Source organism: Gelidibacter sp., from assembly GCF_039916245.1.
GTDB lineage: Bacteria > Bacteroidota > Bacteroidia > Flavobacteriales > Flavobacteriaceae > Gelidibacter.
In genome coordinates, this window is sequence record NZ_JBDSLS010000051.1 from 1 (window position 1) to 41648 (window position 41648).

Here is a 41648-nt window from a genome sequence, read left to right on the forward strand (position 1 = left end):
AATAATATCCGGTGTCCAGCCGTACTTTTGAAAAGCGAAGAAATCGCCCGTTCTTCCAAAACCAGACTGCACTTCATCTGCAATTAGCATGACTTTGTAGGTCTTGCATAATTTTTCCAGGCCTTGATAGAATTCAGTAGTACTTTCATCCAAACCGCCAACGCCTTGAATCAATTCAATAATTACGGCGCAGGTTTCATTTTTTTTAAGAATATTTTCAACAGCAGTTAAATTGCCTAAATCCACGAAATCCACATGTTGTTGTGCATTTAATGGCGCAACAATTTTAGGATCGTCTGTGGCTGCAACGGCTGCTGAGGTGCGTCCGTGGAAGGAATTTTTAAAGGCTACAACATGCTTCTTTCCGGTATGGAAGGATGCTAGCTTTAAGGCATTTTCATTCGCTTCAGCACCCGAATTACACAAAAATAATTGGTAATCTTGACATCCTGAAATGCGTCCGAGTTCATGCGCCAAGGATTCTTGCAGCGGATTTTGAATCGCGTTGCTATAAAATCCTAAGTTGCTGACTTGGTTTGATACTGCCGACACATATTCTGGATGCGAATGTCCGATGGAAATCACGGCATGTCCGCCGTATAAATCTAAATATTCGACACCTTTATCATCATAAACCGAAAGGTCTTTGGCCTTTACTGGCGTGATGTCAAAAAGTGGATAGACATTAAATAAACTCATATTTGTTCTTTTTTAATGTTACTGATTTTATTGTAAGAGGCGACCATACCTTGTATCAATGACGAACTTAAACCTTTGTGCTCCATTTCGTTCAAGCCTTCAATGGTACAGCCTTTTGGTGTCGTCACACGGTCAATTTCTTCTTCTGGATGATGGCCATTGGCAATGAGTAAATTGGCCGCACCTTCACTGGTGTACATCGCCAATTCCTGAGCTTCTTTAGCATCAAAACCTAATTGAATCCCCGCTTGCGTGGTCGCACGAATAAGACGCATCCAAAATGCGATGCCACTGGCGCAAACCACAGTAGCCGCTTGCATTTGTGATTCCGGAATGATCAACGAATGCCCTAAACGATTGAAAATAGCCTCAGCCACTTTAATGCGTTTGGCACCTTTTGTGTTACTACAAATGCAGGTCATCGATTTTCCAACAGCGATAGCAGTGTTTGGCATGGCTCTAATAATATACTGCTCGGCACCAATAATAGCTTCCATTTTGGAAATATCAAATCCCGTAACCGTAGAAATGAGCACGTGATTATCTGTAATTAGCGGCTTGATATCTTTTAGAACCTGTTCCAAATGTGACGGCTGCACTGCGAAAATTAAAATATCGGAGTTTTTGACCGCCAAATTATTATCCGTGGTAAGCGTGACATTTTTATAGCCTTCAAATTCGGAGATACCTTCCGTATTTCTTTTGGTAAGATATAAGGTCGTTATCGCATTATTGTTAATCAGACCTTTTGCGACGGATTTCCCTAGATTCCCTGTGCCTATGATGGCTATTTTCATATACATGCCCGCGAAGGCGGGTATCTCATTAATGCCTGTGAAGGCGGTTCAACTTAATATTTAATCAAATTCCTGATTTAGTTTTTACTAGAAATAATTTGCTTTAAGCAATAAGCCTTCGGTTTCTTCAAATCCAAACATCAAATTCATGTTTTGAATGGCTTGACCAGAAGCACCTTTTAATAAGTTGTCAACAATACTTGTGATTAACAATTTGTTGTTATGTTTTTGCAGATGAAGCATGCATTTATTGGTGTTGACCACTTGTTTTAAATGGATGTCTTCCCCAGAAACAACCGTAAATGCAGCGTCTTTATAATAGGTTTTATAAAGTGTTTTCGCGTCTTCAAGGCTTCCGTCAAAATCCGTATAAGCCGTGGCGAAAATACCTCTTGAAAAATTCCCTCGGTTAGGAATAAGAATCACTTCAGATGTGGCATCCTTTTGTAAAAGATGGATACTTTCATTGATTTCTCCTAAATGCTGATGATTAAAAGCTTTATAATGCGAAAAATTATTGTCGCGCCATGAAAAATGCGTCGTATCTGACAAGGATGTTCCTGCACCAGTTGAACCAGTAACGGCGTTGACATGAACATCACTTTTTAAAAGATGATTTGCGGCCAAGGGCAAAAGTGCCAATTGAATGCCTGTAGCAAAACAGCCTGGATTAGCGATATAATTCGCTTTTTTAATGGCGTCCTTTTTCAATTCCGGCAAGCCATAAACAAAATGCATCCCTTCAAAATCACGATCTTTTTCCAATCTGAAATCATTACTTAAATCGATGATTTTCGTTTTGGAAGAAAATTTATGCGCTTCCAAAAATGCTTTTGAATTGCCATGACCCAAACACAAAAATAAAACATCCACCTCTGGATTGATGGTACTGGAAAATTCTAAATCGGTATCGCCCACCAAATCTTGATGCACTTTAGAAATTTTATTTCCTGCGTTAGAAGTGCTATAAATAAAATTAAGCTGTGCTTTTGGATGATTCAGCAGCAGACGAATTAATTCGCCAGCTGTGTATCCTGCACCTCCAATAATACCTACGTCGATCATGATTTTGAATTTACTTGATGATAAATTTTATTCTGATTGCCGATGATTTTTATAAAACCTTTGGCTTCATCTGCCGTCCAGCCTTTGTTCATTTCGCCATACGTACCAAACTTCACATTCATTAAATCGTGCGGAGAGTTAATGCCATCTAAAGTGAAATGGTAAGGTTTTAAGCTCACAATCACATCACCTGATACATTTTCTTGGCTACTTTCTAAAAAGGCTTCTATGTTGCGCATTACCGGATCTAAATATTGTCCTTCGTGCAAATGCATCCCATAAAAACTAGAAAGGTATTCCTTGTGCTGTAATTGCCATTTGGTCAAGGTGTGCTTTTCTAATAAGTGATGCGCTTTGACCGTAATAAGTGCCGCGGCTGCTTCAAAACCAACACGACCTTTAATCCCTACAATCGTATCGCCAACATGAATGTCACGACCGATAGCGTAAGCTGAAGCTATTGTATTTAAGGCTTCAATATTTTTTTCTGGCGCATTAGACTGGCCATTAAGTGCTACCAACTGTCCTTTTTTAAAGGTAAGCGTTACTTTTTCTTCGCCTTGCTTTTCCAATTGCGACGGGTAGGCGTGTTCTGGCAATGGTTTTTCTGAAGTTAAAGTTTCTTCGCCACCAACACTGGTTCCCCAGAGGCCTTTGTTGACCGAGTATTTAGCTTTCTCCCAAGACATGTCCACATCATTACTTTTGAGGTAATCAATCTCTTCCTGTCTAGATAATTTCAAATCTCGAATAGGCGTAATGATTTCGATATGTGGTGCCAAAGTTTGAAAAATCATATCAAAACGCACTTGGTCGTTACCAGCGCCTGTACTGCCATGGGCAATATATTCGGCGTTGATGCTTTTGGCGTATTCAACGATTTCAATGGCCTGAATGATCCGTTCTGCACTTACCGATAAAGGATAGGTGTTGTTTTTTAACACATTTCCATAAATCAAATTCTTGATGACTTTCTCATAATAAGAAGCAACGGCATCAATATTTTTATAGGTTGAAACCCCCATTTTGTAGGCGTTTGTTTCTATTTTTTGGATTTCTTCAGAAGTAAATCCGCCAGTATTCACACTTACGGCGTGTACTTCATATCCGAGATCCTTACTTAAATGTACGGCACAATAGGAGGTGTCCAAGCCGCCACTATAGGCTAAAACTAATTTTTTACTCATGATTTATTTTCTTTTTTTAGAAACAAGGTCTGTTTGATTTGTTTTAATCTTTGGAAAACCTTGGCTTTTACTTCTTGTGGTTCGTCACTATTCTTGGATTTTGGGTCGTACAACATGCCTGTGCATAAGCACATTTTTTGTTCCGTACGTTGAAGGATGTCATAGTTTTTACAAGACTGACAGCCATTCCAGAAACTTTGGTCATTGGTCAATTCTGAAAAGGTAACGGGTTTATAGCCCAGTTCGCTGTTCATTTTCATAACGGCCAATCCGGTGGTGATACTAAATATTTTGGAGTCTGGAAACTTCTCTCTCGAATGTTGAAAAACACGTTGCTTTATTTTCTTGGCTAAACCTTGTTCTCTGAAATCTGGATGAACAATCAGTCCAGAATTGGCAACAAACTTACCATGACCCCAAGCTTCGATATAACAAAAGCCAGCAAAGGTGCTGCCGTCTAAAGCAATAACCGCGTTGCCAAGTTCCATTTTGGAGATGACGTATTCTGGCGTCCGTCTAGCAATACCGGTACCTCTTACTTTCGCCGATTCTGCAATCGTGTCGCAAATGATTTGAGCGTAAACGGCATGAGATTTATTAGCAATAACAATTTCCATTGTCTTGATGTTTAAATTAAAAAAAAATTAAAAATGAAATTGTCGGAAAAAAGAACCGGACTCACCTAGGTTCCAAAATTATAGCGCACCCTTAAGGGCGACGGAATAATATATGACATGTCCTTATGCGGTTGCTATTTAAAACAACTGGATTTGAAGAGTAAATTATGTGTAGTGAATTGATCAAGGTAAAAAAATAAATATACGTTAGTGGCTTCTTTAAGGTTAGAATGCACAGCGTCTGCGCAATACCATTGCGGGACTTGATGGACGTATTTTATTTTTCATTAGAATCATGGTTCAAAAGTAACATTTTATTTAATATCTCAAATTTTTTTTAACTTTTTTTAAAGGATATAATCCGTACTCACGAAATTGGAGGCTTTGCTATCTAATAAATTCTTTAAAATGGCATTGTTATAAGCATTGTCTTTTGAAGCGACAAATGTTCTTATGGAAAAGGAGCGGAGTGCATCATGAACACTCAAAGTGCCTACAGCAGAGTCTTTTCTGCCAGTAAATGGATACACATCTGGGCCACGTTGGCAAGAACTGTTGAGGTTAACGCGACATACCAAATTGACCAAGGTATCGATCAATGGCGCTAATGTTTTAATATCACTGCCAAACAAACTTACTTGTTGTCCGTAATTTGATTCGGCCATATCATCCAAAGGTTGCTCGATATCCTTAAATGGAACGACAGGGATCACAGGACCAAATTGTTCCTCTTGAAACACGCGCATGTCTTTATTCACGGGATATAAAACGGCAGGGAAAATATAGTTTTCAGAAGTTTCTCCTCCTTTTTTATTTAATATTTTGGCACCTTTTTCAATGGCATCATCAATCAATTCCTGTATGTATTGTGGTTTATCTGGTTCAGGTAAAGGCGTTAATTTCACGCCAGCTTCCCAAGGATTTCCAAATTTTAATTCATCTACTCTTTCAGAAAAACGCTTGTTGAACTCGTCCACAATGGCTTCATGTACATAGATGATTTTTAAGGCTGTACAACGTTGTCCGTTGAATGATGTCGCTCCTGCAATGCATTCATCGATCGCTAAATCCAAATCGGCATCTTTAAGCACAATGGCTGGGTTTTTTGCTTCCAAACCTAAAACGAGGCGAAGTCTGTTGCTTTTTGGATGTTGGTTTTGAAGCGCGTTGGCTGATTTACTGTTGCCGATAAGGGCCAAAACATCAATTTTCCCTGATTCCATGATCGGGGTGGCAACAGTTCTTCCGCGACCATAAAGAATATTGACAACGCCCTTAGGAAAACTGCTTTGAAAAGCTTCCAATAAAGGAGAAATCAACAAAACTCCAAATTTTGCTGGTTTGAAGATGACGGTATTTCCCATCATCAATGCAGGAATCAATAGGGCGAACGTTTCGTTTAATGGATAGTTATAAGGTCCTAAGCAGAGTACGACGCCAAGTGGGCCTCTTTTGATATGCGCATAGACGCCGTCATGTTTTTCAAATTTGGCGTTGTCTCTATCGAGTTGTTTGTATTCTTCGATTGTATCGTAAATATAATCGACCGTTCTGTCAAATTCTTTTTCTGAATCAGGAAGGGTTTTCCCAATTTCCCACATGAGCAATTTGACGATTTCCGCACGCTTGGTTTTCATTTGGGTTGTGAAATTTTCCATGCAATCAATGCGGTCCTTCACTTTCATGGTAGGCCACAATCCTTGACCTTTGTCATAGGCATTTACAGCAGCATCCAACGCGTCCAAGGCTTCTTTTTCGCCTAAGGTTGGAATAGTGCCCAATAAAGTGGGCTGATACACTTCAGTTGAAGAAATGGTAGAATGAACTTCTGAGCTTTCTCCAGACCAGGATTTTAATTCGCCATCTACTAAATAGCTGTTTTGATGGATTAATGATTTAATTCGAAACTGTTCTGGTATTGTGCTCATAGCTTTCGTTTTATACTAAAAATTGAAATAGTTCGGGTTTGTCGTTAAGGTAATCGCCGTAAAAATTATGGAGCTTCATTTTGGTAATCAGCGGTTGTAAATCATCGGCTGATTTCAATTCCAATCCCACGACGGCCGCACCGTTATCACGGTTTGTTTTTTTGGTGTATTCAAAGTGTGTGATATCATCTGTAGGTCCTAAAATATCGACCACAAACTCACGAAGTGCCCCAGCACGCTGTGGAAACTTGATGATAAAATAATGTTTGAGGTTCGCATATAAAAGTGCGCGTTCCTTGATTTCGGCAGTTCGCGTGATGTCATTATTGCTACCGCTAATAATACAGACCACGTTTTTGCCCTTGATTTCATCGGCATATTGATCTAAAGCAGCAATGCTCAAAGCACCTGCCGGCTCTACAACAATCGCATCTTTATTGTACAAATCGAGGATGGTTTCACAAACTTTGCCTTCATCGACGGTAATGACTTCAATTGCATTTTGCTGACAAATCTCAAAGTTTAAATCGCCCACACGTTTTACCGCAGCGCCGTCCACAAAACATTCGATGTTTTTTAATTCGGTGTTGCGTTTGTTTTTGAGGGAGGTTAACATGGAAGGAGCACCTTTCGGTTCCACACCAATAATTTTTGTATTGGGAGACAATTGTTTAAAGACTGAAGATAGCCCGGCCGATAGTCCGCCGCCGCCAATCGGCACAAATACATAATGAATAGGATGCTGTGCCTGATCAATAATTTCCAAGCCCACGGTGGCTTGCCCTTCAATGACTTTTTCGTCGTTGAAAGGATGAATAAACGTTTTGTTTAAACGCTCACATTCTTGCTTTGCAGCTTCACTGGCATCGTCAAAAGTATCGCCTACCAAAATGACTTCAGTATAGTCTTCGCCAAACATTTTGACCTGCTCAATTTTTTGTTGAGGTGTCGGCGAGGGCATAAAAATAGTGCCTTTAATTTTTAATAATTTGCAAGATAATGCGACGCCTTGCGCATGGTTTCCGGCGCTTGCACACACGATTCCATTTTCAACTTGCGATGGGCTCAGCGATGACATTTTGTTGTAGGCGCCTCGTATTTTGTAAGAGCGCACTTGCTGTAAATCCTCACGTTTAAAAACGATATTCGCTCCAAATTTTTTCGAATAACGCTGGTTGGCGATGAGTGGTGTTACTGTGGCAACATCTTGTAGTTTTCTAGCGGCTGCTTCTACAGCGGCAATACTTGGGTAATATATTTTGGTTTCAACGTTCATCACACTTCTTTAGAGGCAGGACGCAGAAGTCCTGCCTTTTATTTTATTCACATCCTAAGGATGCTACAATGGTTTGTTACGCTAATACTGAATCTTCTACTTCAGCATCTGTTTTTATAACTTTCATAGCAGTCATCGCTGCTCTTAAACGTTTTCCAACAGTTTCAATAGGGTGGCTTCGGATGGCCTCATTAACCGCAATCAATTCCTGATTATCGACGGCATTAGAGGTTGAAAAAGAAGTTCCGATGGTTTTTGGATCTACGTTTTTCATGAAATCTACCAATAAAGGTTTGCAGGCATGGTCAAATAAATAGCAGCCATATTCAGCAGTGTCAGAAATCACACGGTTCATTTCAAATAATTTTTTTCTTGCGATGGTATTGGCAATCAATGGTAATTCGTGCAAGGATTCGTAGTATGCTGAATCTTCAATAATACCAGCGCTTACCATCGTATCGAACGCTAATTCGACGCCCGATTTTACGAAAGCTACCAATAACACACTATGATCAAAATAGGTTTGTTCTGAAATATGATCGGTTGTTAATTCTGTTTTTTCAAAAGCGGTTTCGCCAGTTGCGGCACGCCATTTTAAAAGATTAACGTCGTCATTGGCCCAATCTTCCATCATCGTTTGTGAGAAATGTCCAGAGATGATGTCATCCATGTGCTTTTCAAACAACGGTTTCATGATAGTCTTTAATTCTTCAGCCATTTCAAAAGCCTTGATTTTTGCTGGATTTGACAAGCGATCCATCATGTTGGTAATCCCACCATGTTTTAACGCTTCAGTAATGGTTTCCCAACCTAATTGAATCAATTTTGCAGCGTAATTAGGATTCACACCTACTTCAATCATTTTGTCGAAAGCTAAGATGGATCCGGTTTGAAGCACCCCACAAAGAATGGTTTGTTCGCCCATTAAATCACTTTTTACTTCAGCAATAAAAGACGATTCCAAAACACCTGCTTTATGGCCTCCAGTTGCTACAGCATATGCTTTAGCTTGTTCCCAACCTTTGTTTTCAGGATCATTTTCTGGATGTACGGCGATTAAGGTTGGTACACCAAATCCGCGTTTGTATTCTTCACGAACTTCTGTTCCCGGACATTTAGGTGCCACCATGATCACAGTAATATCCTCGCGGATTTTAGTGCCTTCTTCGACGATATTAAAACCATGAGAATAGCTTAATGTTGCTCCTTTTTTCATCAAAGGCATGACCGCTTTTACAACGTCCGTATGTTGTTTGTCTGGCGTTAAATTCAAGACTAAATCGGCAGTTGGAAGCAATTCCTCATAAGTACCTACTGTAAAACCATTAGACGCAGCGTTTTTATACGAAGCGCGTTTTTCTTGAATAGCGGCATCACGTAAGGCATAAGAAATATCCAAACCAGAATCGCGCATGTTCAAACCTTGGTTCAAACCTTGGGCGCCACAGCCGATAATAACTATTTTCTTTCCTTTTAATGCGTTGATGCCATCTTCAAATTCTGAAGCATCCATAAAACGACATTTTCCTAATTGCTCTAATTGGATTCTTAACGGTAATGTGTTGAAATAATTTGACATTTTTATTTGATTTTAATGTTGAAATGCTTCTAGCATTTTTGATATTTTCATTTCGTCTTTAGTCACTGCAATACGTCCTGAGCGCGTAAACTGCATGATGCCAAAGACACTTAATTCACGATGTAATAATTCTAATTCTTCTTTGCGACCTGATTTTTCAATGACGAAAAACTCTCGGTTAACTGTCACAATGCGCGCGTTGCTTTCTTTTATGATATTTTGAATTTGGCGTTCGTCAAAAAGCAAATTCGATCTGAGCTTGAACATGCAGGATTCTTGATAAATCGTCTCTTCTTCAGTATGGTAATAGGCTTTAATGACATCGATCTGTTTTTCTATCTGACCGATAATTTTTTTCATACGTTCTTCGGTTAGTTCCAGGACGATGGTCCATTTGGATACATTTTCAATTTCAGAAGCCGAAATATTAATACTTTCAAGATTGAGATGACGACGTTGAAAAATGGCCGAAATACGGTTTAATAAACCAATATTGTTTTCGGTGTAAATGGATACGGTATATAATTTAGTTTCACTCATTGTTCTAAAAAGATTTTAGATAATAGAATATAGAAAATAGACTTTTATGGATTCATTTTTAAATGGTCTCAAAAATCATCTTTGATCTTTTCTATTTATTCTATTTTCTTTGTTCTGTTGTAATCAGATTTTTGCTTTAAGAGAAAAGATAATAGAACATAGAAAATAGACTTGATTCAGCTTTATATTTAAATTGTTTCAACATCATCTATTTTCTTTTCTCTTTATTCTATTTTCTTTTTCTCTATGTTATAATTATTGTCTTCAAGCTCCGTGCTTCCAACTTCAAGCGCTCTTTTATTCCAAACGCACATCTGAAACACTCGCGCCACTTGGGATCATAGGGAAGACATTGCCTTCTTTTTCTACGCAAACTTCTAAAAAATAAGGGCCTTCACAATTCATCATTTCAGCAACGGCATTTTTTAAATCTTCTCTTTTGGTGACTTTTTGAGCATCGATATAATAGCCTTTGGCAATGGCCACAAAATCCGGATTGGTCATTTCTGTGGAGGCGTAGCGTTTGTCAAAAAACAGTTGTTGCCACTGGCGCACCATTCCTAAGAACTCATTGTTCAAAACCACAATTTTTACTGGGACTCTTTGTTGAAAAATAGTGCCCAATTCCTGAATCGTCATTTGGTAACCGCCATCGCCAATAATAGCCACGACATCACGCTCGGGAGCCGACATTTTTGCGCCAATGGCCGCCGGAAGTGCGAATCCCATGGTTCCCAATCCTCCAGAAGTGATATTACTTCTAGTGGTGGTAAATTCGGCGTAACGACAGGCGATCATTTGGTGTTGTCCAACGTCAGAAACGATAGCGGCATTTCCTTTGGTTTGGAGATTGATTTCCTTAAGGACTTCGCCCATGGTCAAACCTTCCTTGGTTGGATATAAGTCGTCTTTAATAACTTTTTCAAACTCGATGGCGTACAAATCTTTAAATTTCTGATGCCATTCGGTATGTGAATTCGCTTTTAAAAGTGGTAATAGTTGGGTTAAGCTTTCTTTCGCATCTCCTAAAACAGAAACGTCCGTTTTCACATTTTTATCAATCTCAGCAGGATCAATATCAAAGTGAATAATTTGAGCTTGTTTTGCATAACTGTCTAAATTACCAGTAACACGATCGTCAAAGCGCATGCCGATGGCAATTAAAACGTCACATTCATTAGTCAAAACGTTAGGGGCATAGTTACCGTGCATGCCGACCATTCCAATATTTAACGGATGTGCTGTCGGGATTGCTGATGCACCTAGAATCGTCCATGCTGCAGGAATACCTGTCTTTTCGATAACGGATTTTAATTCTTCTTCTGCTTCTGCTAGGATAACACCTTGTCCCCAAACAATCATCGGTTTTTTAGCGGAATTAATCAAAAGTGCCGCCGCTTTCACATCGTCGATATCAGTGGCTGGAACTGGATTATAACTTCTGACGCGAGTGCATTTTTCATAAGAAAAATCAAATTCTTCAAATTGAGCGTCCTTTGTAATATCAATCAAAACAGGCCCTGGACGTCCACTTCTGGCAATATAAAATGCTTTGGCGATGATCTCAGGTATTTGAGAAGCTTTGGTAATTTGATGGTTCCATTTGGTGACTGGCGTTGAAATGCCAATAATATCAGTTTCCTGAAACGCATCACTACCTAATAAATGTGAGGCGACTTGACCTGTAATGCACACCATTGGTGTGGAATCTATTTGAGCATCTGCAATGCCCGTAATCAAATTTGTAGCTCCTGGTCCAGAGGTGGCTATGGCAACACCAACTTTTCCTGAAATACGCGCATAGCCTTGTGCGGCGTGGGTGGCACCTTGTTCATGACGGGTTAGCACGTGATGAATTTGATCTCTAAACTTATAGAGTTCATCATACACTGGCATGATCGCACCGCCTGGGTAACCGTATAAAATGTCAACACCTTCAGCAATAAGACATCTGATGATGGCTTCACTACCTGAAATACGAATGGTAGTCGCTGTTGTTTTTTGTTCTTTATTCAATGTTTGTGTTTCTTGCATAATCGTACTTGTTAGAATTCATCAGTAACACATCCTTGAGATGCTGATGAAACTGTTTTTGCATATTTATAGAGCACACCACGCTTAAACTTTAAGGCAGGTGCAACCCATTTGGCTCTTCTTTGTGCTAATTCTTCATCGGAAATTTCGATGTCTATGGTATTGTTAACGGCATCTATGAAGATGATATCGCCATTTTCAACTAACGCAATATTACCGCCATCTTGAGCTTCGGGAGATACGTGACCTACTACAAATCCGTGTGATCCACCGGAGAAACGTCCGTCCGTAATCATGGCAACATCTTTCCCCAAACCTGCACCCATAATAGAAGAGGTTGGTTTTAACATTTCTGGCATACCTGGAGCGCCTTTTGGACCTTCATAGCGGATGATGACCACATCGCCCTTTTTGACTTTTCCTGTTTTGATACCTTCATTGACGGCAATTTCGCTGTCAAATACATTGGCGGTTCCTCTAAATGACAAGCCTTCTTTTCCTGTGATTTTTGCCACGGCACCTTCCGTCGCCAAATTTCCAAATAGAATACGGATGTGTCCTGTTCCTTTTATTGGATTTTCAAGTGTTGCTATAATGTCTTGACCTTCTTTTAAACTTGGAACATCTTTTAAGTTTTCGGCTAAGGTATTTCCAGTAACGGTTAAGCAATCGCCGTGCAACATGCCTTTATCTAACATGTATTTTAAGACACCAGGAATTCCGCCGATATTGTGCAAATCTTCCATCGAATATTGTCCGCTTGGTTTTAGATTGGCTAATAATGGGGTGTTGTCGCTGATCTTTTTGAAATCTTCTAAGGTGAATTCTACCTGAGCCGCTTTTGCGATGGCTAAAAAATGAAGTACTGCGTTGGTCGAACCGCCAAGAACGGTAACCAATTTGAAGGCATTTTCAATTGATTTTTTAGTGACAATATCTGAAGGTTTGATATCTCTTTCTAACAATAAACGCAAGGCTTCACCTGCTTTAACCGATTCTTTTTCTTTCAGATTTCCATCGCTAAGCGCAGGATTTGAAGAGTTAAAAGGTAATGACATTCCTAAAGCTTCAATGGCCGAAGCCATAGTATTGGCCGTGTACATGCCGCCACAAGCTCCTGCTCCTGGACAGGCTTTATGCACTACAGCTTGGAATTCTTCTTCATCAATGGTTCCTGCAACTTTTTGTCCGTAGGCTTCAAATGCTGATATAATATCCAATTTTTTACCATTATGGCATCCTGAAGCAATGGTGCCACCATAAACCAACACTGAAGGTCGATTTAAACGCAACATGGCCATCAAAGCACCTGGCATGTTTTTATCACAGCCAACCACGGTAATCAAACCATCATAAGCCATGGCTTCCACAACAGTTTCCATGGAATCGGCAATGATATCTCTGGAAGGCAATGAGAAACGCATTCCCGGCGTACCGTTTGAAATCCCATCGCTAACGCCAATGGTGTTGAAAATTAAGCCCACCAATCCAGCATTTTCTGTTCCTTTTTTAGCATGTACCGCTAAATCATTCAAGTGCATATTACAAGGATTGCCCTCATATCCTGTACTGGCGATCCCTATAAAAGGTTTTTTCAAATCCTCATCCGTTAAACCAATGGCGTGCAACATGGCTTGTGCCGCTGGAAGTGTAGGATCTTGTGTAACTGTTTTACTATATTTATTTAATTCACTCATAATGCTTCTGATAATTTGTTTGTGCGTTGTCCTAAAACTTCTTTTTGGTACAACTTCATTAATTTATGACCTAAAGAATCGGTCCATTGTAAAGGAAATTCATAATCGTCCAATGATTTTAGGCCAACAACTTCTGCTGCTGTTCCCGTAAAAAATGCACTGTCGGCTTGTTTCAATTCGTCCAGTTTGAAATGCTTTTCTTCAACTGGAATGCCTTCTTGCTCGCAAATTTCTAAAATGGTAGAACGTGTAATTCCAGCCATGATACTGCCTTTTTTAGGCGTGAAAAGTTTGCCGTCTTTCTGCATGAAGATATTTGCTCCCGAACATTCGGCAACATTCCCATACATATCGAGCAATAAAGCTTCATCAAAACCTGCGTCTTTCGCTTCATTGGTGGATAAGATGGAGTTGATATAATGTCCTGTAACCTTCGCTTCCACAAAGCAGGATTTTGGGTTTGGACGTTCAAACGATGAGGTTTTGACACGGAGTAAAGTGTCGCCCATTAATTTTGGCCAGGCCCAGCACTGAATAGTCAAGATTGATTCCTTTGAAGTATATAATCCCATATTGTCACCTGTAGTAATCAATGGTCGGATATAAGCATCTTCCAATTGGTTTTTTCTTAAAAGATCGTAGGTAATTGCAATAAGCTCTTCAACGGTGTATTTGAAAGGAATGCCCATCACTTTAGCACCATATTTTAGACGCTCATAGTGTTCTTCGGCTTTAAAAATTTTTGTGCCATCAGCGGTTTTATAAGTTCTGATACCTTCAAATACGCCATTGCCATAGTGTAAAGTTTGGCTGTATAAACTGGTCTTTGCAGTTTCAGGTTTTAAAAATTCACCGTTGTGGTAAATTATTGTTTGGTTATTGGAATACGCGTTCATAGTCATTTAAAGTTCTAAAATTAGTATTTGTCTTTTTCTCTTGGTTCTTAATTTACAGTTTAAGACTAAACTCAGTGTATGTGTTTGATATTTAAATATCTGAAATACATTTGGTTAGCTTGATTTATTTATGATGTTCAAATCATTAAACTTTATAATAAAAAAAGCCTGTATCTCAATTGATACAGGCTTTTATGGAAATAGCATGCTGTATCAACTAACTGGAGCTAATAATAATGATGCTAATAATGACAGTAATCTGATTCATATCTAAAAAAAAAGCCTTCCAATTATTGAGGAAGGCTTTAAATTATATTTTTAAATTTAGTGTACCATTCCCTATCGCTGTGAAATAATCACGACGCTAATAATAGAAATAATATTTAAAATTTGTTTCTTCATTTATGGGACAAAAGTCAAAAAACTAATTTGTAATTCCTAATTTATATCGACAAAATTTTGAAATGAATCTTATCTCTTTTATAAATCGTTGTTTTTTATTTAGTTATAAAGGATCATAAATAGTGAATTTCACAAGGATTAAAATGTTCTGATTATTAAGAAAAGCGCGGTTGTTTCTGAAAAACTGTTATAATTGAAAAGCCCTCAATATAAAGATGTTGAGGGCTTTTAAAGAGATGAATCGCAACGTGTTTACTATGCCGAATTTCGACTGGCATTAATATTTCCGAACAAAGAACGGGTCACGATTTTCTGATAAATTTTTATCTGTTCTTCGTCTCGAGGCGATGCTTTTTCCAATTCTTGAATTTTTTTTAAGGCAAATTGCTGAATGGTCAAAAGAGGTAACACAATAGATTCTCTGATATTAATAGAAGCTTTGCCCGATGGTTCTTCCTGCATCAATTCTTGATACCCTGTCAATTTAAGGATCAAACGTTTTGTGGTCACATATTCGTCATGGATAATATTCCAGAAGGCGCCATATTCGGGATCTTCAGACATGTATTTGGTCAAATCAAAAAAGGATTTTGACAAGGACATCATACTGTTTTCAATCAGGGTTTTGAAGAAGCTCGACGTTTTAAATAAGTGTTGAACTTTGTCAAATTCGTTAGCGTCTTCATAATATTTTAAAGCAGTTCCCACACCAAAGAATCCTGGAACGTTTTGCTTGAGTTGTGCCCAGGAACCCACAAAAGGAATCGCTCTTAAATCTTCGAAAACTAGTCCTTCCGATTTTCCACGCTTTGAAGGACGGCTTCCAATATTAGTCATCGCGTAATATTTTAACGTACTCATATTCTCCAAATAAGGAATGAATTTTGGATGCGCTTTAAAGTCGGCGTAGGCTTTATAACTTAATTCGGCCAAATTGCTCATGACGTCTCTATTATCAGGAGTCATACGCAAATCAGTATTACTCATTTTATTATAAACTCCAGAACTGATCAATTGCTCCAAGTTGTATTGGGACGAATCTAAAGTTCCAAAATTAGAGCTAATCGTCTGTCCTTGGATGGTCAATTGCACTTCTTTACTTTCGATAGTTGGTCCTAAAGAGGCATAAAAATTATGGGTTTTTCCACCGCCACGTGCAGGCGGACCACCGCGACCATCAAAGAAAATAGCAGTGACGTCATATTTACGTGAGATTTCCGTGAGACGTTCTTTCGCTTTGAAAATTGCCCAGTTCGCCATTAAATAGCCACCATCTTTAGTTCCGTCGCTAAAGCCGAGCATGATCGTTTGTTTGTTGCCTCTTGATTTTAAATGTGCACTGTAGGCAGGATTCGTGTAGAGTTCTTCCATAATCGCATGCGAGTTCTCCAAATCGGTAATGGTTTCAAAAAGAGGACCGATATCAACCGTCATATCTTCTTGGAAGGATACCAGTTTTAACATGGCAAACAATTCCATGACATGCAGTGTGGATTGGTTGTTACTGATGATATATCGGTTGCATGCCTTTTCGCCATTCGTTTGTTGAATGGTTTTTATGGCTTCGATGGTTTTTAAAGTTTTAAGAGTGTCTTCATCGGTAATCATGGATAAATCAATTTTCCCGTGGACGTTTGTGAGCACCTCGACTTTTTCTGGTTGTGATAAATCGAAATAATTTTTCGGGAAAATCGTGTTGCCACTGTCCAATAGCGTTTGTACCAAATTAGTAAACACTTTTTCATGCGCGCGACTGTCCTGACGGATATCCAAAGTTGAAAAATGGAAACCGAAAAGATGGATTTTATTGAGCAAACTGTTGATCTCAGGAACATATAAGGAATTATCCCTGCTGATAATGAGGTCTTTAATGGCATTCAATTCTGCCTTAAAACCTTCCAAAGTCAATTCGGATGGATTGCCAATTCTTAGCGTATAAAGTTCTCTTTCCAGCATTGCCATGCTGTCTTCAACACCTCTAAAGGTCAGTTTTCTCTTTAAACTTCTGATGTCACGATAATAATTCTTAATGATCGTTTCCCTTAAGCGCTCCGCAACTTTTAGCGTAATTTCAGGCGTTACAAATGGATTTCCATCTCTATCGCCTCCTGGCCAAAAACCGATGTTGATGATGTCATTGTCTATTTCTTTGCCATCAAAAATATTCTGTTGGATATAATCAAAAATATCTCCGAAAGATTTGTAAAATACATTTTCCAAGTACCAGATGAGGCTGACGGCTTCATCATAAGGTGTTGGTTTTTCATGCTTAAAGAAAGGAGTTTTTCCTAATTGTGCCAATAAATCATTGATGCGAAGCAAATCATTTTCTTTAATGGCCTCGGTCAAATCGGTAATAATTCCTAAAACAGAACCTGGATAAAATTGTGTGGGATGCGCGGTCAGGACAATTCGGACTTTGAATTCTTCTAAGTATTTTTGGAGCAATTCCAATTTGTTTTCAGCAGTAACGGTTTCTTTTAAACTTCTTAAAGTTCCAATTCCATCCATATTATTGACGATCGGAAAAGCGGCATCTTCTATGGCATCAAACAAAACCACCTGACGTTCGATATATTGAATAAATCGAAACAATAAATTGATTTGACTTTCTGGAGTGCGTCGGGCTTGGTATTTCTCGAAAAAAGTATTCACAATAGTGGTGGGATCGTTGCCATCGCTAAAGCCTTTTTGACAGGTTTCATGAAACAATGGCAATAGAACGCCAGTTTTAGTGACGGCATCAAATGGCAAGGTCATGAAAATGGCATTGTAGATTTGATATTTCGATAAAACACTTTGATTAAAGCGTGTTAATTTAGGCTGTTTGGACATGACTATTAGGTGTTAGAATCCCTAAAATTACTAAAGCTATTGGTAACACTTTGGTATCTGATAAACTTTTGTGAAAAAATTAAAAAATTTATGTTTAAGCGTTGCATATCGCAATAAATAAGGACTAAAGTGTTGAAGTCATTGGTTGGTTGAAATATTTGATCAAACTAAGATATTTACAACATGGTTGCTAATAATAACGTGCCTACAACCAGTAGAATAAGTGATAAAAGTCCGCCAATAATCAAAAAGTGTTTGAATTTGTAAGCCCCTGTTCCATAAATAAGGGTGTTGGTTTGGTAGCCCATGGGTGTAAAAAAACTAAAATTGGCAGCAAACATAACCGCCAGAATAAAGGGTTTAGGAGGCAGGTTCAATCCTGCCGCAATGGTTATGGCTATGGGCGTTACAATGACGGCCGTAGCATTATTGGACATGAAACCACTCATAAACATCGTGATTGCAAAAAGAACGCCTAAAACTATGATGTTGTTTTGGCCCGTAAGCAATTCCAATAATTGTGCAGAAATCCAAAGGTCTGTTTTTGAATTGTTCATCGCAATTCCCAAAGGAATCATGCCGGCCAACAAAAATATAATTTGCCAATTGACCTTTTTGTAAATCTTTGATAAGTTGATACAATCCGTGATCAACAATAAAGCAACGCCAGATAATGTGCTCGCTAAAATGCTTAAAACACCAGTCGCAGCCAAACCGATAACCATTAATAGGGCACATAAACTTATGGCGCGTTTGTAAGGATTGATTTTGTAATCTTCCTCATGTTGTCTCATTACAATGGTATTATCTAAGGAATAAAGGTAGGTGATTTCATCTTCTTTTGCTCTTAAAAGTAGTTTGTCTCCCGCTTGCAAATAGGTGTTTTTTATGATTTTAGGCAGATTTAGACGCATGCCTTTTTGAAACTGATTTCTGTTTTGAATCCCCAAAGGTGTGGCCACATTAAAGAGCAGTCTTTTGATTTCTGAGAAGGATTTATCAATAAATTCTGATCCAGGAAGAATCAATAATTCAACATAGCTGTAAGCGTTTTTTTCGTTATCACTATCTAGTTTAGGATCCACCTCCTCCTGAAAGTAGTGTTCATTTTCAGAAGTGAGCGTAAAATCATCTTTTGAAATGGAAGCATAGGCCTTCACATCGCTCAATACCACTAATTTGTCTTGTGCTCTAAGCGTTGTATTTGGTCCTGGCGAATTATTGACGATATCATCACGGATAAGTTTTAAAACGCGAATGTCTGGATTTTTATAAAATTTAGCTTCGGAAATTGCCGTGCCAATAAGTTTTGACTCCGGCTTTACGGTAAGCGTAAACATAAAAGTATTGTCAACGTAAACTTCATGAAGCTGATCATTGCTGGATTTAGGCAACCATCGGCTGGCAAAGGTCATAAATACAATCCCAACTGCTAACAGAATTAGGCCATACACGCTAAATTCAAAAAACGAGAACGGTTCTGCACCCAACTTAATAGCGACTGAATTCACCAAAATATTTGTTGAGGTTCCCATCAGCGTACAGCTGCCTCCTAAAATACCTGCAAACGAAATGGGCATCAATAATTTTGGTGCTGAAAAATTGTACTTTTCTGAGAGCTGCGCAATAATCTTGATAAAAATAACGACCACAGCAGTCGTGCTTATAAAGGACGAAATAGACGCCGAAATAAGCATGAATGCAGGAACCATCAATGCCATTGGCAAGATTTTTAATTTTTTGATGGATTGTGTCAACAAATCGATCACGCCATTATCTTCGAGTCCAATGGCTAAAATCATCAGCATTAATATAGTGATGGTTGCCGGACTTGAAAATCCACTAATCGCCTCTTCAGGAGTAGTTAATTCAGATAAGACAAGCGCCACAATAATAAGAAAAGCAATTTTATCAATAGGTAACGCTTCTGTTGCAAACAGCAGAATGGTTATGCCAAGAATGATAAAAACAAGGATGATTTCCAAACTCATAGCTACACCTGTTTCAACAGATTAATTAAAAACCAAAACCTAAGCCTACCTGAAGCATCCCATCTTCTTTAGATACAAAATACCCGGCATTTACCGAAAATGCATTTAAACTGCCGAGCCAAAAGCTATCACCAAAAGAGTTGTGTCAAGTATTTAAAGTGTGAAAGCATTGTTAATAGCAAGATTTCAAAATAGTGCATATTATCAATTGTTTCAAACTTCGACGTATCCATTTGAAAATATTGTTAACTGAAAAGTGTTTGAGAAATCTTTACTGATTGATAAACTCAATACTTTTTTGAACGACATCCTGCAGTGGCATTGGAAGATGTGTTTCATGCCACGGATGCGATGCCCCAAAAACGTGGTCGCTTTTTTCAATAGGAAATAAAATACTGTCAGAATTCCAGAAGTGCAAATGTTCAGCTTCACTGTAACTTACCGATGGATCCTCTTTTGCATGAATAATAAGTTGAGGAATATGTAGGTTTTTAGTGGCGTTTTCAATGTTTAGACGATTTTCATTCGCTTTAAAATCTTCATAAAACTGAAAATAGTGTGGCATTTGCTGTTTGGTGCGGCCGTTCAGCACATATTTGACACCATCTTTTTGCCATTGTTCCAATTCTCCAGAAGTAGCCGTACGTTTTCCAAAATCGCAAACCGCTGCCCAAGTGATCACTTTGGTAATACGATCATCTTCAGAGGCTTTGATTATGGCGATTCCGCCACCACGGGAATGGCCAATGAGCGTGAGATTAAGTGGGTCAATCTCTGCATAAAAAGGATTTTTCGCAGAAAGTAAAAATGTGATGAGGTTGTCCAGATCTTCCAATTCCTTAGAATAACTGTTTTGTGCAAAGGCTTCCAAATCAGGGAAATCAATCGATTGTTCTATCGTGCCTCCATTGTGTGAAAAATTGAATTTCACAAAAAGGAAACCGGCTTTTGAAAATGCTTCTGCCACCAAATCCCAAGCGCCCCAATCTTTGAATCCTTTGTAGCCATGACAAAAAATGACCAAAGGTTTTTGAGTATTCGTTGATTCGTAAAACGCATCCCAAAGGATTGGTTTTTTGCCTGGCCTGTTTAAGATGTTGTTTTTATGTTTCATGATACTTATAAAAATACGGGATTATTTGCGTTTATCAATAACAAGAAGAGGTTTTCGGCTTAGTTTCGGAAAGCGTAAAGCATCAACGACAGTTTTATCACACCATTCAATTTTTGGGGTTACACGTAATTTAGCTCTAAAACGGTCTTTTATTTGACTTAATAATACTTCTGATGGGTTGTTTGAGGCGATTTTGATCAAGATTTCATCAGTTCCAATCGCATTGTGACTTATTTCAATAACGAAGCATTCTAATTGGTTGAAATGATTGAGAACGTTTTCCATGGCTGGCGGATATAAGGTGGTGCCTTTATATTTTACCATTTGCTTTTTTCGACCGGCAATTGGCCCAAGTCGCATGGTTGTTCGTCCACATGGACATGGCATATAGTGAGCCTTCATCATATCGCCAGTTTTGAATCGTAGTAATGGCATGGCTTCAATACCTAAGGTCGTAATTGTTAATTCGCCGATGCTGCCCTCTTTTACAGGTTGGTCATTGTCATCTAAAAGCTCTGCAATGATCAGTTCAGGATGCAGATGTCCTCCTTGTTGCGCCTCACATTCTGTAAATGCGGTGCTCATTTCGGTAGAGGCATAGGTGGAAAATAATTCGATTTGCCAATGTTCTGTAATCTTTTTTCCTAGGGTGTTTAATGTGAAATCGTCGTTTCTGAAAGCTTCTCCGATGCAAATGGCACCTTTTACACCACACGTATTGAGATCAAGATGATGCTGTTCGGCATATTCAATCATTTTCAATAAAAACGAAGGCACGACGATGAGGTAGGTTGGTTTAAACTTTAAGATGGAATCCCATTGTAGTTCTGGTATTCCGGCACCAACTCTGATAATACCTGCACCCAATTTACGAACGCCTAAAAAATATGCCAACCCAGCCATAAAGCGACGGTCTATCGTAGTCATCAATTGTAAAACATCATCTGAAGTGACACCGGCACAAGCAAAGGAAATGGCTTCATTATATGCCAAACGTTCCAAATCTGCATCGGTTAATGCAAAGGTTACAGGATCTCCCAATGTGCCGGAAGTGGTGACATAATCAATGATTTTTGATTTTGGCACGCAGATGAAATCGTTATTGAATTGCTGCAAATCATCCTTTGTAGTGACTGGAATTTTTCTCAAATCTTCAAGCGTCTGAATTTCCGCAATCGAAATCTGATGCGTTTCAAAATGCCATTTGTAAAATGGCGAGTTTTCGGAAAGATATTCCAAGGCCACTTTCAGTTTAGCTTCCTGAAGTGCTTTTATTTCTGTTGCAGATTTGGTTTCTATTTCAGGAATCATTGAGTTTGCGTTTTGATTTTTTGATGTGTTTCTCAACTTTTTCAGCATCAGCAAGCGTCGTGATTTCTTTTTTGGAAACTAATTTAAAGTTTATCAGCGCTTTAGCATACTGCTTATGATTATAATGATAAATTCATGCAAGATAATAGGCTTTCCAGTAATTTGGATTTAATTGGGATAGCTTTTGAAATTCTTTTTCAACCATAACTTGTTTTTCTTTTAGGATATTGGAAACTTTATGTTCTAAAGTAAGATAGGCTTATAATTTTTATAAGCATCGGTTTCCAGAAAGGGGTATTTAGCAATGTTCAAGTTTTCATTTGAAAATGTTACGGCAGATGGATTTTTATTTCTGTCATTGAAAACCGTGTTGAGGTCATAGGCTATAAATTCTCCTAATTGGTACGGATTTGCAGAGACCCATACTTTTAGTTCTTCAGGTTTAAAAACAATGGCATGATGTGCCAGTGGTTGGTTCAAAGCCTTTTCATTCCCATATCCTATTGCTTTATCGTTCAAGCCTTCCTTATTTCTCAGAATCGAAATAGCCTTTTCTGGATTCATTTTATTTTTTTCTGAGAGTAATTGGAGCATCCGATCGTATCTATATTCTGTTGAAAATAACGGCTTCCTGTTTATAGGTTAGTTCTTCTGTTAAGCGTCCAGAAATGAGACCGATTTCCAACGGATCGCCTTCTACATAAAGCTCCCAAAGGCCTTGTTTGTTTTTGGTTAGAAAGCTGTTGCCAATAAAAAAAGTAGAATCGTTAAATTTGGTGTGTTCAGGAATTTCAGCGTTTTAAATACTAACATTTGGAAGGTTGTTCATTGATTTCTTAATGCCACATGACGTTAGGTTTAAAACCACTAAATAGCTTAAAAATAATTGAGCACAATGATGCGTGTTATGCATCTGAATGGTGTTTATGATAGTTTTTGTTCATGCGCTTGACCATCTGGTTTTCCTTATAATCCACCCAACCTTGGCCCACGGTGCGCCGCATTAAATTTTCAAAGGTTCTCATAAAAACAATGTTTGAAAATAGTTTTGCCAATCGTCCTAATTTTCTTGGAAAAGCGCGTAAGGTAATGGAGAATCCACCATCCAAATAGGTAATATAATGCCAGTAACCACTTGGCATATAAAGCGCATCGCCATGTTTCATCTCCACAGAAATTCCTTCCGCCAATTGTAGCGCCGGATATTTCTCAAAATCTGGATTATCCATGTCAATGGTTTCTAAATTATGTACCGTAAAAGGTACTTTATAGAGATTCTTAGCTTGGTCGGGTGCAAAAAGTGTGACCTGCTTATGACCGTGGAAATGAAAATGTACCAAATCTGCCAGATCCATATCATAATGCGCTAAAACTTTAGAGCCTTTGCCACCAAAGAACATGACGGGCAACTTTTTGAAAAATTGTAATCCGATATCTGGATACTTAAAATCTTCAAGTAGTACGGGCATTTTTTGAAGTACGTTGTAGAAAAACATACGCAGATCTGTCGGTTGCGTTTTTAGGATTTCGATGTAATCGTACAACTTCATTGTTTTGGCTGGCGCGACGGAGTTTTGACGTCCTTTTGTTGGTTCATTATTATATAACGGTACAACCTGATCCCCAGCCAAGCTTTGGATATAGTCTAAATTCCATTTTTCAAAAGCAGGCCAATCTTTAGTCAAATCGGCAATCAAAACTGGCTTTTGGGGTTTGAAATAGTTTTCAATAAAATCCTCCTTGCTGATTGATTTTACTCTGGTAATTGGTGTTGTTTTAATGATTCCCATATTTAAGGTCTTTGACAGTTGCTAAATTACTTAAAGGTTTTTTGATTAATGATTTTCGCTGATTGGTGTTTTTATGTCTCGCAGATTACGCTGATTTTTGCTGATTTTATTGGAGTCAATACGCTTTCTTTTGAAGCATCTCGCTTTATCTTTTAATTTTTTGACACTAATTTCACGGATTTTCACAAATTCTCTCATTACCTGAAAAAATGTTGCTTTAAATTACTTACTACATTTCACAAATGGAACAGACGTTTACCCATAGGTATTAAGTTTCATTATTTAAGTACTTCTGCGTAGATCAACACGATCTGTGGTAAACCTATTTTTTAAATATTTCTCCACTTTCCGCGGGAGAGTTTTTCGAAATTAATAGTTTATACAATATCGGCTGCACCACAAACGAGATCAACATCGCCGCAAGAATCCCAATAATTGAGATCGTTGCTAAAGAATGCAATGCTGGATGTTTTGCGAAAATCAATACCCCAACCCCCAAAATCGTGGTTAAAACCGATAGAATAATGGATGTTTTATGTGTTGCCATCGACGACGTTCCTGTCAGCATACCATTGGTCATAAAAATACTGTAATCTACACCCAATCCAAAAATAAAGGTGGAAATGATAATATTAAAAATATTGAATTCTAGATATAATAATCCCATAATTCCGATCGTGACAAACCAAGTTATGATAATTGGGATGACAGTTACGAGTGTCAATTTTAGATTTCTATAGAACAAAAACAACAACAGAAGCACCGCAATAAAACAATAGAATAACAGATTATTGAAATCATTTTTGAGATGTCCAAGAAGGGTTTCATTCATGGCTTGACGGTCAATAACCAGTGTGTTTTGTGCATCTTTAAAGGCGTTTTTGACCTCTTGAATATTTGCCTCATCAACATTTACGACTGATGAAATGGTCATGAAATTTCCATCCTTAGCAATAAAATCGTCAATAGGGACGACGTTGATTTCTTTGTATTCGTTAATAGTTAAAGGCTGAAACTCATGATCCAAAAGCGAATAAAACTCGTGAAAAGTGGCCGGTTTAAATCCGAACTTATTACCATTTTCAATCAAATTGATCTGAGTTTGTGCTTTGATCTCTGGAGTCCAGAATCGTTCCCAAGTTTGTATGGCTACTTTTTGTTTTTTATCCGAAGTTACCAAGGCACCAACCGAATTGAAGCTTAAGATATTTTGATTTTTTTCTAAATTTTGGAGCTTGTTGAATATGCCATCATTGGTTTCCAATACGTCTTGTTCATTGGTTCCAAAGGCAATCACGTACAATGATTTCGAAGAGATATTGATCAATTTGTCCAATGCCGCTTCCGCAGATTTAATAGCTTCTGGTTGAAAATTGAGCTTCGAAATATCTTTATTAAACGTTACGCGATGATAGGTAAAAGCACTTAAAATAAGAAAAGCGACGATACTTCCAATCAGGATTTTGTTTTTATGGTACTGATAAGCCGCCATTTTGTCAATGAATGATGTTTTTGAAGTGTTTCTCGAAGTTCCTTTATAGGCTTGCGGAATAAAAATCAGTGCAAATACCGAAGCACCAAGCACACTTATGGCTGCAAAAACGCCCAAATCCTGCAGCGCTTGTGAATCTACAAACAGCAGACATAAAAATGCCATTGCTGTTGTTAAACTGCTCATTAAAATGGGTTTTGAAACGCCTTCAAAAAGTTGTTCGATCGTTTCATTGTTTCGGATATGGGTTAGGATATGCAGAGAATAGTCTAAAGTGACGCCTAAAAGCACGGCACCAATTCCCAAAGATATCGCAGAAATTTCAGAACGTATGACTGATAAAATTGCAATAGCCAAAAGTCCAGCTAAAAGTGTTGGCACAAATAAAATTATCGGAATGGTCAGTTTTCTATAAAACACAATAAAAACGCTCATGAGTAAAATCATGGCAATCGTGACCGTTAACTGAATATCGCTTTTAATTTGTTGTGCATTGGCAACAGCGATAAGTGTCCCACCAAAATAGGAGCTTGTCACTTTATCTTTAAAAACACCATTTAGATCGTCTCGCAGTTGGTAGAGTTGTTGTGAAAACAGACCGTTTTCTGTAGTATTATTACTGGGATATTTTGGAGTGATAAACAATAATAAATGCTGTTCGTCTTTACTGACCAAAAAACCGTCTTTAAGTGTGAAATCATCCGAAATGCCGAGTTGTTGCAAATGTTGTATGGCCATTATTGAAATTCCCAACGGATCTTTGATGATGGTTTTTTTTGCCACAATTCCCGAAGGGGAAATCAAGGTTTTATAATTGTTCTCTGTGATTTTGGCAATTGAATCGGATTGTAATTTGTTTGAAATGTTTTTATAATCTGCATCTTTTAAAAAAATCGGGGCATTGTTATAGACAAAATCCAAGGTTTCAAAAATAGCTTCATCTTCAATCTTGCCTTGAATGTCTACTATAAATTGATTGGAATGTTCAGACAATGAATCTAAAAATCGCGTGGCATAATCCGTCAAATCATCGGTAGAACCATTTTTTTCTCTTTGGATATTGACGATGATTTTATCTGCGAATTGAACGGTTTTTAGGACTTTCTGAAGTTGCTCGTTTTCGGAATTGGTAGGAATTAGTTTGGAGATATCTTCATCAAACTTAAGCGTTGAAGCCATCCAAATAAGAACTCCAAAAATCATGACCAAAGCAATCCTAGATAGGGATTTATGCTTTTGGATCAGGTAGTAAGAATTGAGAAAAAATCTAGCCATGAGTCAGTACTTTTTTCCTGTCAATTATTGAGAAAAACAAATAGCCTAATACACCAAAAACCAATGCGCTCGACGTTGAAAGGACAACGCTACCTACAAGGTAAGATTCCAAGTGTTTCATCAAATCAAAATTTTTTTGAATGCCTTCCAAGGTGTAGTGAGATTCGATACCCAATACCCAATTGCCAGTTTGCAAACTCAGCAAAAGTACGAAAGGAATAAATGGAGGAAAGCTGATATTCGAAAATGCAAAGGCAATCACCTTATTCAGTTTTAGCAAAATGGCCAAGAAGATTACAATCACAGAGTGAAAGCCCCAAAGCGGCGACAAGCCTATAAAAACTCCTAAGGAAATAGACAGCGCCTTCTTTTTTGGTGAGTCTTGGTTTCCTAAAAAATCTTCAAGAAAAAATCGCTTTAAGCCTTTTTTTTTTAATCTGCGGAAGAAATTCCGTGGCGTGATATAAAATAATCTTAAGAGTAAAAACCAGATGTAAAGCACCACCATTCTGCCAATATCCATAAATGGTCGGAAATGAGACACACGCTCTTTCATGTCGTAGAGGATATCAATAGGCACGTGTCCAATTGCAATCCCTGCCCAATAGGATTTGACGATGACTTCAATTTCGAATTCAAATTTTTTGGTAGACTTCATGAATTTGATGTGGTCGATAGCCTTGATTGGATACAAACGAAATCCTGACTGAGAATCTTCAAGTTTCAGTCCTGTGGCGGCTTTCATCCAAAAGGTGGATACCCGATTACCTTTCGCGCTCCGTGCCAAAACATCGGCAGTATTCATGTTGCGATCGCCAATCATCAGCATATTTTTATTTTCTGAAGCATCAAGGGCTTCAATAAAATTTGGGATATCTGAAGGAAAATGTTGACCATCCGTATCTAATGTGATCGCGTAATTGAAGCCTAAATTAACAGCATGCTTAAAACCGATTTTCAAGGCGTGTCCTTTTCCAGTGTTTTTAGCCTGATGGAGCTGAACAATTTGGGGATAATTTTTTAGAATTTCAGACGTGGTATCGGTTGAGCCATCGTTGACGATAATGATATCCTCAGTGAATTCCAAAACGCCATCCAAAACGCGAGCCAAGGTGTTGGGATTGTTGTAAGTGGGCATGACCACGCAACAGCGATAAGATTTTATTTTGGATTGAATTTCAGGGAGCGTCATGAATTGAAACTGCAATTATCGTTTTACAAATGTAACATTACATTTCAATACTGCTGTTCCGTCTTCAAAAGAAGTGGTGTTTTTCACTTTAATATGTTGATCATCTTCCTGAAATGTGATATTAAATTTTAAGATGGCATTTACATTGGGATCTACCAAGCTTATAAACTTCACATTAGAAGCTGATGACAAAAACAAGGATTGGTTGAGCTGATTTTCTGTCAGTTCCTTAATGATCTGGAGCATTGTTACTCCGGGTGTGACAGGAAAGTTTGGAAAATGGCCTTCAAAAATGGGGTGTTCTTTATTTATCCTAACAGTGGCCCCAAAAGAATGTGCTTCAAGAGATTCAGATGTTAGGACAGTGTAGAAGTTTTTTAGTAGCATAGGGGGTTTTGTCTTTATCGCTTCTTTATTTTCTCTCGCAGAGGCGCAAAGATTCTCTGCGACTTTGCGTGCTATTAATTAATGAAATTAGCATCAGAAACCTCGGTATTCAGTTTTCTGTTATGAAAGGTAATTATAGTATAATCATCATTCGGCTCCATTAATTTAACTTCTTCGACCTCCGCAGTAGCATTGGAAAATGTCAATTCAAAAGACGCTATAAACTTTTTCATGCGTTTATCTTTTGGTATGAATTTCACTAAAAACCCGCGACCGTATTTAAAATACTCCAAATCAAATTGAGACTCGTCAAACATATCGCCTTTAATGCTATTGACAATCAAAGAATTCAAGCTTCTGAACATTTTATTGGAACCCAAATCGATATTTTGTTTCTTACCTTCATTGTTAACAAGCAGTTGATCATCTTTAAAAATAGCGACATTTAAATAAGGTTTTACATATTCCCATCGCACTAAATTAGGGGCTTTAAACACTAATTTTCCTTCTGAAGTAATCACATTATCGAAAACGAATATATGTTTTGTTTGCGTAAAATCACTGACAATGGTCTTTGTATTCTGTGCTGTTTTTTGAACTTTAGCTTTAAAGCCCTGTTGTTCAGATGCCAATAACTTGGTTTGGGAAATTCCGCTGAAGGCAAAACTAAGTGCGAATGCGAAAAGAAGTATAAAGTGTTTATTTTTCATTGAGAAGTTCATTTATGGTCACAGATTGATAATCCTGTTTTTGGAGGAATTGCAATAAATGTTCCAAAACAAGCAAAACATTAATTTGTTTGTCATGTAACAAGATTATAGAACCAGGCTGTATCTGTTTTGTAATGTTTTTGACAATGTGTTTTGGGTTTTTGATAATCGTATCATACGACCTAATGTTCCAACCAATCACATCATGTTCTGTAACTTTCAAAGCCTTTGCCAATTTGGGCGTGGTCACTCCAAAAGGCGGCCGAAATAGCGTAGTTTTTTTAGCAATGATTCTCTGAATGGAATTGTCAGTTTGCTTGATTTCATTCATCCAGTTTTCTGTAGAATTAAAGTCGATCATCACATCATGGGAAAACGAATGATTTCCGATAGCATGCCCGTTTTCTGAAATCACTTTCAGAATCTCAGGATGTTTTTCAATGTTTTTGCCAATGCAGAAAAAGGTGGCTTTTGCATTATAACGCTTCAGAATTTTTAAAATTTCTAAAGTGAATTTCGAGTTTGGGCCATCATCAAAAGTAATCGCGATTTTTTTCTCCTTTATATTCTTTTTTGATGTGAAAGCCTTCAAATAAAAATTCCAACTCATGGAAAATGAACCCATGGCCATTATTAAAAACCAAGTTATAATCAGAACAAAATACCACCATAATGCAATCCCTATTAATGTATCTAGGCTTACCAAAAGTAAGAATAATCCACACGCTGAAAACGTTGTGATTTTAAGATTTTTCATCGTTTCAGCAAGATAAAGCTATGATCGCGACCTTTAAATTGGTTATAAAGTAAAATAGTGTTGATTTTAGGTTTTGCAGTTCCTTTATAAATTAAGGGTTTCGGTATTTCCTGACGGTTAAGGATTTCACAAGCTGCCCATAATCCGAAGGGAGAAGCAGTATAAAATTCACCACTTAAATGTTTGTAATGGAGTTGAGAAATGTCATTGAAATGTGTTGCAACCTCCTCATAATAACTGTCAAAAACATCTCCATTTCTTCCTAGTATTAAGACGTCAATGTCTAATGAATTAATAGTATTACGTTCTAAAAAGTATTTTAAATTTTTTTGAATAATTTCTTCAGAAGCTGTACTGCAAACCTCCATGTCCACCAATTGAATGGCATTTTTTTTTGTTTCTGAAGACATCACAAAAAAAGAGGCACCTTCACTAAAGGGCACTTGGATTCCAATAGATTCAGCATCCTCCATCATTCGTATGTAATGGATCATTTCCTTGCCCAATTCATCAACACCACCAACCAAAATATTATGTGCTTCTTCTTGTAATAGCAATTGTGCGTCTAAAAGGGCCGATTCAAAAGACAAAGCAGCATGAGCGTAAGTGCTATTATAGGCTTTACATTGGAGTCCCAAAGCAATTTGTGCACCAATGGTATTGTGTGTAGATTGGATAAAGGCAGTGGGTGTTAAAAACTCTTCATCGTTGGCAATAATGTTGTTCAAAAACTTCTCAGTATCCTCAAGACACCCCATTCCCGTTCCGGTAATAATGGCATCAGGTTGTTTTAAGTTGGCTTTTTCAAGTGCTTTACTTGCTGCAGTAACGCCCAATTTAACTGCTGTTGCCATACGTCTTGATGCTGCTGGGGAGATATAGTCTTTGTAATTTGGGTACTGTGCAGGAAACGTTTTTCCTGATATTTCTATGATATCATCCAAAAATCCTTCGGAGTCAAAAGTATGTTGAGCCGAAATACATGCTGCGCTATGGATGAATATTTTTTTCATGCCTTTGAAAAAATGAGCGTGGAACAATTGCCACCAAATCCGAAGGAGTTTGACAACACATGTTGCAACTCTTTTTTGACGACTGAAGTCACTGGTTTTAGACCAGTTTCTGGCATTACTGTTTTAAAATTCAGATTAGGGAAAACAGTCTGCTCTTGTAATGCTAAAACAGAAAATACTGCTTCTACTGCACCTGCAGCAGCTAGAGTATGTCCTGTAAACGACTTTGTGGAACTAAAATGTGGAACATTTTCTCCAAAAACACGTTGAATAGCGATGCTTTCAGAAAAATCATTGTTGGGGGTTGCCGTACCATGAGCATTGATATAATCGATTTGTCCCGGATTTAATTCAGCCATTTTCAAGGCTTTTTGCATGGCTAAAAATGCGCCTTCTCCATTTTCAGAGGAAGCGGTTTGATGAAATGCATCATTGGCATTGCCATAACCGGAAAGATAGGCGAATACCTCTTTCTTTTCTTTTTGAACCACAGCGTCCGATTCCAAAACCAAATAAGCTGCTGCTTCTCCTAAATTCAAGCCTTTACGATCCGCATCAAAAGGTGCACAAAGTGCATCCGATTGGATCATTAAAGTTTTGAATCCGTTGATGGTAAATTTTGACAATGCATCTGTGCCACCTACGACGACACGATCTAGTTTTCCAGCCTTAATTAAGCGTGCGCCAAGCATAATCGCATTAGCCGCAGAGGAACAGGCCGTACTAATCGTTGTTGCGAATTCTGTAATGCCAAGAGCATCCGCAATTTTTTGAGTAGAAATGCCCGCATGATGGGTTTGAATGTATTTCTGGACGTCTGCGTTTGTTGCAAATTGCTTTAAATAAAGCTCCGTCATATCCATGCCACCAACGGTTGTGGCAGATATAATACCTGTTCTATATTCTGAAATAGTAGTGATGTTGGAATTTTTAAGTGCTGCTTTTGCGGCGAAAAGTCCCAACAATCCTGTTCTTGTATAATTGTGGTCTTGGTCAAGATGTAATTGCTTTGTTAATTCCGAATTGGAAAACGAAACTTCGCCAACTTTTATGAGCTCAGAGTGTTTGGTTTGAATATGTTTTAAGGTGCCAACGCCACTTTTTGAAGCCAATAAAGAGGCTCTATTGTCTTCAATGGAATGGCCAATTGCAGAAATAATACCCATTCCGGTAATTGCAACGCCCATACTTTTGGTGTTATTTTCCTCTATTGTCTGCAATATAATCTGCCAAAACAGCGATAGATTTAAAGATTTCTTTACCTTCTTTCGGGTCGGTCAATTGGATGCCGTAGTCTTTATCCAACATGACAATAAGTTCCAAGGCATCAATGGAATCCAGTCCCAATCCATTGCCAAAAAGTGCATCATCATCTGCAATATCGGCAACTGTGAATTCTTCCAAATTCAGTTGCTCTATAATCTTTTCCTTTAATTCCAGTCTTAGTTCTGTCATGATTTGTATAATCTCTTAATTTCATTAGGGCTATGTGCAATAGTACCATTTTCTTCTACCAAATATATGAAAGCTTCATAGTTATTCTCGTCAAAATCGACCCAGCCACAAAGGACTTTTTCGGCTTTTTTCGACTTCAATAAGCTTTCCGCATGGAGCCATAAATGATTTGCATCAAAGGTGTCAAAGATAAAAAAACAATTTTCAGAATGAAGCTGATGTTTGATACTAATTTCGCCAATGCAAATATTAGGTAAGGTATAGACAAATACCGATGGACTTGGAAAGAAGTTATCGGCCTCGCTGATGGAGTCTTGATATTTTCTATCGGTATCAAGGCTGGACGCTCTATTGGATAATAGGATAGCAATATTGTTTTCTTTATCAGAAGGTAATTTGGCATGGTTCAACACTACATCGGACGCCAAAAAAGCCATTTTGCTCAAGTTGTCCATTTTATAGAATTTGGAATACTTGGTTTCCAAATGTTGCGAAGCACTTTTTATAAATGCCGAAAATTCCGCAATTGCACTTATGAATAACGTATTTCCATTAAGAGATACACGGCTGTCTTTAATGTGGCAATAGGATGATATGTGATGTGTTTTTTCCAAAAATTCTTATTTTTTTTTACAAACCAACATCGTGTGGTATTGACCAAGGATTAAATCTTCCTTAATGGTCAATCCAGATTTAGATATCAATTCTTCAAAAACTGACGACGTATACATTTTACTGTTGCCATTCGCCATAACCGTAAAATACAACGATGTGGCTTCTAAGATAAATTTTGACATCGGATATTCCTGACGATCGGTAAAAGTTTCGATGATGATCAATTCGGTGTCGGCATTCATAGAGGCGACACAAGTGGATAGGATTGTAATAATTTCATCTTCCGAAAAACAATCTAAAAACTGACTCATCCAAATCACATCGGCACCATTAGGAATATGTGGATTTGGTTTCAGCCAATCAATCTCTTGTTCGCTGATTCGATTTTCGAAACCTGCATCACTGATGTTTTTTATGGCTTTGTTCAATTGCCCAGGTAAATCGATGATTTTTACCTGAATGTTTTCGTCGTATTTAAAACATTGCAAGGCAAATTTTCCAGTGTTACCGCCAATGTCAAAAAGGAGTCTTGGCTGATTTTTAAAAACACGTTTTAAGGCATCTTCAAAAATGCCGTCAGAATAAAAATGGTCAAACTCAAACCACGATTGTTGCTCTTTTGGCGTTAACTTCGAAAGACCTTCGTAAATGGTATCCCATTGTCCAAGCTCCTTGAGTCCTGAGGGTTTGCCCGTTGCAATAGCTTCATCTAAATGAAATAAGCCTTTGTAGCAAACGTCATGTGTGAAGTTGAGATTGACGCTGACGGCTTTATTATAATTCAGGAAGTAACCGGTTTTGGTAAGTTCGTAGGTTCTTTTTTCAGATTTACAAACGATATCGGCACTTTCAGAAAATTCGAGAAGTACACCAAGTCCGTAGAGCGGGATGGATAGTTTTTTTGCAATCTCCTCGATGGTAAGACCACCTTCATGACGGCTATTAAAAATTAAGTCAAATACGCCCAACTTTTTTAAAGTCACCGAAGATTGGAAAATAAATGGTGCGAAAGCTATTTTTTGTGCTTCCAATAAGGCATCTGCAGCTCTAATTGTTTTGTTGGTCATACTTCGTTAGGATACTTTTCTGAAAAGTGCTGCCGTGTTGCAACCTCCAAATCCAGATGCGGTTTTTAAGAACGTTCTTAATTCTTTTGATGTTGTTTTTGTGATAATATTGAGCGGTTGTGAAACGCCTAAATTTTCAAATCCTGCGGAGGATATCAAAGTATTTTGATTTAAGGATTGCATGCCAATAATCGTTTCCAGTAAACCTGATGCGCCCAAAGTGTGACCAAAATAACCTTTTAAACTGTTCAAGGGTGTATGGTTTAATCCTAATCTGTTAAAGGCAATGGCTTCCATTTCGTCATTGAATACAGTAGCAGTTCCGTGCGCTGAAATATAATCGATGTCGCTTGAATTGATATTTGCCTCTTTTAGGGCTGATTTGACACATCTATACAAGCCTTCTCCAGTGCGTGAAGGCCCAGAAATATGATTCGCATCGTTACAGCTGGCATCACCCAAAACTTCCACGGCATCTTCAGAGAGATGATTAATTTTTGAAGTGACCAGAACACTTGCAGCTACTTCTCCTAAATTAATTCCGGTGCGCTCCAGGTCATAAGGTTTGCAAACAGTATTACTCAAGGCTTGAAACGAGTTGAAGCCCGAGAGTACAAAATCAGAAACCAAATCTCCGGCTACTAAAAATACATGGTCGTAAATACCTTCTTGAATATAGCGTTTTGCGATGGCAACTGATAGAATGCCAGAAACACAGGCATTAGATACAACGATAGCGTCATTCTCAAAACCAAAGTAATCTTTGATGACGGTTCCGAGTTGGCCTAAATATGCCCGCTCTTTTGGAAATTGGCTACGTTTATCTAAAACATCAATATTGCCTTTTGTGGTAGAAATAATGAAACCGACGCGATCATTGAATTTAATTCCTGAAGATTTGATCGTTTTTGAGAGTGACAAAATCATCATTTTCTCTAAACGTGTGTGGTCATTTTGTGATTCAATCGATTTGAAAGCCGTTTGTAAAGTTTCTGTTAAAATTACGCTTCCAAAAAAGGGTTTATAAAAACGGGATGCGTCTTGCACTAATTGAATTCCACTTCCTTCGTTTTTGAGATTTTCAAAAACACTAAGTGTGTCGAATCCTAAAGCGGATGTGATATTATTATATGACAGATAACATTTAGTCATGCTGTAAGCCATGTTTTTCCTTCCAAGATCTATAAAAATCTGGAAGATTTAATGACATCACTCCAGTTTTAAAATTGGTAAATACCTGTGTGGTTTCACCAGTGCAAACGGTTTGACCAGCTTCATTTTTGATAAGATAGGAGAATATCAGTTTGGCAGCGCGAGAATTTATGTAAGTGGTTTCAATAATGGCTACCTCTCCATATCTTAATGGCAATTGGTGTTCTGATGACATTTTTACGATGGGTGCGGCAAAACCATGGCTTTCCACATCCAAATAGGTCAGACCAAACTCACGACCAAAAGCCTCACGGCCATCTTCAAAATATTTGATATAATGTCCATGCCAAACAATTCCTAAAGAATCAACTTCATTAAAGCGCACCCTGATTTGATGTGTAGATTTTAGCGACGATTCCGGTTGATCTGAATTTTTCATTCTGCTTTGAGAACAGTATTTATTTCGGCATTGGCAATTTCAACGCCATTGATAAAGGTAGAAAGTTTTACAGTGCTCATATGCATGATTTCATGAATAATGGACACTTCTGTTTTTAAAACGGCATCTACTTTTGGTAACCTTTGAATATTTAATTTTTTGATAGAAGCGATAAACCCTTCTTTTGCAGGATTATTTTCAGAATGGTTTTTAAATCCAGAGTATAATGCAGCCGCTTGTGCCATGTGCTCAATCAAGCCGGTTTCTGAAAATCCGTCATTGTCAACATACAGATTATCCTTCAAAATAGTAAAACCAACGGTTGCTTTACCATCAACAAATTCTAATAATGAATTGACCATAATTATGGGTTCACGATGTGGTAATAACATTTTTATACTTGTTATGTCTGTTATGGGAAGTTTCAATGTTTTCATTTTTTGTCGCCCCAAAAATCATAAAAATTAAACCATTGCAAAGGATATTTTTTAACCATCTCCTCGACGTTTTCTGTGTATTTTTTCAATAAATCCTGTACGTCGCCTTTTTGGTTATCAATCCATTTGGCATATAAATGGTAATGACGTTTGGGTTCGCGCATCACATAAACGAACAAAACGGGTACTTTTAATCGGTTGGCCAAATAAAAAGGCCCTAAAGGGAATTTAGCGGTTTTACCCAATAGTGTTTCTTCCAAATATTTTGTATTGTCCATATAGCGGTCTCCCGCGATGCAAATAATTTTGTTTTTAGTCAATGCTGCATTAATTTCAAAAATATGCGACAAATCATCCTTAACAATAATAAAATGCGTTTCTTTTTTAACGTATTGTCCTAAATATACCTTGATGTCCTCATGATCTTGATCCGTCACGACAATGCTAATGGAATCTTTTGCCAAGCGTTCCTTGAAGAAATATTGTGCCAATTCAAAATTACCAATATGAGCACTGATAAGGATGCCACCTTTATTCATTTCTAAGACTTCCGAAATTTTGACTTCACCATCAAATTCGTAGGTATAATCACTTCGTAATCCAGAAGAGATGGCAATTTTATCAACCAAGGTTTGGCCAAAAGTATAATAGGTTTTGTAAATGCTGACCATGGTTTTAAAACGAGAATAGCCCATCCTCTTTCTGAAGTAAAAGCGTAAGCCTTTCACGTTTTTTCCTGAAAATAAGCAAAAATAGGGTACAGGAAGATGCATCAACGCATAAGCTGCATTGATGCCGAAATTCTTTATAAAGAACACAAAGACCTTAAAACCGAGAACAGTGCCTCTCGATTTTCCATCCCATTCTGCCATTCTAATTGTGAGGTTTAGCCTTATGAATAAAGCGAATTATTAAAGGCACAAATTTACACGAATTTTTCGGTTCTGAAATTCACTGATCATTTAGTGTACGCCCCCACTGATGCTGATCACTTCCCCAGTGATATAAGACGCTTTTTTTGACGCTAAGAAAGCGACTAAATGCGCAACTTCTTCCGGGTCTCCAAATCTATTCGCAGGAATCATCTTTTTCAGGGTTGCTTCATCAAGTCCTTCTGTCATGTCTGTTCTGATAAAACCGGGAGCTACAGCATTAACAGTAATATTGCGTTTGGCAACTTCCATCGAAAGTGATTTTGTAGCGGCAATAATGGCACCTTTAGCAGCCGAATAATTGGTTTGTCCTGAAACGCCTTTGAGTCCAGAAATAGATACCATATTAATAATGCGCCCATAGCGGTTCAATAGCATTTTTTCTATAAGATGATTGGTCACGTTGAAGAACCCGTTGAGATTGGTATTGATCACATCATTCCATTGTTGAGGCTTCATCCACATAAAGAGTCCGTCGTTGGTAATTCCTGCATTGTTTACCAATACTTCAATGATGGCGCCAGAATGTTGCTCCTGCCATGCGTTTAGAGATGTTTGGACGTTTTCAAAGTTGGACACATCAAATTGAATGGTTTGGCCCGAACCACCAGCAGCTTCAATCTGCTTTAGAGTTTGAAGAGCAGCTTCTTTATTCTGATTATAATTGATGATAATATGATATTCCGAATCCTTTGCAAGCTGGATGCAAATAGCTTTTCCGATGCCTCTAGAACCTCCGGTAATTAGGGCGTATTTAGTTTGTTTAGGCATTTTTATTATTGGCTTTTTGTTTCCCGCAGATTTTGGCAGAATGCTTCTGCGTTAATCTGCGATATCTGCGAGAAATTTTATTTACACTGATCCATAAGAAATTTCTTCACCGCATTCACATAAGGATACATCACTATGTCCTCCTTAAAGTTAGGAACAATAGCTCGAATATCATCAAACATCGCTCTCGTTTTGGATGTGACTTGGTTTTTTACATCTAAATATTCAATAGCCTGCACAATAGTGATTAATTCAATGGCTAACACTTCGTAAGCGTTTTCAATTACTTTTTTGGTAATCAAAGCAGCGTTGGTTCCCATGCTTACAACATCCTGATTGTCGTTATTATTAGGGATACTATGCACATACATTGGGTTGGACAACATTTGGTTTTCTGCCGTAGTTGAGGTGGCCGTAAATTGAACGCCCTGCATTCCAAAGTTCAATCCGAGTTTCCCAAGGTTGACAAATGGAGGCAAGATTTTATTAAGATTTGGATTTAATAAATAATTTAATTGGCGTTCTGCTAACATAGAAGTCTTCGTCACAACCAATTTTAATTTGTCCATTTCTAAGGACACATAATCGCCATGAAAATTTCCGCCGTGGTATACATTTTTGTTTTCAACATCGACAATAGGGTTATCATTTGCCGAATTCACTTCTTCAATCAAAATAGTTTCTGCAGTATTTAGAGTATCCAATACAGGGCCTAAAATTTGTGGCACGCAACGCAAGGAGTAATATTCTTGCACTTTGTCTTCAAAAACAGTAACGTTTTCAATATCATTATATAAATGGTGTTCACGTTTTTTTATCAACGTGCTATTTTTTAAATGTTCACGCATGAGTTTGGCAATTTCCCGCTGACCCTTATGTTTTTTAGATTGATTTAATTCAAATGACAAGTGATCGTCATAAGCCTTGACAATTTCATTGATTGCCGAAGATGCAGTAATCATCCAATTTAAAAGCTGTCTGGTAAAAATAATATTGACAATTCCAATTCCTGTCATCACGGAAGTTCCATTCATAAGGGCTATTCCTTCACGAAGTTCAATGATGATGGGCTTTAAATTTTCCTTTTTAAATACATCTTCAGTTCTGCACTTTTGATCTTTATACATTACTTCCCCTTCACCAATCAACACTAAAGCTAGATGTGCCAATTGCACTAAATCACCACTGGCCCCAACACTGCCATGTTCGTATATAACGGGTGTAATATCTTTGTTGATCAATTGTACCATCAGATCAATAACAGATTTGTGGACTCCAGAATTCCCTAGGCATAGCGTATTCAGCCTCGCTAACATGGAGGCTTTGACATATAACGACGGAATGGGATTTCCAGTTCCTGAGGCATGACTTCTTATAAGATTATATTGAAGCTGTTTGCGTTCGGAATCTTCAATTTTATATTGAGCCATGGGGCCAAAGCCTGTGTTGACACCATAAATGATTTTATTTTCTGAAAATGCCTTTAAAAACTCGAAGCTTTTTTCAACAGTTTCAAGGACATTTTTGTCAATTTGAATCAATTGGTTTTCAAATAAAACTTTTTGAAAATCTTTGATTCCTAGGGTTCCGTTAAGTGTTAACATTTAGAGTGGGTTCACAATGTTTTTTAAATCGTTCTATAACCAGGAGGGAAAGTGATTATTTTTGCGCTACAAATGTAAAGTAATAAATCATTTAAATCCATTTGAGGTATGAAGGATGTTCATGTTGATGTTTTGATTATAGGTGCTGGCCCTTCAGGTTGTGTTGCGGCTGCTTATTTACAAAAACAAGGTATAAATGTAAAAGTTGTGGAGAAAAGTGTTTTTCCGCGATTTGTGATTGGCGAAAGTTTGCTGCCCAGATGTATGGATCATTTTGAAGAAGTGGGTTTGTTGGATTGCTTGATCGCTCAAAATTTTGAGATTAAAAATGGCGCGCGATTTATAAGAGGAGAAACTATCTGTGAATTTGACTTTGCTGAAAAACATACCAAAGGCTATGATTGGACCTGGCAGATGCCGAGAGCTGATTTTGATTATGCCTTGACAGAAGAGTTGAAAAAACAAGGCGTTGACATTGTATTTGAACAAGAAGTTGTGGCGGTTGACTTTAAGGAAGATGGTTCATCACAAACCACAATAAAGATCAAAAATAATGATGAATATAGAGTGTATGCTAAATTTGTCATTGACTCCAGTGGCTACGGAAGGGTTTTGCCGCGACTGTTAAAACTCGACAAACCTTCGTCAATTCCTGAGCATTCGTCAATATTCAGTCATGTTAAGGAGCTTGACCGACCGAAAGGAACAGAGGGCACCTTTATCACGTTTGATGTACTCGATACCGATACTTGGTTTTGGGTCATTCCTTTTAGTAATGGCAATACTAGTATTGGGTTTGTTGGTAAAACAGACTTTATTGATAGTTTTAAAGGCACATCTTCGGAGCGGTTGTCGCAAATGCTAAAAAAATCATCCTACTATTATGAACGATTTAAAGATGTTGACTTTTTATTTGAACCTAAAATTATCCAGAATTATTCAAAATCTGTCACACAACTTTACGGTAAGGGCTATGCCCTAACTGGAAATAGTGCAGAGTTTTTAGATCCGGTATTTTCGTCGGGAGTTACTTTTGCCACAGAATCTGGTTTAAAGGCAGCAAAATTGATCACGAATGAATTAAAAGACATACCCGTCGATTGGGAAAAGGAATACTCAGAGTACATGAAAAATGGTGTTTCGGTATTTGCTTCCTATGTCAAGGAGTGGTATACTGGAAATTTACAGACCATCTTTTTTGATGGCGCAAACAATCAAGACATTAAAAGGCAAATATGTGCTGTTTTGGCCGGCTATGTCTGGGATGAAACCAATCCATTTGTAAAAAATCACGATAGATTAATCAAGACTTTAGCCAATATTATACGTTTGGAAAAGAAAGTACACAGACAAGAAGAAGCTCAATAAGATGTCCGTAAATTCTTGATATTGTTAGGATTGGTATTGGAGCTTATGCGTTTAATTATAGGCTAAACATTTTAAGAAGAATTATTATTCATTTTATCGTATGTTTTCTGCATTCTGACTAAAATACTAATGCGTAATTGTTTGCGTTATTAATTCTGGCTATTTTTAAACAAAAAAATACACGTGTTTAAGAGTGTGTCCAAAAAACACATATATGTGTCCAAAAAATACATATATTTGACTTAGCGGATTAACATCTAATTGAATTAGAGATACTGTATTTCGTCGGGTAATATTGCGTTTTACGGTGTTATTTTATTCCTTTTTAGGATGTGAACTCAGGTATTTTATACATTTACACTATAATGATTGTATATAACAAGAAAATTTTAGCCTCAGTCTTATTAATATTGATAAGTTTTATTTGTACGGCTGCTCAACGTGAGCAACTACCGCAGCCACGGCCGATGAATGTTCCTCCGCCAGGTTTTCCAATTGACAGTGGGCTCATAGTTTTATTCGTTGCCGCGATTGTATTCGGTGTTTATATGACCATCAAACTTTCTAAAAAATCAACTCAAGCTTAGATTTTAAGTTCATATAGTCTTTTAATATATTTCCCAAGAACATCAAATTCTAAATTCACTAGACTATTTTCTTTTAGATATTTAAAAGTGGTGTGCTCGTAAGTATAAGGGATGATGGCAACGCTAAATTCATTTTTTTTGCTGTTCACTACGGTTAAGCTTACGCCATTTACGGTAATGGAGCCTTTTTCAATAGTAATGTTGTTTAATGATGCATCATATTCAAAAGTAAACAACCAACTCCCATTTTGAAACTCAACAGATTTGCAAATTGCCGTTTGGTCCACATGTCCTTGTACAATATGCCCATCCAATCGTTCGCCAAGTTTCATCGCGCGTTCTAAATTAACTTGATCTTCAGTTTTTAGACTGCCTAAATTGGTTTTGCTCAACGTTTCTCTTATCGCCGTAACCGTATAATATGGAGCGTTTAAAGACGTTACCGTTAAGCACACCCCATTATGCGATACACTTTGATCTACCTTTAATTCATGTGTGAAATTGCTTTTCAATGTGATGTGAAGATTATCATCATCTTGTTCTAATTTTGTAATAACCCCTAAATCTTCAATGATTCCAGTAAACATATTGTCGAATAATTAGTTAAATTTGCATTTGTACAATGGTTTACAAAGAT

The 41648-nt window shown here is 37.7% G+C and carries 36 protein-coding genes; 1 reads left to right on the top strand and 35 read right to left on the bottom strand.

Features of this window, described 5'->3' with window-relative positions; all coding sequences use genetic code 11:
• From ABIQ28_RS02520 to ABIQ28_RS02685, 34 genes are all read right to left on the bottom strand, one after another.
• Positions 1-699: aminotransferase class III-fold pyridoxal phosphate-dependent enzyme (locus ABIQ28_RS02520; protein ID WP_348035175.1), on the bottom strand; the 699-nt coding region annotated here is incomplete at its 3' end.
• On the bottom strand, positions 696-1496 hold the full coding sequence (proC, locus tag ABIQ28_RS02525) for a pyrroline-5-carboxylate reductase (protein WP_348035176.1): 801 nt from the start codon (positions 1494-1496) through the stop codon (positions 696-698). The genes ABIQ28_RS02520 and proC, both read right to left, overlap by 4 nt.
• 87 nt (positions 1497-1583) lie before the next feature.
• Positions 1584-2561, bottom strand: a complete 978-nt coding sequence (gene argC, locus ABIQ28_RS02530) for an N-acetyl-gamma-glutamyl-phosphate reductase (protein ID WP_348035177.1) — start codon at positions 2559-2561, stop codon at positions 1584-1586.
• Positions 2558-3748 carry an argininosuccinate synthase domain-containing protein gene (locus ABIQ28_RS02535; protein ID WP_348035178.1) on the bottom strand — a complete coding sequence of 397 codons (1191 nt, stop codon included), beginning with the start codon at positions 3746-3748 and terminating at the stop codon, positions 2558-2560. Before ABIQ28_RS02535 ends, argC begins: the two co-directional genes overlap by 4 nt.
• The gene (locus tag ABIQ28_RS02540; RefSeq protein WP_348035179.1) at positions 3745-4365 is read right to left on the bottom strand and encodes a GNAT family N-acetyltransferase; all 621 of its coding nucleotides are present in this window, start codon (positions 4363-4365) and stop codon (positions 3745-3747) included. Before ABIQ28_RS02540 ends, ABIQ28_RS02535 begins: the two co-directional genes overlap by 4 nt.
• A gap of 347 nt (positions 4366-4712) precedes the next feature.
• Positions 4713-6293 (bottom strand): NADP-dependent glyceraldehyde-3-phosphate dehydrogenase, encoded by a 1581-nt coding sequence (locus tag ABIQ28_RS02545; protein WP_348035180.1) that lies wholly within the window; start codon positions 6291-6293, stop codon positions 4713-4715.
• A gap of 10 nt (positions 6294-6303) precedes the next feature.
• Positions 6304-7569: a threonine ammonia-lyase IlvA gene (gene ilvA, locus ABIQ28_RS02550; RefSeq protein WP_348035181.1), complete on the bottom strand. Its 1266-nt coding sequence runs from the start codon at positions 7567-7569 to the stop codon at positions 6304-6306.
• 76 nt (positions 7570-7645) lie between these two features.
• Positions 7646-9148 (bottom strand): ketol-acid reductoisomerase, encoded by a 1503-nt coding sequence (gene ilvC, locus ABIQ28_RS02555; protein WP_348035182.1) that lies wholly within the window; start codon positions 9146-9148, stop codon positions 7646-7648.
• A gap of 12 nt (positions 9149-9160) precedes the next feature.
• Entirely contained in the window at positions 9161-9688 is a 528-nt protein-coding gene (ilvN, locus tag ABIQ28_RS02560) for an acetolactate synthase small subunit (protein WP_348035183.1), read from the bottom strand.
• A 297-nt stretch (positions 9689-9985) separates the two neighbouring features.
• Positions 9986-11722, bottom strand: coding sequence for a biosynthetic-type acetolactate synthase large subunit (ilvB, locus tag ABIQ28_RS02565; protein WP_348035184.1), 1737 nt, complete (start codon positions 11720-11722; stop codon positions 9986-9988).
• A gap of 11 nt (positions 11723-11733) precedes the next feature.
• Positions 11734-13419, bottom strand: a complete 1686-nt coding sequence (ilvD, locus tag ABIQ28_RS02570; RefSeq protein WP_348035185.1) for a dihydroxy-acid dehydratase — start codon at positions 13417-13419, stop codon at positions 11734-11736.
• Positions 13416-14315, bottom strand: a complete 900-nt coding sequence (locus tag ABIQ28_RS02575; RefSeq protein WP_348035186.1) for a branched-chain amino acid transaminase — start codon at positions 14313-14315, stop codon at positions 13416-13418. The genes ilvD and ABIQ28_RS02575 overlap by 4 nt, the downstream gene beginning before the upstream one ends.
• A 657-nt stretch (positions 14316-14972) precedes the next feature.
• Complete coding sequence (locus ABIQ28_RS02580) at positions 14973-17552, bottom strand: phosphoenolpyruvate carboxylase (protein WP_348035187.1); 2580 nt, start codon at positions 17550-17552, stop codon at positions 14973-14975.
• A 176-nt stretch (positions 17553-17728) separates the two neighbouring features.
• On the bottom strand, positions 17729-19543 hold the full coding sequence (locus tag ABIQ28_RS02585; protein WP_348035188.1) for an SLC13 family permease: 1815 nt from the start codon (positions 19541-19543) through the stop codon (positions 17729-17731).
• Between the two features lie 271 nt (positions 19544-19814).
• Entirely contained in the window at positions 19815-20657 is an 843-nt protein-coding gene (locus ABIQ28_RS02590) for an alpha/beta hydrolase (RefSeq protein ID WP_348035189.1), read from the bottom strand.
• Between the two features lie 21 nt (positions 20658-20678).
• Positions 20679-21968: an AMP-binding protein gene (locus ABIQ28_RS02595; RefSeq protein WP_348035190.1), complete on the bottom strand. Its 1290-nt coding sequence runs from the start codon at positions 21966-21968 to the stop codon at positions 20679-20681.
• A 243-nt stretch (positions 21969-22211) separates the two neighbouring features.
• Positions 22212-22562, bottom strand: coding sequence for a hypothetical protein (locus ABIQ28_RS02600; RefSeq protein ID WP_348035191.1), 351 nt, complete (start codon positions 22560-22562; stop codon positions 22212-22214).
• Positions 22563-22873: 311 nt separating this feature from the next.
• Positions 22874-23758 (bottom strand): cupin-like domain-containing protein, encoded by an 885-nt coding sequence (locus tag ABIQ28_RS02605; protein WP_348035192.1) that lies wholly within the window; start codon positions 23756-23758, stop codon positions 22874-22876.
• A gap of 322 nt (positions 23759-24080) precedes the next feature.
• Positions 24081-26525 carry an MMPL family transporter gene (locus ABIQ28_RS02610; RefSeq protein ID WP_348035193.1) on the bottom strand — a complete coding sequence of 815 codons (2445 nt, stop codon included), beginning with the start codon at positions 26523-26525 and terminating at the stop codon, positions 24081-24083.
• Complete coding sequence (locus ABIQ28_RS02615; protein WP_348035194.1) at positions 26518-27717, bottom strand: DUF2062 domain-containing protein; 1200 nt, start codon at positions 27715-27717, stop codon at positions 26518-26520. Before ABIQ28_RS02615 ends, ABIQ28_RS02610 begins: the two co-directional genes overlap by 8 nt.
• A 15-nt stretch (positions 27718-27732) precedes the next feature.
• Positions 27733-28104 carry a 3-hydroxyacyl-ACP dehydratase gene (locus ABIQ28_RS02620; protein ID WP_348035195.1) on the bottom strand — a complete coding sequence of 124 codons (372 nt, stop codon included), beginning with the start codon at positions 28102-28104 and terminating at the stop codon, positions 27733-27735.
• Positions 28105-28178: 74 nt separating this feature from the next.
• A complete protein-coding gene (locus ABIQ28_RS02625) occupies positions 28179-28814 on the bottom strand; it encodes an outer membrane lipoprotein carrier protein LolA (RefSeq protein WP_348035196.1) in 636 nt (211 codons plus the stop codon).
• Positions 28804-29571, bottom strand: a complete 768-nt coding sequence (locus tag ABIQ28_RS02630; RefSeq protein WP_348035197.1) for a polysaccharide deacetylase family protein — start codon at positions 29569-29571, stop codon at positions 28804-28806. Before ABIQ28_RS02630 ends, ABIQ28_RS02625 begins: the two co-directional genes overlap by 11 nt.
• Positions 29568-30584: a beta-ketoacyl synthase chain length factor gene (locus ABIQ28_RS02635; protein ID WP_348035198.1), complete on the bottom strand. Its 1017-nt coding sequence runs from the start codon at positions 30582-30584 to the stop codon at positions 29568-29570. Before ABIQ28_RS02635 ends, ABIQ28_RS02630 begins: the two co-directional genes overlap by 4 nt.
• Complete coding sequence (locus ABIQ28_RS02640) at positions 30581-31771, bottom strand: beta-ketoacyl-[acyl-carrier-protein] synthase family protein (protein WP_348035199.1); 1191 nt, start codon at positions 31769-31771, stop codon at positions 30581-30583. Before ABIQ28_RS02640 ends, ABIQ28_RS02635 begins: the two co-directional genes overlap by 4 nt.
• Positions 31772-31781: 10 nt before the next feature.
• Positions 31782-32039 carry a phosphopantetheine-binding protein gene (locus ABIQ28_RS02645; RefSeq protein ID WP_348035200.1) on the bottom strand — a complete coding sequence of 86 codons (258 nt, stop codon included), beginning with the start codon at positions 32037-32039 and terminating at the stop codon, positions 31782-31784.
• Positions 32036-32653, bottom strand: a complete 618-nt coding sequence (locus tag ABIQ28_RS02650) for a 3-oxoacyl-ACP synthase (protein WP_348035201.1) — start codon at positions 32651-32653, stop codon at positions 32036-32038. Before ABIQ28_RS02650 ends, ABIQ28_RS02645 begins: the two co-directional genes overlap by 4 nt.
• A 6-nt stretch (positions 32654-32659) precedes the next feature.
• Entirely contained in the window at positions 32660-33721 is a 1062-nt protein-coding gene (locus ABIQ28_RS02655; protein ID WP_348035202.1) for a methyltransferase, read from the bottom strand.
• A 6-nt stretch (positions 33722-33727) separates the two neighbouring features.
• Complete coding sequence (locus ABIQ28_RS02660) at positions 33728-34873, bottom strand: beta-ketoacyl synthase N-terminal-like domain-containing protein (RefSeq protein ID WP_348035203.1); 1146 nt, start codon at positions 34871-34873, stop codon at positions 33728-33730.
• Positions 34866-35312, bottom strand: coding sequence for a thioesterase family protein (locus tag ABIQ28_RS02665; protein ID WP_348035204.1), 447 nt, complete (start codon positions 35310-35312; stop codon positions 34866-34868). Before ABIQ28_RS02665 ends, ABIQ28_RS02660 begins: the two co-directional genes overlap by 8 nt.
• Entirely contained in the window at positions 35309-35749 is a 441-nt protein-coding gene (locus ABIQ28_RS02670; RefSeq protein WP_348035205.1) for a hypothetical protein, read from the bottom strand. The genes ABIQ28_RS02665 and ABIQ28_RS02670 overlap by 4 nt, the downstream gene beginning before the upstream one ends.
• Positions 35746-36621: a lipid A biosynthesis acyltransferase gene (locus ABIQ28_RS02675; protein ID WP_348035206.1), complete on the bottom strand. Its 876-nt coding sequence runs from the start codon at positions 36619-36621 to the stop codon at positions 35746-35748. The genes ABIQ28_RS02670 and ABIQ28_RS02675 overlap by 4 nt, the downstream gene beginning before the upstream one ends.
• Positions 36622-36711: 90 nt before the next feature.
• Positions 36712-37452 carry a 3-oxoacyl-ACP reductase FabG gene (gene fabG, locus ABIQ28_RS02680; RefSeq protein WP_348035207.1) on the bottom strand — a complete coding sequence of 247 codons (741 nt, stop codon included), beginning with the start codon at positions 37450-37452 and terminating at the stop codon, positions 36712-36714.
• Between the two features lie 77 nt (positions 37453-37529).
• A complete protein-coding gene (locus ABIQ28_RS02685; RefSeq protein WP_348035208.1) occupies positions 37530-39056 on the bottom strand; it encodes an aromatic amino acid ammonia-lyase in 1527 nt (508 codons plus the stop codon).
• 108 nt (positions 39057-39164) lie between these two features.
• Here ABIQ28_RS02685 and ABIQ28_RS02690 point away from each other — a divergent pair, with 108 nt between their 5' ends.
• Positions 39165-40424, top strand: coding sequence for an NAD(P)/FAD-dependent oxidoreductase (locus tag ABIQ28_RS02690; RefSeq protein ID WP_348035209.1), 1260 nt, complete (start codon positions 39165-39167; stop codon positions 40422-40424).
• A 583-nt stretch (positions 40425-41007) separates the two neighbouring features.
• Here ABIQ28_RS02690 and ABIQ28_RS02695 read toward each other — a convergent pair.
• On the bottom strand, positions 41008-41598 hold the full coding sequence (locus ABIQ28_RS02695) for a riboflavin synthase (protein ID WP_348035210.1): 591 nt from the start codon (positions 41596-41598) through the stop codon (positions 41008-41010).
• Positions 41599-41648 lie beyond the last annotated feature (50 nt).

Coding starts and splice junctions, on each gene's coding strand:
- ilvN (WP_348035183.1), bottom strand. CDS start 9,688: ATGAGTGAAACTAAATTATATACCGTATCCATTTACACCGAAAACAAT.
- ABIQ28_RS02620 (WP_348035195.1), bottom strand. CDS start 28,104: ATGCTACTAAAAAACTTCTACACTGTCCTAACATCTGAATCTCTTGAA.
- fabG (WP_348035207.1), bottom strand. CDS start 37,452: ATGCCTAAACAAACTAAATACGCCCTAATTACCGGAGGTTCTAGAGGC.
- ABIQ28_RS02670 (WP_348035205.1), bottom strand. CDS start 35,749: ATGAAAACATTGAAACTTCCCATAACAGACATAACAAGTATAAAAATG.
- ABIQ28_RS02625 (WP_348035196.1), bottom strand. CDS start 28,814: ATGAAAAATAAACACTTTATACTTCTTTTCGCATTCGCACTTAGTTTT.
- ABIQ28_RS02600 (WP_348035191.1), bottom strand. CDS start 22,562: ATGCTCCAATTACTCTCAGAAAAAAATAAAATGAATCCAGAAAAGGCT.
- ABIQ28_RS02635 (WP_348035198.1), bottom strand. CDS start 30,584: ATGAAAAAAATATTCATCCATAGCGCAGCATGTATTTCGGCTCAACAT.
- ilvC (WP_348035182.1), bottom strand. CDS start 9,148: ATGTCAAATTATTTCAACACATTACCGTTAAGAATCCAATTAGAGCAA.
- ABIQ28_RS02540 (WP_348035179.1), bottom strand. CDS start 4,365: ATGGAAATTGTTATTGCTAATAAATCTCATGCCGTTTACGCTCAAATC.
- ABIQ28_RS02665 (WP_348035204.1), bottom strand. CDS start 35,312: ATGAAAAATTCAGATCAACCGGAATCGTCGCTAAAATCTACACATCAA.
- ABIQ28_RS02640 (WP_348035199.1), bottom strand. CDS start 31,771: ATGGGCGTTGCAATTACCGGAATGGGTATTATTTCTGCAATTGGCCAT.
- ABIQ28_RS02645 (WP_348035200.1), bottom strand. CDS start 32,039: ATGACAGAACTAAGACTGGAATTAAAGGAAAAGATTATAGAGCAACTG.
- ABIQ28_RS02610 (WP_348035193.1), bottom strand. CDS start 26,525: ATGGCTAGATTTTTTCTCAATTCTTACTACCTGATCCAAAAGCATAAA.
- ABIQ28_RS02580 (WP_348035187.1), bottom strand. CDS start 17,552: ATGTCCAAACAGCCTAAATTAACACGCTTTAATCAAAGTGTTTTATCG.
- ABIQ28_RS02595 (WP_348035190.1), bottom strand. CDS start 21,968: ATGATTCCTGAAATAGAAACCAAATCTGCAACAGAAATAAAAGCACTT.
- ABIQ28_RS02685 (WP_348035208.1), bottom strand. CDS start 39,056: ATGTTAACACTTAACGGAACCCTAGGAATCAAAGATTTTCAAAAAGTT.
- ABIQ28_RS02605 (WP_348035192.1), bottom strand. CDS start 23,758: ATGGGAATCATTAAAACAACACCAATTACCAGAGTAAAATCAATCAGC.
- ABIQ28_RS02575 (WP_348035186.1), bottom strand. CDS start 14,315: ATGAACGCGTATTCCAATAACCAAACAATAATTTACCACAACGGTGAA.
- ABIQ28_RS02545 (WP_348035180.1), bottom strand. CDS start 6,293: ATGAGCACAATACCAGAACAGTTTCGAATTAAATCATTAATCCATCAA.
- ABIQ28_RS02690 (WP_348035209.1), top strand. CDS start 39,165: ATGAAGGATGTTCATGTTGATGTTTTGATTATAGGTGCTGGCCCTTCA.
- ABIQ28_RS02590 (WP_348035189.1), bottom strand. CDS start 20,657: ATGAAACATAAAAACAACATCTTAAACAGGCCAGGCAAAAAACCAATC.
- argC (WP_348035177.1), bottom strand. CDS start 2,561: ATGATCGACGTAGGTATTATTGGAGGTGCAGGATACACAGCTGGCGAA.
- ilvD (WP_348035185.1), bottom strand. CDS start 13,419: ATGAGTGAATTAAATAAATATAGTAAAACAGTTACACAAGATCCTACA.
- ABIQ28_RS02660 (WP_348035203.1), bottom strand. CDS start 34,873: ATGACTAAATGTTATCTGTCATATAATAATATCACATCCGCTTTAGGA.
- ABIQ28_RS02615 (WP_348035194.1), bottom strand. CDS start 27,717: ATGACGCTCCCTGAAATTCAATCCAAAATAAAATCTTATCGCTGTTGC.
- proC (WP_348035176.1), bottom strand. CDS start 1,496: ATGAAAATAGCCATCATAGGCACAGGGAATCTAGGGAAATCCGTCGCA.
- ilvB (WP_348035184.1), bottom strand. CDS start 11,722: ATGCAAGAAACACAAACATTGAATAAAGAACAAAAAACAACAGCGACT.
- ABIQ28_RS02630 (WP_348035197.1), bottom strand. CDS start 29,571: ATGAAAAATCTTAAAATCACAACGTTTTCAGCGTGTGGATTATTCTTA.
- ABIQ28_RS02655 (WP_348035202.1), bottom strand. CDS start 33,721: ATGACCAACAAAACAATTAGAGCTGCAGATGCCTTATTGGAAGCACAA.
- ilvA (WP_348035181.1), bottom strand. CDS start 7,569: ATGAACGTTGAAACCAAAATATATTACCCAAGTATTGCCGCTGTAGAA.
- ABIQ28_RS02585 (WP_348035188.1), bottom strand. CDS start 19,543: ATGAGTTTGGAAATCATCCTTGTTTTTATCATTCTTGGCATAACCATT.
- ABIQ28_RS02695 (WP_348035210.1), bottom strand. CDS start 41,598: ATGTTTACTGGAATCATTGAAGATTTAGGGGTTATTACAAAATTAGAA.
- ABIQ28_RS02535 (WP_348035178.1), bottom strand. CDS start 3,748: ATGAGTAAAAAATTAGTTTTAGCCTATAGTGGCGGCTTGGACACCTCC.
- ABIQ28_RS02675 (WP_348035206.1), bottom strand. CDS start 36,621: ATGGCAGAATGGGATGGAAAATCGAGAGGCACTGTTCTCGGTTTTAAG.